Annotated in this window: 38 protein-coding genes (1 of these 38 running past the window's edge); 4 read left to right on the forward strand and 34 right to left on the reverse strand. The window is 44.6% G+C overall.

Going from position 1 to position 57,671, the window contains the following annotated elements; all coding sequences use genetic code 11:
* Positions 1 to 302: 302 nt before the first annotated feature.
* Genes HQN88_RS30765 through HQN88_RS30775 form a run of 3 tightly spaced genes read right to left on the reverse strand, consistent with a single transcriptional unit; the run spans position 303 to position 4,431 of the window.
* Complete coding sequence (locus tag HQN88_RS30765) at positions 303 to 1,904, reverse strand: response regulator (RefSeq protein WP_173119489.1); 1,602 nt, start codon at positions 1,902 to 1,904, stop codon at positions 303 to 305.
* Positions 1,901 to 3,637 carry a sensor histidine kinase gene (locus HQN88_RS30770; protein WP_173119491.1) on the reverse strand — a complete coding sequence of 579 codons (1,737 nt, stop codon included), beginning with the start codon at positions 3,635 to 3,637 and terminating at the stop codon, positions 1,901 to 1,903. The genes HQN88_RS30765 and HQN88_RS30770 overlap by 4 nt, the downstream gene beginning before the upstream one ends.
* Positions 3,634 to 4,431 (reverse strand): helix-turn-helix domain-containing protein, encoded by a 798-nt coding sequence (locus tag HQN88_RS30775; protein WP_173119493.1) that lies wholly within the window; start codon positions 4,429 to 4,431, stop codon positions 3,634 to 3,636. Before HQN88_RS30775 ends, HQN88_RS30770 begins: the two co-directional genes overlap by 4 nt.
* A gap of 121 nt (positions 4,432 to 4,552) precedes the next feature.
* Here HQN88_RS30775 and HQN88_RS30780 point away from each other — a divergent pair, with 121 nt between their 5' ends.
* Both HQN88_RS30780 and HQN88_RS30785 read left to right on the forward strand, forming a co-directional pair.
* Positions 4,553 to 4,906: a Rieske (2Fe-2S) protein gene (locus HQN88_RS30780; protein WP_173119495.1), complete on the forward strand. Its 354-nt coding sequence runs from the start codon at positions 4,553 to 4,555 to the stop codon at positions 4,904 to 4,906.
* Between the two features lie 17 nt (positions 4,907 to 4,923).
* Positions 4,924 to 5,997: an amidohydrolase family protein gene (locus HQN88_RS30785; protein ID WP_173119497.1), complete on the forward strand. Its 1,074-nt coding sequence runs from the start codon at positions 4,924 to 4,926 to the stop codon at positions 5,995 to 5,997.
* 428 nt (positions 5,998 to 6,425) lie between these two features.
* Here the strand turns inward: HQN88_RS30785 and HQN88_RS30790 are convergent, their stop codons facing one another.
* The 11 genes from HQN88_RS30790 to HQN88_RS30840 all read right to left on the reverse strand — a co-directional run bounded on the left by HQN88_RS30790 (position 6,426) and on the right by HQN88_RS30840 (position 23,039).
* Positions 6,426 to 8,039 carry an extracellular solute-binding protein gene (locus tag HQN88_RS30790; protein WP_173119499.1) on the reverse strand — a complete coding sequence of 538 codons (1,614 nt, stop codon included), beginning with the start codon at positions 8,037 to 8,039 and terminating at the stop codon, positions 6,426 to 6,428.
* 26 nt (positions 8,040 to 8,065) lie between these two features.
* A complete protein-coding gene (locus HQN88_RS30795; protein WP_173119501.1) occupies positions 8,066 to 8,941 on the reverse strand; it encodes a carbohydrate ABC transporter permease in 876 nt (291 codons plus the stop codon).
* A gap of 27 nt (positions 8,942 to 8,968) precedes the next feature.
* Complete coding sequence (locus HQN88_RS30800; protein WP_173119503.1) at positions 8,969 to 9,937, reverse strand: ABC transporter permease; 969 nt, start codon at positions 9,935 to 9,937, stop codon at positions 8,969 to 8,971.
* Between the two features lie 99 nt (positions 9,938 to 10,036).
* Entirely contained in the window at positions 10,037 to 11,815 is a 1,779-nt protein-coding gene (locus tag HQN88_RS30805) for a sensor histidine kinase (RefSeq protein ID WP_173119505.1), read from the reverse strand.
* Entirely contained in the window at positions 11,812 to 12,906 is a 1,095-nt protein-coding gene (locus tag HQN88_RS30810) for a response regulator transcription factor (RefSeq protein ID WP_173119507.1), read from the reverse strand. Before HQN88_RS30810 ends, HQN88_RS30805 begins: the two co-directional genes overlap by 4 nt.
* 120 nt (positions 12,907 to 13,026) lie before the next feature.
* Positions 13,027 to 14,844, reverse strand: a complete 1,818-nt coding sequence (locus tag HQN88_RS30815) for an S-layer homology domain-containing protein (protein ID WP_173119509.1) — start codon at positions 14,842 to 14,844, stop codon at positions 13,027 to 13,029.
* A 123-nt stretch (positions 14,845 to 14,967) separates the two neighbouring features.
* The gene (locus HQN88_RS30820; protein WP_173119511.1) at positions 14,968 to 19,983 is read right to left on the reverse strand and encodes a golvesin C-terminal-like domain-containing protein; all 5,016 of its coding nucleotides are present in this window, start codon (positions 19,981 to 19,983) and stop codon (positions 14,968 to 14,970) included.
* A 151-nt stretch (positions 19,984 to 20,134) separates the two neighbouring features.
* Positions 20,135 to 21,013, reverse strand: coding sequence for an AraC family transcriptional regulator (locus HQN88_RS30825; RefSeq protein ID WP_173119513.1), 879 nt, complete (start codon positions 21,011 to 21,013; stop codon positions 20,135 to 20,137).
* Between the two features lie 268 nt (positions 21,014 to 21,281).
* Entirely contained in the window at positions 21,282 to 22,292 is a 1,011-nt protein-coding gene (locus HQN88_RS30830) for a zinc-dependent alcohol dehydrogenase (RefSeq protein WP_173119515.1), read from the reverse strand.
* Positions 22,293 to 22,530: 238 nt separating this feature from the next.
* Positions 22,531 to 22,881, reverse strand: a complete 351-nt coding sequence (locus HQN88_RS30835) for a helix-turn-helix transcriptional regulator (RefSeq protein ID WP_337995187.1) — start codon at positions 22,879 to 22,881, stop codon at positions 22,531 to 22,533.
* Positions 22,803 to 23,039 carry a hypothetical protein gene (locus HQN88_RS30840; RefSeq protein ID WP_173119518.1) on the reverse strand — a complete coding sequence of 79 codons (237 nt, stop codon included), beginning with the start codon at positions 23,037 to 23,039 and terminating at the stop codon, positions 22,803 to 22,805. The genes HQN88_RS30835 and HQN88_RS30840 overlap by 79 nt, the downstream gene beginning before the upstream one ends.
* Between HQN88_RS30840 and HQN88_RS30845 the strand changes: the two genes are divergently transcribed.
* Positions 23,034 to 23,273, forward strand: a complete 240-nt coding sequence (locus HQN88_RS30845) for a hypothetical protein (RefSeq protein WP_173119520.1) — start codon at positions 23,034 to 23,036, stop codon at positions 23,271 to 23,273. The two genes, HQN88_RS30840 and HQN88_RS30845, sit on opposite strands and share 6 nt — an antisense overlap.
* Before the next feature lie 142 nt (positions 23,274 to 23,415).
* Here HQN88_RS30845 and HQN88_RS30850 read toward each other — a convergent pair whose 3' ends face one another.
* The 10 genes from HQN88_RS30850 to HQN88_RS30895 form a co-directional block, all read right to left on the reverse strand.
* On the reverse strand, positions 23,416 to 26,913 hold the full coding sequence (locus HQN88_RS30850; protein ID WP_173119522.1) for a 3-keto-alpha-glucoside-1,2-lyase-like domain-containing protein: 3,498 nt from the start codon (positions 26,911 to 26,913) through the stop codon (positions 23,416 to 23,418).
* A 109-nt stretch (positions 26,914 to 27,022) separates the two neighbouring features.
* Positions 27,023 to 28,369, reverse strand: coding sequence for an FAD-dependent oxidoreductase (locus tag HQN88_RS30855; protein ID WP_173119524.1), 1,347 nt, complete (start codon positions 28,367 to 28,369; stop codon positions 27,023 to 27,025).
* A gap of 123 nt (positions 28,370 to 28,492) precedes the next feature.
* Entirely contained in the window at positions 28,493 to 30,031 is a 1,539-nt protein-coding gene (locus tag HQN88_RS30860) for an ABC transporter substrate-binding protein (RefSeq protein WP_173119526.1), read from the reverse strand.
* A 59-nt stretch (positions 30,032 to 30,090) separates the two neighbouring features.
* Positions 30,091 to 31,029 (reverse strand): carbohydrate ABC transporter permease, encoded by a 939-nt coding sequence (locus HQN88_RS30865; RefSeq protein ID WP_337995188.1) that lies wholly within the window; start codon positions 31,027 to 31,029, stop codon positions 30,091 to 30,093.
* 24 nt (positions 31,030 to 31,053) lie between these two features.
* Positions 31,054 to 31,965, reverse strand: a complete 912-nt coding sequence (locus tag HQN88_RS30870; RefSeq protein ID WP_420794171.1) for an ABC transporter permease — start codon at positions 31,963 to 31,965, stop codon at positions 31,054 to 31,056.
* A gap of 101 nt (positions 31,966 to 32,066) precedes the next feature.
* Positions 32,067 to 33,686 carry a response regulator transcription factor gene (locus HQN88_RS30875; RefSeq protein ID WP_173119528.1) on the reverse strand — a complete coding sequence of 540 codons (1,620 nt, stop codon included), beginning with the start codon at positions 33,684 to 33,686 and terminating at the stop codon, positions 32,067 to 32,069.
* On the reverse strand, positions 33,679 to 35,442 hold the full coding sequence (locus tag HQN88_RS30880; RefSeq protein ID WP_173119530.1) for a sensor histidine kinase: 1,764 nt from the start codon (positions 35,440 to 35,442) through the stop codon (positions 33,679 to 33,681). The genes HQN88_RS30875 and HQN88_RS30880 overlap by 8 nt, the downstream gene beginning before the upstream one ends.
* Positions 35,443 to 35,549: 107 nt before the next feature.
* Complete coding sequence (locus tag HQN88_RS30885) at positions 35,550 to 37,109, reverse strand: extracellular solute-binding protein (RefSeq protein ID WP_173119532.1); 1,560 nt, start codon at positions 37,107 to 37,109, stop codon at positions 35,550 to 35,552.
* Positions 37,110 to 37,149: 40 nt separating this feature from the next.
* Positions 37,150 to 38,010 carry a carbohydrate ABC transporter permease gene (locus HQN88_RS30890; RefSeq protein WP_173119534.1) on the reverse strand — a complete coding sequence of 287 codons (861 nt, stop codon included), beginning with the start codon at positions 38,008 to 38,010 and terminating at the stop codon, positions 37,150 to 37,152.
* The gene (locus tag HQN88_RS30895) at positions 38,004 to 38,903 is read right to left on the reverse strand and encodes an ABC transporter permease (RefSeq protein WP_173119536.1); all 900 of its coding nucleotides are present in this window, start codon (positions 38,901 to 38,903) and stop codon (positions 38,004 to 38,006) included. Before HQN88_RS30895 ends, HQN88_RS30890 begins: the two co-directional genes overlap by 7 nt.
* A 257-nt stretch (positions 38,904 to 39,160) precedes the next feature.
* Here HQN88_RS30895 and HQN88_RS30900 point away from each other — a divergent pair, with 257 nt between their 5' ends.
* Entirely contained in the window at positions 39,161 to 41,401 is a 2,241-nt protein-coding gene (locus HQN88_RS30900) for a helix-turn-helix domain-containing protein (RefSeq protein ID WP_173119538.1), read from the forward strand.
* A 47-nt stretch (positions 41,402 to 41,448) separates the two neighbouring features.
* Here HQN88_RS30900 and HQN88_RS30905 read toward each other — a convergent pair whose 3' ends face one another.
* From HQN88_RS30905 to HQN88_RS30950, 10 genes are all read right to left on the reverse strand, one after another.
* Positions 41,449 to 43,725 carry an FAD-dependent oxidoreductase gene (locus HQN88_RS30905; RefSeq protein ID WP_173119540.1) on the reverse strand — a complete coding sequence of 759 codons (2,277 nt, stop codon included), beginning with the start codon at positions 43,723 to 43,725 and terminating at the stop codon, positions 41,449 to 41,451.
* A gap of 296 nt (positions 43,726 to 44,021) precedes the next feature.
* Complete coding sequence (locus HQN88_RS30910; protein ID WP_216855890.1) at positions 44,022 to 44,564, reverse strand: DUF1003 domain-containing protein; 543 nt, start codon at positions 44,562 to 44,564, stop codon at positions 44,022 to 44,024.
* 30 nt (positions 44,565 to 44,594) lie between these two features.
* A complete protein-coding gene (locus HQN88_RS30915; RefSeq protein WP_173119542.1) occupies positions 44,595 to 45,410 on the reverse strand; it encodes a PPK2 family polyphosphate kinase in 816 nt (271 codons plus the stop codon).
* 23 nt (positions 45,411 to 45,433) lie between these two features.
* Positions 45,434 to 46,570 (reverse strand): glucose-1-phosphate adenylyltransferase subunit GlgD, encoded by a 1,137-nt coding sequence (gene glgD, locus HQN88_RS30920; protein ID WP_173119544.1) that lies wholly within the window; start codon positions 46,568 to 46,570, stop codon positions 45,434 to 45,436.
* Between the two features lie 23 nt (positions 46,571 to 46,593).
* On the reverse strand, positions 46,594 to 47,775 hold the full coding sequence (locus HQN88_RS30925; protein WP_274319303.1) for a glucose-1-phosphate adenylyltransferase: 1,182 nt from the start codon (positions 47,773 to 47,775) through the stop codon (positions 46,594 to 46,596).
* A gap of 7 nt (positions 47,776 to 47,782) precedes the next feature.
* On the reverse strand, positions 47,783 to 49,687 hold the full coding sequence (glgB, locus tag HQN88_RS30930; protein ID WP_173119546.1) for a 1,4-alpha-glucan branching protein GlgB: 1,905 nt from the start codon (positions 49,685 to 49,687) through the stop codon (positions 47,783 to 47,785).
* 123 nt (positions 49,688 to 49,810) lie between these two features.
* Positions 49,811 to 50,908, reverse strand: a complete 1,098-nt coding sequence (locus HQN88_RS30935) for a BTAD domain-containing putative transcriptional regulator (RefSeq protein ID WP_173119548.1) — start codon at positions 50,906 to 50,908, stop codon at positions 49,811 to 49,813.
* Between the two features lie 3 nt (positions 50,909 to 50,911).
* The gene (locus HQN88_RS30940; protein ID WP_173119550.1) at positions 50,912 to 54,019 is read right to left on the reverse strand and encodes an ATP-binding protein; all 3,108 of its coding nucleotides are present in this window, start codon (positions 54,017 to 54,019) and stop codon (positions 50,912 to 50,914) included.
* Between the two features lie 181 nt (positions 54,020 to 54,200).
* A complete protein-coding gene (locus HQN88_RS30945; protein WP_173119552.1) occupies positions 54,201 to 57,041 on the reverse strand; it encodes an S-layer homology domain-containing protein in 2,841 nt (946 codons plus the stop codon).
* A 281-nt stretch (positions 57,042 to 57,322) separates the two neighbouring features.
* Positions 57,323 to 57,671, reverse strand: the 3' portion of a protein-coding gene (locus HQN88_RS30950) for a (2Fe-2S)-binding protein (RefSeq protein WP_173119554.1). 143 nt of this gene lie beyond the right edge of the window; only the last 349 of its 492 coding nucleotides appear in the window; its start codon lies off the right edge, out of view — the gene reads right to left on this strand; its stop codon occupies positions 57,323 to 57,325.

Here is a 57,671-nt window from a genome sequence, read left to right on the forward strand (position 1 = left end):
ACCGTAAAAGAATCCATGGTTCTTTGGGCTATGTCTCGCCGGATCGATTTGAAGAACTTTACTACAAAAGCGTTAGTTAACTTCTCTTATTAGGTGTCTACTTTCTTGACAGAGGTCCAAATGTGCAGCTAATTTAAGAGTTTCTGCTGTTTCTGAGGCAATCGCTTGAAATTAGATGTAGTTTTTACAGTTACTTCTATAGAATTGAGAATTCTTACCGAATTAGCTGTATGTTTTCCCGATATTTCATATTGCAGCGCATCATCACTCCGACGAAAAAAAGCCAATCGTTGGATTGGCCCTTATTTGTTAACCTCGCTCGGTTTAACTCCCCAGAACTTCTGGAAGCTTTTGGAGAAATAGTTCATATGACGGTAACCAACCTGCTCCGAAGCGTCTGATACCTTGACTCCTGTGCTCAATAACTCCTTGGCCCGCTCCATCCGAAGCCGCAGCACATAACTGGAGAATGATTCCCCAATCGTTTCTTTGAAAATTCGACTTAAGTACGAATAATTGATGTACATGCTTTCCGCTGCAACATGCAAACTCAGCTCTTCCTTATGCAAATGCTCTTGAATAAATCGCATGACCTCATGTGCGGTCCGCTGCGAGCTGGACTGCCTTCGCTGTGCGATGGCTGAACTGATCCGGCCCGCCATCCGATTTAGCCAGCCTTCAATCTGTTCTCGGGTAAGTAAGGACGTGTACGACTCGAAGTCCTCATACTCGTTCTTCAGCGTACTACGCAGCGTCCAACCTTGCGAGTGCACAATCCGTGCAAGTAAGCAAGCCATCCGAAACAAGACCTCTCGCGCTTCCACTACGGGTATACCACTGGCGAACCCCGTCTCCATAATACGACGGACGAGTTCCTCTCTTCGCTCCTCCTGGCTGCCCGCCTCAATCACCGCCTCAAACTCACGTTCGATCTCTTGCAGAGCGTCCCACGAATCCTCTTCAGGCGTGTCATCACGATAGGGAATTGCTACGCCGTTGCCAAGAATTAGTCTCTCCTGCAGGGCAAGACGGCACATCTTATAAGCACGGGGCAGCGAGGAGCTTTCAGCCACAGGAGTACCTATGCCCGCACTTGCAGTCAGCTTTAAAGTATCTTTCACTGTCTCCAGAAGCGCAAGAATCTGCCCGTTCGCCAGCCCCTTCATCGCCTCGTCCCCTTCGTCCGTAGAAGCGAAGAAGATAGCTGCAGTCAAGCTATCGTCATCCTGTACGACAACACAATTCTCATTCTCCAGCACATCCCGAGCAATCGTAAACAGCGAAAATTGCACCAACTGTCGGTCCTTCACGTCAAACCGCTCGTTTCCCTCAGGTATCGGATCCATATCCAGAATAATCGGCAGCGCCTTTCGATTCTCTAGCCGTATGGCTAGATCATGACCCCTGCGATCGATTTCCCAAGCGGAATACCGGCCGTTCAACCAGTTTTTGTAAAACAACTCTTTCAAGTGAGGGAGATGTTCCTTCCATCTCATTTCCAGCAGCGTGGAATTATGCTTTTCGTTTAATTCTTTTTCCCGCAGCTGTTTCGCTTCCAGCACAGCCTCTACAATCTGCTCATTCTCTGCCGGCTTGATTAAATATTTGAATACGCCTTGCTCAATACTTTCCCGAGCGTAGTCAAAATCGTCGTGACCAGTCAGAATCAACAGCTTAATATGCGGGTAGAGCTGTTTGACCATCTTCGCCAGTTCCAATCCGTCCATTTCCGGCATCCGAATATCCGTCAGCACGATATCAATATGATCATTCTGAAGCACGGACATCGCTTCCTTACCCGTTGAGACGGCCGCCGCCAGTTCAATTTGCACCTCGGACCACTCGATCCCCTCCGCCAGTCTCTCTCGGACATACAGTTCATCTTCCACAATTAACAACTTCATAGCGTTTCGTCCTTCCCTATTGGAATCGTAATCGTGACCCGAGTACCTTTATTTTCCACACTGTTCACTTGCAGATCTGCCTGTTCTCCGTAGTACAGTTTGAGCCGTGACTTCACATTCTTCAGTCCAAAATACATATCTGGCGGAGAGCTCTTAGAAATCCGATACGAATGGCTTGTAATCGCGCTTAGCTCACTGCTCAAATGATTCATTTTCTCGGGCGAAATCCCCATGCCTGTGTCTTCCACCTGTATCAGGAGGGATCCGCCAGCCAGGTTAGAGCTAATCCGCAGCTCGCCACCATTGGAGTTTCGTTCTAGTCCATGTATGATTGCGTTCTCCACAACAGGCTGCAGGAGCAGCTTTAGGATTTGCATCGACTTGGTTGATTCCTCCAGCATTATCTGAACTGTAAAATGATCCGTCCGAATCTGCTGTACCCGGATATAGTACATCAGGTGCTGAACCGTCTCTTCCAGTGTAAACGTCTCACGTCCCTTACCGAGACTGACCCGGAAAAATCGAGCAAGATTGATAACCATTTCGCTAATCTCGTGAATTTTATTTTTAAAGGCAACCGAGTAGATTGAATCTAACGTATTGTATAAAAAATGTGGATTGATCTGCGATTGCAGGAGGCTGAACTCCGATTTGGCGAGCCGGAGCTCCTTCTCATAATCCTCTTCGATCAATAACCGCTGGGCCTCTGCCATCCGGTTAAAGCCGTTCATGACGGCTCCAAATTTATCCTTGCGGCGATGTACGATTTGTGTGTTCAGGCTGCCGCTGCTGAACTGCTTAAACGCCACCAACAGTTTCTGGAGAGGCTTAGAAATTTCCACATAGACGAGCCATGCAATCCATACCGCCATGATGATACTGATAACGATGATCAAATACGTAAACTGTTGCAGCCTATGCGTCAGCCGGAACAATTCCGAGCGCGGTTGATCCAGCTCGATTGACCAGAAATTGCTCGATTCTTTAATCGACATCACATCGCTTTCATTGCCATTCCCGTGTATGGCACCAGGATTTGTCTCCAACACGAAACCGTCATTATAAGACAGCCTGATGTTCATATTATCAGAGGTCTGGAGATGTTGAATGATTTTGCGAAAGGAAGCCTTGTCCACCGCAAGCACGAGCACGTTCGGCTCCTTGCTATTGCTCTGCACATCGAGAAGCCGAGAATAATAAATCATATCGTTATTCAGATAGGCCGACGATCCACCTACTTTAGCCGTAGGTACATGTACCACGAGTCCGCCATTCGAGTTCACCGTTTGCTTAAACCAGAACTCCTGCTTCACGTCTGGCCATCTTACGCCTCCGTTCTTCGTAGATACACCATTCCCGCTTTCCCCATGAATGATAAACGCCTCTTTGATCGAGCCATTCACATTTGTAAGTGCGGACAGCTGTTGCTGAACCGTATGTAGTCCGTACAGATGATCGGGGCTGAGGGGGTTATCAATATTGTTCCAAATATCGACAATGGACGAGTTCAACGCGATAAGCAATGTTTGTTGATCCATGTTACTAGTCAACTGATCCACGTACTCAAGAGTCGTCAGTAGCGCTCCCCGCGTGCGATCGCCGATCTGATCGTCCAGAATCGACTGGGAATAGTTATTAGCGAAAACACTGACGCTAACAAGCGGCAGCAATATGAGCAGAAAGGTAAGTGTTAGCTTGAATTGGATCGAATGCAGCCGATTAAACAGCTTCATCGTAAGCCACCTCTTTGGACTTTCCGCTGCACCGCTGAAGGCGGGTGGCCCATTATTTTTTTGAACACACGGTTGAAATGCGCCTGATCGCTGTACCCCAAATACTCCGAAATCTCCCCTATTGTCATTCGAGTGTTAAGGATCAGATCGCGTGCCGAATGCACTCGAATATGATGCAGATAAGTGATCGGTGTCATGCCCGTCACTTCCTTGAATGTTTGCGTTACATAGTTGGGAGCCCGGTCCACGAGTTGGGAAAGCTCCTCAATACGGATCCGTTCACGGTAGTGGGCCGAGATATAGTCCTGCACCTCGCGCATAAGCCTTAGCTTCGCAAAGCCAAAGCGCTCTTCCGATGTTTCCTGCACGAAATAGCCGAACAGTTCGATAGCGATTCCAGTACAGATGATGTCAGCATGCTCCCGTTGCCCGAACCAATGCTGCGCAAGCGTACTAAACCGCTGTTTGACGTAGTCAAACTGCTGGGCCTTCACCTTTCGGTAGGGTTCAAGATTAGTGAACGCTTTCATTTCTTGTCCAGCCTGCCCAGCGTGCAGATGAAAATGCGACGAATACTTCACATGCGGGCCATCTGGCCCATTCGTACCTGAGCGCATCACACCTTGCCGAATGTATAGAAAATCACCTTTTTCCAAATGAACTGGTTCATTCTCCACGATATATGTCACTTTGCCATGAGTCACAAGAATCAACATGTCCGTTAAAGTCGCGGACTCCTCCTTCTGCCACTCCACGTTCATATCATCAATAAACACCGATACAAGCTCCATCATCCACAGTTCCCCCTTCCCGTCTATACCTTAGAATTATACAAAAAAGAGTTGTTTCCGCAATAGTTATTTTTCAGCTATTCACTTAATATTGAACTAACAAAGCTTAAGGGGGCTGAACATTATGGCCATATATCCGGTCGCTTCCATCGAAGAAATTCCTTCCGGTGCATTCAAAATCGTACAAATTGAACAACGCTCCATCGGGGTCTATAACGTGAAAGGTGAGTATTATGCCGTGCATAATTATTGCCCGCATCAAGGGGCGGAGTTATGCAAAGGAGTGGTTTGTGGAACAACCCTTGAATCTCAAGTCTATGAATTTATCTATGGGCGCGACCAAGAAATATTACGTTGCCCTTGGCATGGCTGGGAGTTCGATCTCAAGACGGGTAAATCATTGTTCAGTGAAAAAGTGCGGACACGCACCTACCCCGTTGTCGTTGAAGATGGACAAATTGGTATCGTGATTGGTTAATAAGGAGGAGATATGAGATGAATCCCAACAAAGAGAAATTGTCTGTCATCGACTGTGATGTGCACAATCAGTTCCGCAGTAGAAACGACTTGATCCCTTATCTTGATGAGCCTTGGAGAAGCCATGCCGAGAGGTTCGGTTTACCCAATGCTGGACTCCCCTACTCATCACCAATTGGGAGTAAGCGCAAAGATGCGGATCCACCTAGCGGTCTACCATTGGGATCCGATCCGCATTATATGCTCGAACACCTGGTCGAACCGTTTAACCTTGATTACGCGCTGCTGTGCTCCGATTCAATTATTGGCGTGTCTGGTTATGCGGACACCGATCACGTGGCAGCTGTATGCCGGGCCTACAACGATTATCTAATCGCCGAATGGCTGCCCGTTAGCCCTAAATTCAAAGGATACCTGTGCGTCGGCACACAAGATCCGGTGGAGGCCGCGCGCGAGATTGACCGGGTCGGTCCACATCCAGACATCGTCGCTGTCAGTGTGATCGGGGGTTCCCGGATGCCGTACGGTCAGCGTTTCTTCCATCCGATCTACGAAGCATGTGAGCGCAATGGGCTTCCGCTTGTGATCCACCCAGGCGCCGAAGGCGCAGGTACCTTTAACCCACCAACTGCAGTCGGCTATGTGTCAAATTATTTGCAGTGGCATACTTGCTTGCCCCAAACCTTTATGGCTCATTTGGTTAGCTTTGTCTGCGAAGGCGTGTTTGAGAAGTATCCAGGGTTTAAAGTGGTGTTTTGTGAAGGCGGCGTCACCTGGTTACCTCCACTGCTTTGGCGGCTGGACAAGAACTTCAAAGCCTTACGCTCATCTACACCATGGCTGAAGCGAATGCCGAGCGAGTATGTGCGCGACCACTGCTTCTTGACGACGCAGCCGATCGAGGAACCAGATGACTTCAAGCACCTCGAAGCGATGTTCAACATGTTCGATGCAGAGAATATGCTGCTATTCTCCAGCGACTATCCGCATTGGGATTTCGATGATCCCACGAAGATCCTGCAACGACTCCCGCTTGAGAAGAAAAAGAAAATTTTCAGCGAAAATGCTCGTCAACTGTTCAAGCTGAAGTGAGTGCACGAAACTCCCTTCTCTCTGAAAAGAAGGGGAAAGGGAGTTTTTAGTTCGCAATATTTGGCTTTAACTGGAAAATATACAGCTATTCATGAGATATTTCCCTGAAAACTCGATTTAGCTGTATAACCTGTAGTTAAAATTGCCCCTTTTGCTCAGATTGGGTAGAATGGCTAAAATTAACTGTATCTTCTCCATCTATTCTACGTATTACCTGAAAATCCATAAATTTAGCTGTAGATAATCCATCTATTCACCTCTAGCATAGTAAATTCACCATGCTTCAATCCGACTAACTCACTATGTTGACTCAGCATTCTTGAACCAGCGTTACCAGGCGACTGGCCGCCTAGCGAAGACTTAAGGCCGCACAATATTAAAGAGCAGTTCCCCTTTAAGGTGAACTGCTCTACTCTTGTTTCCCGACACTACTTCTTGTTCAATTTATCATGAATCGCCTTGCCTTCTTTGGTAAACCAATCCTGCGAAGCTTTGATAACATCTTGTCTGCCAGCCGCGTCAGCCTTTTTGAAATACTCATCCAGTGCAGTAAGCGGCAATGCGCCATTGATGATTTTGGCGACGTACTCATTTCTCAGGTCGATCAACGCTCTCCCCTTGGCAAGTTCGACTTCCGTCTGGGGTCTGTATTGGTTGATATTGAATGCAGTCAGCTGCGCACCTGCTTGCGCAAAGCTCTTCATAGCTGGCTCATATCCGCCAAGCAATGCGTTAGGCAACCAAATGTCTGGAGTGTTCCACATTCTGTAGTACAGTTTATAGATGATTTGATCATAGGCAGGTTTCTTCGGAGTCAGTGCGCCATTGACCATGTCATAGTGAACGCCTTCTTTACCGAAATTCACAAACTTCTGCAAATCCTTATCTTTCAAATAGGTGTTCAATAGATCCACAGCTTCATTCGCATTTTTCGAACTTTTTGGAATGATATAGAAGTTGGATACAGGCGCAGGCATCGTATAGCCTTTCTGTCCATCTTTTCCTTCTACTGTTGGCAAGAAGCTTAACTTCGCATTAGCATCTGTTTTACTTAAACCTGCTTGGTAGGTTGCAGGATCCCAGTAGCCTGCATACACGGCTGCTGCTTTCCCCGCTGACATCTTCTCCGTCACTTGCTGTGTTTTGTTGAATAGGTACTCATTGTCAATCAAGCCTTCTTTGTAGAGCTTATTCAGGTAGGTCAGCAAATCCTTCAGATTCACATCCTGCGCATCAACCAGCTTGCCATCCTTAACAATGAAAGGGACAGCGAGGTTATTGATGCCGGACATTCCGAAAGCGGCGGTAATGACATCTAGCCCATCAAGTGGATTCCCGTTATTGCCAGCTGCTGCTACGTAAGGGATGGTTCCCTTTCCGCTTGGATCTTTGTCCTTCATCGTTTTTAAGAAGGTATATAACTCGTCGAGGTTTTTAGGTGCTTTCAGACCCAGCTTATCCATCCAATCTTGTCTAGCTAGAAATCCTGCACCAAGATCTACATTTTCAAATTTTTGAAAAGGAGGGACAGGAATGGCATATTTCTTCCCTTCCAGGGATACAGCCGTCCATGCATTCTCGGTCACTAATTTACCGACCTCACTGCCGAATTGCTTAATCGCATCGTCCACTGGCAGGAGAGCTCCCTGTGCGCTGAAACGTTTGAAAATATTGAGATCACTCGTATAAATCAGATCATACACATCACCAGAAGCAAACATCAAATTGTACGTATCCAATTGATTCGCTGCCGGAATGACGTTCCATTCTATATTGGTGTAACCCGTTTTCTCTTTGATCATGTTCAAAAATTGATTATCGTTTGCGCTTGCTCCTTGCTCGTAGCCCTTGACTCCTGCATTATCGGGAACGGCGATTCTAATTTTGGCCGCTTTATTCAGCTTCGGTCCCTGGGTAGCAGTCGCCTCTTTCGTTTCCTTGCTTTCTGGCGTCTTTTCATTACTGCAACCAGCAAGAGATACCGAGGCTGCAAGTGCAACTAGTAACGTTGTCGTGGACCATTTGTTTAATCTTTTCCGCATATTTATTTCCCCCTTCAAATATGTAGCTATTGTTTAACAGCACCTAGCGTTAAGCCTGTGACAAAATACTTTTGTAGAAAAGGATAAACGAGCAGGATCGGTATCGAAGAAACAAAGATGGCTGCGGCTCTGAATGTCTCCGATGCGATATTGGCCAATTGCTCAGGGTTTTCCAAACCATTCTTATTGGCAGCGGCCACTACGTTTTGCAAAAATAAAGGCAGAACCTGAACCTCTTTTTTCGTTAAATACATTAAAGGGTCCATGTAATTGTTCCAAATTCCTACTGCGCTGAAAATTGCAATTGTCGCTAGCAAAGGCTTGGAGATCGGAAGCATGATGCGGAATAGGATGGTAAGATTGCCCGCTCCATCAATTCTCGCTGATTCCTCAAGGCTATAGGGCAGAGACTCAAAGTAATTTCGTACCAGAATGAGGTTGAAAGCGCTCACCATCCCAGGAATAATAAGTACCCACAGATGGTTAATTAATCCGGTATTTTTAATGACCATATAGGTAGGGATCATTCCCCCGTTGAACAGCATTGTGAACACATACAGAATATTGATCGCTTTGCGGCCTACCAAATCCCTTTTCGCAATGGCATACCCCACACAAGCTGTAAAGAACACTTGAATGGCTGTACCCAGAACGGCGACGAACAAGCTGTTCGTAAACGCGGTACGAAAATCAATGCCTGATAATAACACTTGGTAAGCTTTTAACTGAAAGCCCATTGGCCATAAGCTAACCTGACCGCTGACGACATAAGCTTCCTCACTAACCGATTTCGCTAACAGTGTGATAAACGGTAGGACGCAAATGAGACCTACTGTTATCAACAATGTGTAATTAACAACCGTAAATACCTTTTCCCCGGTCTTCATCCTCTTGTCGAACAAAGCTATTTGCTCCTCTCTGCTGCTTATTTACCATATCCCTCGGTTCGAATACTTGCGACTAATCTTATTGGCCGTAACCATTAAGGTAAATCCAATAACGGATACAAACAAACCGACTGCGGTTGTATAGCTGTAACTGCCGTTCTGAATCCCTTCGCGGTATACATAGGTTCCGATGACATCCCCAACATTGTATACAAGGGGATTGTACAGCAGTAGCACCTGTTCTGTATCGCTGCCCAATAAGGTAGATACCCTTAGAATAATAATGAAGACGATCGTGCTCGATATGCCCGGGAGCGTAATATGCCACGTTTGTCTAAGCTTACCTGCACCATCAACGCTGGAAGCGGCATACAGATCAGGATCAATGGATGTTAAAGCGGCCAAGTAAATGATGGCGCTCCAACCCGTTTCTTTCCACGCCGTTGATGCGACGAGCACGCTTCGGAAGTAACTATCGTCGCCAAGGAACGAAATCGGCGAGATATCGAATGCCTTCAGAATGCCATTGATAATGCCTGTACTTGGGGACAGGATATCCACGAAAATTCCTGCAATAACGACCCACGATAGAAAATGTGGCAGGTAGGTGAGCGTTTGCGTCATACGTTTAACAAAGCCCGTCCTGACTTCATTCAATAGCAGCGCCAAGATAATAGGCAGAGGAAACTGAAAAATAAATTTGAACAGATTGATCAGCATCGTATTGCTCAACACGCTAAAAAATTTAGGATCGCTCAACAATGTTCGAAAATGAGCCAGCCCTACCCACTTGCTATCCAGTATGCCGTCGAATACCCGATAGTTCTTAAATGCAATGACGATCCCCAGCATTGGGACGTAACTGTAAACCAAAAGCACCAGTAAGGGGATCGAAATAATCAGATATAAATCTAGATTATGTACGATTCTTGCCTTCAGGCGATTTTTTGTCTTGGGGATCACACCTGCGTCTAGAGATTTAATCGCATGGGAGGGTGTAATCTTTGCCATTTCATCACCTCAACTCCTTGTTGTATAGCTTTATTTTACGTAAATGTACCTATCAGCCACAACAGGACAGAAGTAAGATATCACTGACAAAAATACGGATTATACGCTCCCCGAAGTCTTTAACTTTGCAACTGCTCGACAGCCATTGCCTGGTTCACTGTAAAACTGTAAACCGCATTCCTCACCATAATAGACTTGTATACGCTGATGTACGTTCTTCACGCCGTACCCTCTACTCTCCGTTTCAAACAGCTCCTTAAGCCTCTCTGCCGTTATCCCGACGCCATCATCGATAACCTCCAAATACATATAGGCACCTTCCTGGTAAGCACGGACCACGATGGTCCCAGCCCTCCCTTTTTTGGGCCTGATACCATGAATAACGGCATTTTCAACCAGTGGCTGCAAAATCATTTTGATCATAATCTTCTCTTCCAGACCCTCTTCGACATCCGTTATGAACTGCATGGCTCCCCGATAGCGATAATTGATGATCTGCATATACTTGCTGACCTCCATTACCTCTTCTGCAACAGAGATATGCTCCTTGCCTTCGTTCAAACTCAACCTCAAAAACTTAGCAAGTGATTCGGTTAATTCTGCGATTTCTTTCGCGTCTATTCGTAGGGCGCTCCATTGAATAATATCCAACGTGTTATACAAAAAGTGCGGGTTGATTTGCGCATACAGCAGTTTCATCTCCGCATCTTGTTTGCTAATTTGGGCCTGATACACCTCTTCAATGAGAGCTTTAATTCGCGTGCTCATCTTGTTAAAAGAACGCTGCAATCTTGCATATTCATCATTTCCTCGGATATTATCTTCTGTCTCAAAGCTACCTTTTTCTGCATGTTTAATAAGCTTCACTAGCTTTTTCAACCTTTTGGTAATGCTTCCTGAAATAATGAAGGCAGTAATGATCGCGATAATCGAGACTACCCCCGCCAAGCCGAGCATAAAGTTCTGAATCCACCTACTGTTCATCCCCAGATGCTTCTCCGTCATGAGCAAGGCAATTTGCCATTCCAGACCTTTCGCCTTGCTGAAAACAGCATAATTGGTTCTCTCCGCAGGTCCGAAACTGACAATCCCCTCATCCTCTTCCGGCAAAGACTTCAAAAAGAGGTCGCTAACACCGCTTCCCCCTGCCAGTAATTGTGTAGCTCCAATTCGCTTGTTAGGAGACATGACCATTGTTTCCGCCCCATCTGGAAGCCGAATATCATTTAGAATTTGCCAGATAAATTTGGCATCGAGCTCGACCATCACATAGCCAAGCACGTGCTGAAATCGGTTGATATCCTTGATCTCTTTTATAAAGAGAACTTCATCCCCCTGAACGATACTTAAATGTTCCACGTCGCTTGCATAGAACCACTTTTCTTTGATTCTGCCTTCCAAAAGTGGCTGTAGACCAGCTTCAAGTTGAAGCTGATCTATGCCAAAAAAATTAGGGCTAGCCGAGACAAAAGTTGGGTTGCCTTTCATAAAATAGCTAACCTTGAGCACATTGCTCTTGCCTACGTAATTGCTCACATTTTTGTTAAGCAGATTGAAGAAATCAATCACTTCCCCTGAAGTCAAAGCTCGCTCAGAAACCGTTCTTAGAATGAGTTGAATATCATAATTGCTTTGCGTCAAATCGGCAATGTTATAGGCGGTTTCAATGCCAAAGGCTATGTTCTTCTCTGCCTGCTTCAGGGTTTCCAAATATGCCTTGCCTGTCTGTTCAACCACTGATTTATGAATCGTAATATAGGAGAAATAGACCAACACCATAACCGGAATAATAATTAGAATTAAATAGGAAATAACCAGTTTGGTCCGTAAGTTGATGTTATAGTAGATGCCACTGAGCTTGTTTAACACTTTTCTCATAGCATTTTCTCCCGATATTCCATAGGGTTGACGCCCACCACTTTTTTGAAAATTTTGGTAAAATAGTGTGTGTCCTGATAGCCGACCTGATTGGCTACTTCATATATTTTAATGGAGGCATCCTTGAGCAGTTCCTGGGCCTTTTTTAAACGCACATGCGTGATATAATCGTTAATCGTGTGCCCTGTTTCTTTTTTGAATAACGTTTGGAGATGCCCAGGAGACATGAATACTTCTGCCGCCAGCTGCCCAATGGTCAGATTCTGATAGTAAATTTTATGAATAATACCCTCAACATCTCGAATAATTCGTCGGGACTTGCCCTTTCGCAACTCATTGGAAGCCATCTCCAAATAGATCAGCTTTTCGAGTACAAACAACTCGATTTGCTGAGGGCTCTGCATCGTTCTGAATTGGTGCAAGGACTCTTTCACCTCTTGCGCAATAGCAGAATCTACAAGCACGGATGCTTTGCGTATCGCTTTAATCAATAGCTCACTGCATATGGTCGTTAGGAACAGCATGCTTTCCATTTTCAATTGCCGAATCGTAATAAAGAGCTGCTGGACCTCAGTCGTTAGTCCGTCTGTTTGCCCTGTGGAGCACAATCCTACAATCTTCTCTATGGAATCCACAATAACCGGCAATCCCGTAGATGAGATGCTGCCTGAATAATATTGGCTAACATCGTCCTTCAATTGCTTCTCGGCTCTTTCTTTATCCAACTTAGCGACAACTTTGGCTACTACCTGCTTTAATTCCTCTCGATTAAAAGGTTTCAATATATAATCAATCGCGTCCAATTTAATTGAAGCCTTCACATACTGAATGTCTTGATGAGCGCTTATCATGATCACCATTACCGCAGGCTGCTCCTGTTTCAACTTGTCTACAAATTGAATGCCGTCCATCACTGGCATCACAACATCCGTAATCACGATATTTGGCCGCAGGTCACGGGCAACGAGCAGAGCTTCCGCCCCGTCTTCCGCTTCCCCCGTAATCTCGATACCCAGACTATCCCAATCGATGAGATCTCGCAGGCCTTCCCTCGAAATATAATCGTCGTCGACAAGCATCATTGTATACATGGGCAGGGACCTCCTTGGCAATTTGAGAGCGTTCTCTACATTGTATCTTACTGCGATCGAATTGCTCAATCAGAATGTAGAGTATTCACATGTTCATAAGACTCTTGGTGCAAATTCCACTTACTCATTCATAAAAGAAAGCTTAATTAACATGCGTTTCAGCATAACAGCCGCTTCCGCACGTGTCGCCGATTGTGAAGGTTGGATATTATTCCCCTGATCCCCAATAAGGATGCCGAGTCCCAACATCTTGTAAATAGCGTCCTTCGACCAGTCGTTTAGTTGGTCCATATCTAACAGTTGAGCGAAATTGGCAGGTGCATCGTAGTGATATCCTGTTAAGTGAAGTGCCCGATCCAGCATGACGGCGATTTCCTCCCGCGAAACAAATGAATCAGGATGGAATACTCCTCCATCATAGCCTTTAATCAGGCCGAAGGACACCGCAGTAAGGAGAGAACGAGAATACCATGCGGATGGTTCTACATCACGGAAAGTCATGCTATCACCTTTGTCCGGCAGGGCAAGCGCATTCGTTAGCAACTTAGCAAATTCGGCTCTGGTTATCGCATCGTCTGGACGAAATCTTCCCTCCGTATCCCCATTTATGAGCAAGCGGCCCGCCATGGTTTCAATATCTCCTTTAGACCAATGCCCGATCAAATCTGCAAATGTTCGGCTCCCCGTAATAAGCCCATAAGTACTATTTCCCATCCGGTGGATAAGTGCCATATAGGAGCCATCCGGTTGCTTGACGAACAAGGTTGGAACCGGGGCCAACGTGCCGTCTGCACGGAATAAAACCGCTGCGGATTTATCAGGATCCATATGCCCTGCAGGTAACGTACGAGCAGCAAACGCGCTTTCATAGTCATGCATCTCCGTTGCTTGACCGGAGGCATCTAGGATTGAAACGGAGAAGTCGACTGGCGCACCAGCTAGCGTAAAGCCTTCATCAGCAATAATTGTCCCCATCGCGTGAGCTTGTTCTTCTGACACGGGGGCAATCGTTATCGTGACCTTCGAACTCGCATCAAGTTTGAGTTGATCGATGGGCAGTTTATACATACCGACAGAGCTCGAAATGGCAAGAAAACCACTTCCCCCACTTTTAGATTGAATCGCTTGTAGAACCTCGGAGGGTACATCCACCGAAATGGATGCCGACTCCTGGGTTGGAACCATGATGACAAAAGTCGATTTTCCATTAGTTGAATGGATTTCTTTCAATACTTGCTCCACATTTAAAGCAACGCGTACAAGATTACCGGATTCGGCTGTGAGGCTAACTGCTTGTGCCGAAAATTGACTGGTTTGAGCGGGATCCGTGATAATGACTGCATCTGGGGCTAAAAGAGCCGGCTCTTTCCCAATCCCATCCGTATTAGGTACGTTTACACCACCTATATCCCCTACGTTGCCTGAACTGGATTCAGTTCGAATATTAGTCCGAAATGAAACTCCTGGGGATACGGCCACTTCCTGCAAACTGCGATTTGCAATTCTTAGCGATTGCCAGATGACCTCAGACTCCCCTTCTTTTAGCACGTTAAAAGTAAGCTCAGCCATTCTTACGGTACCGTTTGTCAGCTGTTCATTGCCTTCCTTGGACCAGGCAAGAATGATTGTCCCCTCACCACCATCAGGTTTTATCAGATTTCCGTTTGCAGCAGAATCTGCACGGATCAATTTAACTTTCTGAGGGTCATAACGAAATATAGCTTCGAAGGCAAATAACTCCGAAACCTGAGCTGTCGCAGTTACCGTGAAACTGCCCCCTACCTCTGGTAGGCTTGTATTACCTGATAAGGTGTAAGCGGATGCCGTCGGTACCGAATTGGCATGAGCCTGTAATGGGGCTATGAGCATACACAGCAGCAAAAATATATATAAGGGAATCCTGCTTTTCCAACACTTCAGATTATTAATTGCTATCATTTCTATGCTCCTTTGCACAAAATAAACGACTACGCCGTCCTTCGAGGTCGCCTCGCAGTGTTCATTGATATAAAAGCTTCGGGAGATTTGGTGTAATAAAACCAATCTCCCGAAGCTGGATACTTATTCGATTTTCATAGCAACTGCGGCCATATCGAGATAATCAATTTTCAGATCCTGATTGACATCGTATTGGCGAACAGTCGACCAATCAGCGCTTGCCGAGGTTTTACCATAATGGATCAAAATTGGATATAGGTCGCCGACGCTAATCCGATTGTCACCATTTAAGTCCTCAGGCTTCTGCTTATTCACGGTCAGTTTAAAGGCGTCTACGGCCCCTACAAGTAGACTCGTTGCCGCATCGATCTGTGCCTGAGTCACCGCTGTGTCGTTCTCTACTGCTTTGGCTGCGTTAATCGCCGATTGAAGCGTCGCCTTGGAACCTGCCGGATACTGTCCAATCAGTGTTCCCTCCACCGAAGCATTGTAAAGGGTTTCTGCGGCAACAATTGCTGCAGTTAAGTTCGTTTTGTTCGCATATTGCACGTTGATCGTAAGCTTGTAGGAAGCAAGTGTGCTCTCAAGTCCAGCACCGACAACGGCAATGGAAGCTGCTTGAAGATCTACAATGCCATTCGTTCCATTTGCTTTGGATGTAAAGTTCAACTCCAACACATCACTGTTCGCCTTAATAGCCTTAGCTGCACCTAAACTTGAAGCAATGATGCGCACTTGGCCCGCAACTGAGGTTTTCGTCGAAACAATATCGAAACCATCTTTTAACGACGCAGCTGAGATGAAATCTAATTTGGTCGCGTCATATGTTACTGTCGTATCCAGCGCATAAACGCTGTCAGTCACACTGTCCAAACTGTAGGTGACCTTGAAGTTTTGTCCACCATCTACCGTTGCAGGACCTGTCAACTTATTATTCAAGTTCTGATTAGGAATCGGTATTGAACCCGTACGCGTAAAGCGAACGCCATCGGCAAGAATAAAGTTACCTTGTGTATAGGCATTCGTCACAACTACACTGCCTGATTCCCCTTTAAGGAAAGGGTAGCTGCCAATTTTGTACCAACTTTTCCCATTTTGCGATTGGTTCACCAATACGGTGTCGGAACCTTTCGCATGATGGATGGTAAAAGGTGCATTTTGCGTCCCGGTCGTAATATGCTGCCATACATACACATCATACATACCGTCAATCAGAATAGCTGGCTTGTAGCTTACGCTAGATGCTCCGTCTTTGGTTGTATTTAAAGCGAAATTACCTTTGTTTGCATCTGCATTTGTCCTGCTTTCCCATTGGCCCAAGAGAGTTACGCCAGTCGAATCCGAATTATCCATGGAGATAGTAACGTTCTCTGGCACCAACTCAAAGCTAATGTTATCAAACACAACTTTTCCTACTCCTGAAAGTATACCTACATTGAGGACCAGGTTTATAGGTCCGGTGACTTCATACGTTTGACTGTAATTGACATACTGATTCGTTAACGTAACAGGTGCAAGCTGGTGATCCTGAGTCCCGTCCCAGATATTCAATTCAGGCTGCACATCGCTGCCTTCCAACTTTTTAATCTGCGCAGAGAATACATATGTACCAGGTTGGGTGATAGATACTTGCTGGTACAAAAACGTTCTATTACTCGGCGCTCCTGCCGAATTGAATTCAGCTGCGTTTTGCCCTGCAAATTGAGAAGTCTTCGTTACATAGGCATTAGTTCCATAAACACCTCTGTTCCAGCCCATCATCCAATCTGGTAATAACACTGCGGACGAGCCGCCTGTTGGGTCTCCACTTACGCGTTCGAAGTCCCCATTCTTCACTATCGCAAGCGGAACATCTCCCGTAACTTTCGTGATTTGTAATGGAGCTTGAGAGACAATAAACAAGCTATTCTTTTTCAATAACCGTTTCGTTCCATCGAAATCCGTAACCGGAACGGCATTGCCATAGGCATCCTGCGCGCTAACGATTTGCTCTGCGTTGGCTACTGTGGCATATAACGTTAAGTCATCCGCTGATAGTACACTTAAAAATTTACCATCCGTACGTCTCAGATAGTGATTGACTTTCAGGAAATTAGCCCCTTCAAAGCCAGTATAAGAACCTAAATACTCGTCAGCTTTACGAATATGGTGCTGCAACGTCGCCATCGCCTGATACATTTCTGTAGGAGATTGGGAATGCCGTGTAACAAATGTATCATCACCCGGTGTGCCCATGTTGAAATATTTGGCTGTACCTGCTGCCAAGAAATCCATATAGTTCCACACAGTGTCGTAGATGCGCCATGGCGTATAGGTGCTATTAAGCGGGAACACCTCCGATTGCCACAGCTGTAGGTTGGGGTGAGTCGTTTTCGCTTGCCCATAAGCGGTAAGTATATCCGCTATTCCCTGCGTTCCGCCATACCCATGCACATTGTAAATATCGTAGTAGTTGACGTTATCCCCCTTCAGCATATTAACTGCCAACTGACGATCCGCCGACGGGTCAGGGGTTGCAAATCCGCTTGTTGTTACGTAGAGGTCAAGGTCTTGCCCCGTTGCCAGCTTATATTCGGATTTCACCCGTTGTGCTTGTTCATAAGCTATTTTTTGCATCAAAATATACTCTTCGTTCGTTCCTGAGAAAGCAGCTGCGATCGTCTTGGGATTCGAAGTTGGGTGGAAATTCACTTCGTTGACGACTTCCCAATACTTCACCTTACCGGCATAGCGCTTCATCGACTGGTAGACATAGTTGGACCAATCCTCGCCAGTTCCTGGCGTCCCATTCGTAAACTTGATATCCTTTGGTACCCAACGTTCTGCGCGATACATAAGATCGTTCATGCCTGCCGGAATATCCTGTTCTGCTGGTCTAGTAGAAGCCCAATCAGAAGGGTACCCCAGCACGGCGAGCACATCCATTCCTGCTTCTTGTGCTCTCTCGACATAAGCATCGCTTTTGTCCCAAACGAAATTGCCCTTGGTTGGTTCAACGGCATACCATAAGAACTGTAATGCACCTTCCCAACCGCGCGTGGCGCTCGTATTAATTTTGGTCCATGCAGACATATCATAGTCATAATTCGCATGCTGTCCATAATAATTGGCATATTTCCCATCAGCAACGCCCGCTTCATCTACGGGTACTTTGGATATGCCACTCTTATAGATGATAGGTGCGGAGTCGCTTGAACTCACCGTTGTTTCCAAATACCAGAAGCCAAGCTTGTTCTTCAGTAAGGGAAGCGGCAGCTCCTCAATACCATACGTACCCCCTGCCGCTACTTGCACAGTATGGTTCTCGGTAAACTCCATCTTTCCGTAAGGATCTGTTGCTTTAATGCTTACGTTGTAGGTCTTGGTATTATCTCCATAATTAACCGTCATCACCGGATAGACAGCGTCTTCGCCTGAATAGAAAACTTGTTTCTCATTGCGGAATGCAGGCTTTACTACACTATATTTAGATGAGTTATGCCATGGTGTAATAAACTTTTGGGATTGGACGTCTTGCCCAGATGTAATGTCAGCGAGTAGTGCTGTATCCGTTCCTCGGCTGAACGTCTGTGCCGTGTGCTCCAGTTCACTTGCATTTAGCGCTTTGGTCGAAACCTTAACTTGACTGACATTGAACGGACTACTGCGTTCTACCATGAATTCGTAGGGCATGAACTTCTCCAAAACCGCTGCAGCAGTTACAGGCGTTGGAGGTGTAATTTCAACACCATCTTTATAAATGGCGGCATAGCCTCCAGTTCCCATTTTCCAAGTAAATGCTAGATTGAACGACTGACCGACTTGATAGCTAAGCTGATTCGGCTGCGCATACGCATAAGCGCCATTGGTTCCTTCTCCATTTCTCACAAAGAAGGTTAGCGGTTGTTCATACACCGCATTCGCACCGGTAGGCTTCTTGCTCGGCGGCGGAATATGAGCCTGTATTAATGTATTACCAGGACCACTTTGTTCTGGAATTAATTTGAACAAGAAATCCCACGTGTTACCGAATTCCTCGTAGGGTTTATCCAAACGCACCCGAAGCTCAATCGTCCCCTCATTCGGATTGAAAATGCCAGGCGCATAATCGCGGTACCAGGTCGGTGTATCCGTGAAATTATCTGAATCGCCACCGCCTGTAACAGGACTCGGAGCAATCGTTACTGCGAGGTTAATCGTAGTCGATGCATTACCCATACTAAGTTTTATGTTAGCGTTTTCATTTACATCCGAAGTTGTCAAATTCTTAGCTTTTAGTAGTAGTTTACCGTCTACCACTTTCAAATATGTACCGTCAACAGGAGCTACTGCGGTAATTTGAATATTAGGGTTACTTGAATTTCCCGTCTTCAATCGAAGAACCTGTTCATATACGCTCGAACCAACTGTCGTACTAGCAGCAATTGTGCCTGTCACTTCGTATTTCGCTTTTTCCAGATCGACTGCCCATTGGTTCATGGAAGCCGTCATGTCGGCATCACGCGCAACTTTGATTGCATCCAGTCCTGCTTGGTCTGGCAGCTCTCCGACTTTGATGAATTTAATGCCGTCAATTGCAATCGGAATCGTGCCATTCGCAGCAGGCGCTACTGGCGGGAAAAACTGATACCCAGTTCCACCAGCTGTAACCGTATAAGTCTGTCCGCTTCGGAAAGGGTATACGCCGTATTGTACCCATGCATCTGTCCCATTGCCTGAATTCGGATTGTTAACGACATGTTCGCCTGTGGCGTGCGTAATCTTAAACGGAACATTACCCGCATACCAACGCGTCGTAGCAGGCTTCCTTACATAGAATTCATACATGCCATCCTGCGGAAATGTAGGTGCAAACGTCATGCTTTGAGGCGTTGCCTTGTTCAAATTCGCATAAGTAAATCTGCTTTGATACGTTCCACTTGCGCCTTGAATGAAGTTCGCCACGCTTGGCGGAGCTGCAAGTCCCGTGTATGTGACACCCGGATCTTGATCATCTAGGATTACACCAATCTCCTCAGCGCCTAACACATCACCTGTAGCTGCATAAACGGCACTCATTCCAATCGGGACGATACTGATAAGCAGCGTCGCGATCATGACCAGTGCTATTACCTTTTTAACAACACGACTTTCCCGTACGCTTGTCATCTTCTTCAACATTTCCAAACACACCTCCAAAGATTATGATCACACCAGTAATAAGACTTCAGTCACCTCAGCTCTTATGGGTATGATCTTATTCTAAGAAATGGATGTATGCGTTCACAACAGGACAGAAGTAAGATATCTATGACAAAAGGACGGACTATTTTCAACGCTTGCCAATATCGGAATTCATCGCCATAAACTGGCTGGGCATAACACCGACTGTAGCCTTGAATGATCGACTGAATAAATAAATGCTTGAAAAGCCCACCTGTTCAGCAATAGCAGTTAAGGTTTGCATCCCTTCAATTATTCTTAATTTCGATTGTTCGATGCGAATATGTGTCAAATATTTATGAATCGTAATACCAAGCTGATCTTTAAATAGAAACGATAAATGATTGGTCGAAATTCCGACATGCTCACTTATCGTATGATTATCCAGTTCAGGATCCCAATATCGTTCATTAATGAATGTGATGGTGTTTTCAATAAAAACCCAGCCCTTCGTTAGCTTTCCCTCTCTGCTGTTTTGACCCACTTGTCCCTTCATAAAAAGGACTATTAACTCCAAACAAATCCCTTTAAGGATCAACGAATAACCTGGTCTCCGATCCAGAAACTCTTTCTGCATCTTCAGGAATCTTTTCTTTAGCTCGATCTGGTCCGGCAATTGCAAATGAGAAATGGGGCTTGTAGATGCAAACTGCATCTCTTTATCGGTAATGGCTTTACGCTCTTCGGTAATCACTTGGTCTTTCCACGAGCTTCGTTCTTCGTCATAATACAAGTCAAAATGAACGATATATTGGATCAAAGGTATCTCTGACGTAGAGCGAATAATATGGGCCATGAAGGGAGGCATAAGAAGAATATCCCCTTCCTTCACCTCATATTTGACTCCGTTCAAAAAAAACTCTGCTTCACCTTGTTCAATATAGGTAAAAACATGGTCATAATCCATCCATTCACCCGCCAGAGAGAAGGATTTATGAATTTTGACCACTCTAACGAAAGGCGTTATGCTGTTCATCCAAGTCTCCATGCACTTCCCTCCTACGAAATGATTGATGGATGTCTCAATATATTTGTTGAAATTCTAAAACCTTGCATGCCAAATACATTATTGTCCAAGTATAACTGAAGGGTATTCATATTTTCCATATCCCAGCGCAAAGATCCTTTGGAGCCATTGATTTCAAGGCGATTTCCACTACGGTTTCCCTTGCCAAAAAGCGATGCTATTGATATCTATGATATCAATAGCATCCCTCTCGATTAAACGACGCAAATTCGAACTTTTATTTTGAGACTCATGTCTCGCTCCAGTCAAATAAAACACCGCTGTACTGATCCTTATTCAGTCGAAGACCCTCATAAGCTTTCTTAGCTTCATCCGGCTTCAGCACATGGCTGATTAAAGGCTCAATCTGCAGCCGCTTCTGCTTCATCATCTCGAAAATAATGCTCGAGTTTCTGACCAACGAATGTTTGACAAACTCATTAGGTTCAATTGGGTAACGCCATTCATGTGCTCCCTTGAAGGTAATGCATCCCCTGCCATATAGATGGCAGTAATTCAGAACATCCGTCACGTCCGTGTGATACTCACCGCGAGGACTGCCTAAGAAAATGATTTCACCTAATTTGCCGATATAGGGGAGACTCTGAATTGCTACTTGCGGGACCCCCGTTGCTTCAATATGGGTGGAGACTCCTTTGCCATAGGTAATATCGGCGATTCGTTCCTTCACACTGTCTTGTCCACCATTCAAGCCATAGATCACACCGCACTGCTCGGCGGTTCGAAGTCGTTCCACAGATAAATCGATACCAATCACAGTAGCACCTTGGGCTTGCGCCAGTTGAGCGGCCATATTACCGATAAGTCCAAGCCCGGTTACGCTAACATAATCCCCAAATTCAATATTTGAAACACGAATCGCTGTCGTCGCAACCGTTGCCATGCGAGTAAAAGGCACCCATTTTAAATCCAAATTCTTTGGAACTTTAAGGAAAGTCCCCTTTATGGAAACAACCTCATACTTGGAGTGAGTCCCGTAATGAAAAACAACATCACCGGATGCAAACTCGGTTACGCCCTCCCCCACTTCCACGATCTCACTTACCGCTGCATATCCTGGGATACCCGGCATCTGGAACCAAGATTCATTTCCCGACAGCATGGCCAGTTCTGTCCCAGGACTGATTAATGTATACAGCTTTTTAACCAAAACCTCCTCTACACCAATCCTCTCAGAGAAGCTCTCTTCCATCGTTTCAACTTGCCACGGACTTAGAAATATTACTTTTTTGTTAATCATCGCATCGATACACTCCTTTATGTTGATCTCATTTTCAATATAAATGTTTTTACATGGAGCGTCTTTGACGTAAAAAATGATTTTTTATCTAAAAGCACGAAAACCTTAGGGCTCCGTGTTTTGTTTCGTATTCCTATTGTTGTATCGGAGACCACGATGGCCAAAAATGCAAAAAAAACTCGCTGCGCGAGGCAACGAGCGACTGTATTAAATGGAATAATTTTACACATAAAAAGTGTTATGCATTGACCCGTAATAACTCTGCTCTATACTCACCTGGCGTCTTACCGGTTTCCATTTTAAATGCTTTTGTAAAAGATTGAACCGTCAAGTAACCTACCTGATCTGCAATCTCCTGGATTTTTAGACGTGGGTCGCCAAGAAGCGTTCTGGCAGCAGCGAGTCGACGCTCCGATACTCTATCCTTAATTGTCATACCGGTTTCATCCTTATAAATTTTGCGCATATGAGAAGTACTAATTGTAAAAATTTCACTTAATCGTTCAATCGTTAGATCATCTGCAAGATGGGCATGTAGGCGACCATACTCTGCATCGTTTCCATTTCCAACAGATCCGTATGCCTCAATTGTTGAATGACCGGCTGAAAGCCGAGATTGGCGTCATCGTCCATGGAGACGAGCACAACGACGAATGCCCCTCTTTCGGGCAAGCTCAATCCGTAATAAGCCAATCGTTCCATCGTTTGCGGTAATATTTGCTCGTCGCCGCAAACCAAACGTTGCAAAAATTTATTCCGACTCTGAATCTCATAATCTTTCAGGAGCGTAGTCAAATCACGGTTCTAATCCATAAGACTGCTGACGTTGCGTTCAATTTGAACGATCTCCTTGGCATGTTCAGCCCGCCTATCATCAGGTTTCTGATCGGTGCCGCGCATCGTAATCAACAGCCAGTTCTTCGGGTTGACGATTCTTTTGGACAGCAGCAGCGAGAACCGCCAATTCAGCAGTTCGGATAAAAAAAAGCAGTGGGGTTAGACAATAAAAAGAGTGCCATTCACCTAGCCTTCCTGGCTTGGTGAGCGGCACTCTTTGTGATCCTTTTAATAAGTAATGAACGGTTTCATTGAAATAAGAGCTTTAATCAATCTTTTCCATGGGCTATGGTAAAAGAGTATCTACCAGAATGAGGGTATTAGCTTGAAGGCCCCCCTCCACTGTGGTTGCTGTAATCGTAGCTGTCCCATTGCTTAATGCTGTCACATTACCCGTCTGATCCACAATCGCAACAGTTGGATTACTCGTCGTCCACACCACTTTTTTGTTATTCGCTTCTAGTGGGAATACCATTGATTGTAAATGGTAGACGTTATTCGTCACGGTATCTAGTGCGGCATTCATGGCAGAAAGCGTCACATTCGTAACAGGTACATACTTTGTCACCAATGTATCGTCGAATAAAGCCGCCGTATTGTATGACCTAAATCCAATCGCTCCAGTTCCTAGTGAGTTATCCGTGACGGATATCTTCTCTTCTCCGTTTATATATCCTTTCACTAAAGAACCATTCACTAAGATCTTAGCGGTATACCAAGTATCTAAACTGAGCGTTTGGGATACCGTAGCCAGAATGGTCCAGTTCCCAGCTTGTTTTTTCAATATTTTCAACTGGTTGCTTGCTCGATTCAGTTGGAAATAATACATATTATTACCGTTCTGGTATCGGAACAAGAGGCCTGCTCCCGAACTTCCCACACCTTCCGAGGTCATTTTGATTCTTGACTGAACGGCAAAGTTAGTCCAACTTGTATTCCCCGCTGATATTAAATTTTCACCTGAATTCGAATTGGCAGCCAATAACTTGTTAATCCCATCTGTCGTAACCGTCCAAGTACCGATTACTTGGGTCCAGCCCACAGAATCCCCATCATCGAAGTTATCACTGAAAAGATTCGTGCCTACAAGATCTTTTACACTTACATCGTCATAAACGGACGCGGTGTTGTAGGCCTTAAAACCAATTTTCCCCGTGCTGAATGTTGTATCTGTCATATGAATCATCTCAACGCCATCTAGATAACAGATGATGGAGGATCCGTTGACAACGACCTTAACGGTGTACCATTGATTCCATTCAAACGGCTGCGTAACCGGTGTACCTACCGTGGTCCATGTGCCCGCTTGTTTTTTCAAGACTTTTATTTGACCATCCGCTTTATTCAATTGAACCGCATACATATTATTGGCATCTTGGTAACGGAAAATGAGACTTGCCCCCGTCCCCCCATATCCTTGCCCCGTCATCTTAACCTTCGCTTGGACCGAATAGTTCGCCCAGGATGAGGTACCTGCTGTTATCTGACCGTCTGTTGATGGAATACTTAGCACTTTAGAACCTTCCGGCACCACATTCCATGTGCCTAGGGAGGAGGTCCATCCCGTGGAATCCCCATCTTGGAATTGATCACTATACAAGTTGCGATCATAATACTTATCATATTCGTATACCCAAGTGCCTGAAGATGTTCCTACATATACCCTTGGCAAATTAGGATGAAAGGCGACCTTCCATATATCCTTGGTGCCTTTAAGTCCTTCAACGACCCGCCAGTTCTGACCGCCGTCCAATGTTTCGAATAATCCTGCACTAGGTGTTAATCCCTGATTATCTGTTCCCCCTGCTACGAGATGCAGTTGATTATTAGGATCCTGTGCGATATCAAAAACAGGTAAAGTACCGCTTAAGCTTTTGACCAAGCCATTCGAATCATTTATATTCGTTAGCGTACTTCCATCAAGACGGTATAGCCCCGATGCAAAGCTGCCTATCCAGAGTCGATCTGCAACAAACAGATCCGGTACGATATTCTGAATACCGCTGATTGAGGAAGTCATCGTTACCCATGAAGAGGGGGAACCGCCATTCGTTGACTTTGAAATAACTCCTCCATCGGCTGACCATACAACATCTCCATCGAAAGGAGAAACAGCCGCAACACCTTTATCTAATTGGCTCCAAGTGAGGCCACCGTCTATGCTTTTATTTTTACCTGCATAAATTATGTTATTGTTCTGGGGGTGGTACATAATCACGCGAGCTCTCGAAGTCATCTGTGTTCCTGAAATCTGTGTGAAATTTAGTCCGCCGTCATGGCTTTCCGATAGGATTGTATGTGAGCCCCAATCCCCAATATTGATGAATAAATGCTCAGAATCCTGAGGATCGCGTGCGATCGCATGTACAGTCCTGTGCCCACCATACCTTGGTTCGTAGCGATCATCCATCAAGTACTGAAACATCGGATACTGTTCCGCACCATATACGTTGGATTTTACAAGACCACGATCGATGGCTGTAATATAGATATTTTGATTATTATTGGGATCAAAGAGGAATCCACTGGCACGTAATCCAGAGAACCCGCTACTGGAGGGATACAAACTTACACCGCCATCTTTGGACTTGTAAATCTCGTTATCCAACGGCACCCATACGATATTGGGATTTGTAGGGTGCGTAGTAAAGGCTTCACTAAACCATCCCCAGTTGTCTTCCATGAAAGAGGTACCATTATTAACTGTGGAAGCTTGCCATGTTACTCCCAAATCTGTGCTGTACCTCATACTATACTGTGAATTTCTAATGGAGAGATATAATCTTGCATGACCATTGGTACCTGGTGCTCCAAACAGAAGTTTGGTAAACTTCCCGTCTGTTGGAACATCGATTCTCGGTACCTGTAAGTCAGTCCAGGAACTCCCTGCGTCAGTACTGGTATATACCTTCCCATCTGCAATAGCAAACCATTGATTGGCATTGGTCGGATTTTCCGAAATGCTGGCAGCTTCTAATCCGGAAAATCCCGTATTTTTCGCCACCCACGTCGCACCGTCATTCAAACTGACTTGAATACCACTTCCGTATGTCGCCGCCATGACCGTGCCGCTCGTGGAATCTACAAATAAGTCATTGATGGCTTGGTCGATTAGACCGATATTAGTCCAAGTCTCTTTCTCTCCATTACCAATAGATTTGAAAACTCCCTTACTATGTGAGGCCACATAGATCGCTCTGTTGCCATTACTCTCGATCCCTCCGAAACGAATCAGCTTATTGGATGATTTCCTATAGAAGGACGTGCTTAACACTTGCTTCCAACTAGTACCGCCATCTGTACTTTTCCATATTCCAGCCAAATTGGACTCTTGCATTATGTTATTGGCCGCATGTGGTGAAGCCGCTACATAAGCAATTTGTTCATTATCAGGATCAAAGGCGATATCCATCGTCCCCATCAACCCAAATCCCTCATTACTCGACCTCCACGTTGCACCTCCATCCTCGCTCTTCCAAATCCCTGAAGTATCTGTTCCCATAAGTAGATGCTGTGGATTCGCCTGCGAAACAGCCATCGCGTAGACCATCTGCGAGGCCTCTCCACCTTTATACCCAATAGCCGCTTGCTCCTGGGGCGTCATATGGTTTTGCACCCACCAAGGCGTGTCATAGCGAGTTGTTGTCAATGCATCGATATCGGTTCCAGCAGGTAGGGATATCGGTGATACTGGTAATTGTGTCATCGCTTCAGCCCGCTCCGTGAAAGGATTAAACATGAACATCAGCATGATGATTAACATGCCAGCCAACTTTTTTTTCATTTTCTTTCCTCCTTGTATGTGTATCAAGTATGATCTCTATTCATCCCATCCTTTAATTTGTTTTCTTTCTAGGTTATCACCTATCACCCCCCTTCCAGTCTGCCGTTCCCTACAGAACGATGGATCCACCGCTTTGTAACATATGACGAAGAGACTGAACATCCACAGTGGCAAATCCCTTCTCTTCGGTAAGCGCAATGTAAGCCGCAACACCCGCAGCTTCACCCAATTGATTCATATTGACCATGACTCGCACGCCGCCGAAAGCTTCCTCATCAATGTCCAACATCCGGCCTGCAACAATCACATTCCTATACGGACCCTCAGGTAGTAAACTGCGATACGGAATCTGATAAAAAGTAGGATTATGCTGGGTCGGCTCCCGCCATCTTCCAATCTCTTTCGGATAACCAGGCCGGATATAGGCTTGCTCACCGTCTAAATATTTGAAGGTAATACCTGGCTTATCCTGATGATGAATATCGATACGATAACTCCCATTCGCAACGGCATCATCGAATCTTCGACCATAGAGTACGTCCTCTCCCGTCAGTTGATAGTGACACCCAATATGGCGGGTTTCACGTGTCCCAATGTAAGAAGGAAGTGACACAAGCGACATCCTGTCACCATGGCCATACTTATGGACAAGATCCATAATCGCCCTCACTTGACGGCGCCCCTCCATTTCGCTATAAGTCAATGCCTCGCCATCTGCGCTGTTGGCATGGTATACACGCGTACCTGCATACATGTGAACATCCTGAGCCCCTGGAACCTGCGTCCCCCATCCAAAACCTTCTGGAATCCCAAACTCGTCTTTATGTTTCAACAACAAGTACGGTAAGTCGATCCCTTCTGTCCCTTGCTCCCATCCGCTGATCTTTGCACATGCTGTGGAAGGTTGAAAATGAGGTGAAAGTCTCTGTGCGATTCCTAATCGGTCACAAAGATCCCCATCCCCAGTCGCATCTATAAATAACTTCGCTTTAATTGCCCCGCGACCCGACTTATTTTCAACAATAGCTCCCTGTAGTTCGCCACTTACAACATGGGGAGAAACAAACATCGTGTGTAAATAAGCCTTCACGTTTGATTCCTGAACCAGGCGATCTAACTCAATCTTCAGCTCTTCCGTGTTGAGCATATACCCCGCGGAATGATTCTTCCTTTCCTCTATGACCCCGCCCACACGATCTAGCCGCTCTATGGTTTCGAGGGTTAAGCCGGCAATGATTTGTTGATCAAATTCTGTATTTTGCAGCGAATGCCAAATGTTAACCAAGCCCGATGTCGCTACACCGCCGAAAGCGTTCTGTTTCTCAATAATAACGACACGTGCTCCTAGACGAGCAGCTCGCACAGCAGCAAATACGCCCGTACAGCTTCCCCCTAATACACATATATCCGCTTCATAAAAGATAGGAATTTCCCTTGCTTCCTCACGTAATAGCATTCTCTTCATCTCCAACTCCATAGTTATATAAGCATGAATGAATACGCAAAAGAATTGAACCAAGCTTATTCGCTTGGCTCAGTTCCCTTTTTTGCCTACTATTCAGCGACTAGTTACGAGTGATTACTTCTTTTTTGTAGCGAGAAACTCATCAAATTGCTTCTGTTTCTCAGTAAGGATTTTATCAACACCTGCAGCCTTCAATTTCTCGAGATATTTCGGAAGAATCGAATTGGGATCAACGGCACCGGTATTTAAAGCGCCAGAAAACTCAACTTTCACGGAAGTCGTTGCAGCAATTTCATTTTTAACGGCAGCCGTATCAAACGTAAATCCTACAGCAACTGAAACAGCGGCTTTCTTATTGAATTCGCGAAATTTATTCCACTTCTCTGGATCTTCATTCTTCCATAAGTAATTCAAAAACTGACTACCGAACATCCAGGCTGCACCAGGCAAATATTTATTGCTTTTCGGATCGTTACCAGGTGCGATATCAATGACATTATCGTTTACTTTCACATAGTGCACGCCCTCGATACCGAAATCGAGTAAATTCAGTAAGTATTTATCCGTATGGAGCAAATTAATAAACATCATGGCGCGCTCAGGGTCTTTACTAGTTTTCGATATTGCGAGCATGGAGCCAGAAGCCGTTGATGAGCTGGTCCATGTCTTCATCGTCTCGGCCTGCACAAACGGATAGCTTGAGGCTAAACTAACTTCTGCATCCTTACCTGGTTTGAGCGGCGTAACAATGGCAAATACATTGCCTGCTTTCACTTGTGTTTCTGGTGCATTTTTCGTCGTTGGCGCGTCTTTGTTGATGTATCCTTTTAAGAACCAGTCGTGAGTCAAATCTATAAGTTCTTTATCTTTCTGCTGTTCTTGCGTGAGGACAACCTTCGTACTCGTAAGCGTTCCATCAATAGCCCCGAAGGAAGTCGCCCCTCCCATGTAATCCCATGTGTTTAGATGCTGTACCAGATTGTTCCCACCATCGAGATACAACGGAATCATATTCGGTTCATTCTCTTTAATAATCTTCAGAAATGGCTCCAGATCCCTTTCTGATTTAAGTGTAGAAAGGTCCATTTTATATTTCTCTACCAAGTCTTTTCTCAGTAAGAATCCGCCTGAAGTGGCCATTTCTTTATTTGTAGGCACAGCATAGATTTTCCCCTTAATTCTCGCACCATCGAGCGCACTTTGACCTAGTGTTTCTTTAATGCCCTTGCCATACTTATCAAGTAAATTTTTCTCTTCCAGGTCAATGAAAGCTCCCTTTGTTACATTGGTGGCGTATGAGTTCCAATTGGCTGCAAACAGAATGTCCATCGGTTCACTAGAGGCAATCATTAGATTAACCTTATCTCCCCAAGAACCTGAAGAAATCGGAGTAATATCGATCGTTGCATTGATTTTTTTAGTCAAATATTTATTCATTTCTGCTACAACAAGGGCTTGATCTTTTTGAACCTCACCAGGGTAAATCAATTTAATTGTGTAGGGTGAGAGTTGCGGTTCTGCTGTAGGGCTAGATGAGGATGGAGCGGCTGAAGATGCTGTTTCCTTACTATTACTGCTACAACCCGTTAAAAAAATGGCAAGAACCATACTAACGGATACGGCCAACAGACTTGCTTTTTGAATCCTTTTCATGCGAATCCTCCCTTTTGTTTGTATACAATTTGATATAAATTACGTAGCCAAGGCTAGATTCAGCCTTTTACAGAGCCTACAGTCAAGCCTTTAATGAAAAACCTTTGAAAGAAGGGATATGCAAACACAATCGGACCCACGCCTATGACACACATGGCCATTCTCACGCTTTCGGTTGGTAGATTCATGCTTCCACCTGCTTGCGTAAATCCTTGCTGCGCTTGGATATTGGTCGTCATAAACTGAATATTCAGCATGGCTTTATACATTAAGTACTGGATGCTTATCGTTGTATTATCCGTAATAAAAACGAGACTTAGAAACCAATCATTCCAGTAGTTTAGCGTGCTGAACAAGGCAACAGTAGCTAGTACCGGCAAGGAAAGCGGCATTACAATGCGGCTAAAAATAGTCGTTTCACCAGCACCATCTATCCTTGCAGATTCGATCAAAGCAGGTGGAATTGTCGTTTGAAAGAACGTACGTATAACCAGTACGAAAAAGGGTGAGATCAGCAAAGGAATAATTAACGCCCAGATGCTATTCTTTAGATCAAGGAACTGCGTGTAGACAAGGTACCAGGGTACCAGACCACCATTAAAGAGCATGGTGAAAAACATCAAAAACGTAAATATCCTTTTATGTGGAAAATCATTACGTGAAATGGGATATGCGAACAATGACATAATAATGACACTGATAGCGGTACCTGCCACGGTAACAAGGATCGATATACCATAGGATTTCACGATCTGATTGATGTCCAGAAACATAAATCTATAAGCCTCTAAACTGAAGTGTAACGGTAGAAATCGATACCCATCCGTCAGGACTGACTTTTCTTCTGAAAAGGATACGGAGAGAACAAGGATTATGGGCAATAAGCAACAAATGCTGTACATCCCAAAAAACAAGCTAATGATCATATTCGCCTTACGAGATATTGCGTTAATGGGATTAAATGACGGAGCCTTATGGGGCTTAACCGTTTCTATCACTTCCAAGCATGCCACCTCCTTTATTTAAAATAGTGCGTTTTCTTTATTAATTTTTCTAACAATATAGTTAGAGAAGAATACCATCACAAAGCCTACAAGTGATTGATAGAGTCCTGCTGCAGTGGACATTCCAATGTCTCCCAACGTAATAAACGTGCGATATACATAGGTGTCGATGACATTCGTCGTGGAGAATAAAGAACCTGAATTCAGTGGTACTTGAAAGAATAATCCGAAGTCCGTATAAAAAATTCTGCCAATCGCTAGCAATGCTAGAATAACAATGATTGGAACAAGCGATGGGAGCGTAATATGGATCATTTGTTTCCATTTACTAGCTCCATCGAGTGTGGCCGCTTCGTAATACTCTTGATCGATACCAATGATGACAGCTAAGTACATAACCGTTGAATAACCAATCGTTTTCCACGTGTGAACAAATGACAAGATATATGGCCAATACTGAGGCTCGCTATACCATGAAATCGGTTTCAGACCGATGAGCGGTAGAAGCGTGTTATTAATGAATCCGTGCTCCGTGCCCAAGAAGCCAAAAACTAAATAACTCGTCACAATAGCAGATAAAAAATAAGGGAGAAACATCGTGCTTTGGAAAAACTTCGAAAGGAGACGGCTTCTTAATTCGTTCAACATAATGGCAAATGATACGCCTATGACGATATTAAGAACGATAAAGAGCGCATTATACAGCAAGGTATTGCGTGTAATAATCCATGCATCGTTCGTTTTAAACAGATACGTGAAATTATCCAATCCTATCCATGGACTTCCTAGAATGCCATCCGTCAAATTGATGTTCTTAAAAGCAATGATAATTCCGAACATGGGGAGATAGTTATTTATGAGTAAGACTATAGATGCTGGCATCAGCATCAAATAAAATACCCAATAGGTTCGAATTGTTTTCACTGGCATGCCTCCTGTATGGCTGGTTGATAGCTTAATTATAGGAGGAGGTTCCTTGTGAAACTATCCGATACGTGACCTGTTAGCTAACACTTTAATGACATGCTTGATTAATCTGCATCGTCCGATGATTTCACCATTTTGCGGTAATCTTGCGGCGTGAAAGAAGTTAATTTTTTGAACATTTTCCCAAAATGTGAGAAGTGAGAGTAACCGACTGCCTCCGCCACCGTAGAGATTTTTAGACTTGTTTCCTCCAATAACCTTTTGGCTTTGTCGATGCGGATCTGCAAGATATAATCGGCTAGTGATAACCCCGTTTCTTTCTTAAACAACCGTGATAAATACGCTGGATTCAAATGAACATACTGGGCAATGTCTTCACGCGTAAATTCCAAACTAATATTTATTTCCATATACTGCTTAACAGATGCAATGACTCCGCCATTGTCGCTATCGCTCTCTTGGTTAAAGTAATCCATGCCTATAGCCGCGATACGCTTCGCCCAAAGACTGAAATGGACCATCGAACGAATGGCTTGGGATTCGCTGCTCAGATCCCTTAGAGAATAAATATTGTGTATGGAATACCCTAGACTATGAACCGTGTTATAGATCATATGGATATATCCGTGATAGAACGCTTCTAACGATTCCGGTGGGATCACTTCATGTTTCCATCGTTCCACAACTTGATCCAACTTGGTATACAGCTCGGTCTTTCTCCCTGTTTCAAATAACAAGGACCATTCACCAAAATCAAGCAGCGGTATGACCGTAACAACATCACGGCGCATATGTTCAAATTTGAATACGACACAGCCCACTGTCATAATATTATTGCGTTCCAACTTCAATAGATCACGATACTCCGATACCAGACCATTTAGCTCTACGGAGTCACCGACATAACAGGACATACTGCATTCGAAATATTGGAAGCACATGTCCAAATAAAGCTGACAGCGGCGCTGCAGCTCATCGTGTGATAACCTCTCTAGACCATTATCGTAGAGCAATACTACATGGCCGCCGCTGCTGTCTTGAATGACATGCCCACTCCGATTATTCAGAATGATTTCCGCAGCGACATTGCGCACAGCGTAACCCATAATTTCCTCATCACGTACGCTCATCTCTTCTTTCCAATGTTCAATATTGATGACAATCGGGGTTATCGAATCCGTTACTGACAGCGGAATCTGATACAGGTCAAGGGCAACTGCTGTCCGTTCGGAAACTAACGAAATACGCTCATTCAGCACATCTTGCCAGAAACGCTCAACCATTAACGGTAATTGAACAAACCACTCTTTATAATACTTTTCCAAAACTTTGCCGTACTGCTTCTGCTCATTGCTCTCGCGAACAACGCCAAGGGCATTAGCTACAACTTGCTCCAATTGTTCATTCTCGACAGGCTTAAGCAAATATTCAAAGCTGCCAAGATGCACCGCCTGTTGAGCAAATTGAAAGTTGGCATGGCCGGATAAGAAAATGGTTTGGGTCATTGGCGAGTATTCTTTCACCCATTCGAGTAATTCTAAGCCACTTTTCCCAGGCATATCGATATCTGAAATCATGATATGAATGGGATGCTGAGTAAGTATCTCAATGGCGGTTTCAACATCATACGCTTCAAACACTGCATCAAAGGCCCCCCAATTGATCGACTGCGTAATGCCTTTTACTGTATACATTTCGTCGTCCACTACCAAAAGGTTATACACGTTCATCTTCCCCTTTATTTAGACTTTCCTTTATGAAAGGAAACCTCATTTGCACCGTTGCGCCACCATCCGGGCCATTAAACAACTTGATTTGAGCCTGCCCTTTGTACACAATCTTCAATCGACGAATTACATTCCATATCCCAATATGGTTCTCATCTCCAGCATCTATATTGGCCTCACTCGACAACAAATAGGTTAGCATCTCATCCGTGAATCCAACCCCGTTATCTTGAATACGAATATCAAAACACAGCTCTGGATCTAAAGGATCCGGCGTTGCCACAATATGGACGCGAAATTTTTCTCCTCTTTTCTGAAACCCGTGAATAATCGCGTTTTCAACAAATGGTTGAATAATAAGGGCTGGAATTTCAAAGGTTTTATACACATCTGGAATTTGTATACTTGTCTCCAACACATCTGGGAACCGCAATTGCTGGATTTCTAAATAATTACGGATATGCTTTACCTCCTCCTCGAGGGTAATGAAATTCCGATTGTTCTGCATGATAAAACGAAAATACTCAGCTAAATGCATCGTCATTTTCTGCACCGTTTTATAATCTTTCAGTGCTGCCAAATAATAAATGATATTCAATGTGTTCAAGTAGAAATGAGGATTAATCTGCATTTGCAGATGCTTCATCTCTGCGGTTTGAGCTCGTAGCTTTTCCTCGTATACATGAATCTTTAGATGTTTAATTTGGGAAATCATATCATTGAATGATCCGATCAAAGAGGCAAATTCATCAACCCGACTTTCCTTTAATCGAATCTCAAGATCGCCCTGCGCGATTTTCCGCATACCATTCATTAAATTGGCCATCGGCAGAAAAAAAGCTCTGCGCAGAAACAATAAATAAACGGAGAGAATGAGAAGACTTCCAATCGGTATAAAGTAAAGCGCAGTTTGAAAAAAGGGAAGGTTTTGAAGCAAGGATTTCTCTGAAATGACAGAAATAAAGGATATCGGTACCCATGCGGATTTGCTGCCAATAACGAGGTAATTCTGTTTATTTTTTTTATCTTTGATGATCTGGTACGATTTATCGGCCAGTTCTGCCATCAACTTAGGAAGCGTTTCTGACTTGGAAATATGCCACTCATCGTTCGAAAGAATTTGTCCCTCGTCGGATACAATGTAATACCTTTCATCAACGTTCCCTTTGTTGTCTTGCAATGGCGCCATCATCGTACCCACATTAATCCAAGAGCCCATATAGATGTCATCATTTACGCTCACTATTTTAACGATGGCAAAGCCGGCGGTCGTTTGGACCACCTGCCAACTTTTCAATTGTTGTGGGGAGATGTTTTGAACGAAGCGAGGGATCTCCTGATTAATGACTCTCGTTATTTCCATCGAGGTATCTTGTACAGCGAATATCAAATCTTCGTTTTTCTGAGAATACACAAAAAAAGCATCAATTGTATTATAAAAGCCAATATCTTTCGTAAGCTTGTTGGTAATACTAACTTTGTTCAGGACATATTCATCGCTATCTTTCGCGTAATCCCTCAATAAATAAATATCTTGCTCTTTATCGAGATACTTATAGATATAATTACTAGCTTCCTTCATGGCTCTATCTGCCTGTAAAACAAACGTGTACAGCACACTGCTTTTGGAATTGGATATTTGATTGTGCAGAACGGTCATAGAGTAATAATTGCTGTAGAACAGAAAGATGACTAACGGGGCTGTTGTTAAAATAAACCAAATAATAATCTTTTTTCTCAATGAATTGCTCATGACTATTCAACTCCTGCCGAAAAGGCACTAACCCGTCCAACACAGAAATCGCGCGTTCTGGGATAGTGCCTCCAAGTCACCAGATCATTTTACATTTTGCAATGTACTTACTTAATCAAACCTTTTTCCTTAAAAGCCTTTTCGGCCTCATCCACATACTTCTGTAGTTGGTACGTCGTGTTCAACGTTTTCACAAAATCGTCGAACTGGTCGATCGGGCGTTTTCCATAGATAAATTTAATGATTTCTTCATTCTCGAAACGATCCTTATCGGATTTGTTTAAACCTTCAGGAAGCTTGGAGAAATTGTTATACACTTTGATGTACGGCAGGTTGATAGCAAAATCGATGTATTCTTTTTGTTTAGGGAATTTCGTATACAAGTAGGGCAGTTCATCACGGCCGGTCAACTGCAACTGGAACGTCGTTCCAAGCTCAGACACGGCAGGAAGCGGTTTGATGGCATCGCCTTCTTTGGTATAATGCGTTCCTTCAAAACCGAACATGACCAAATTCTGACCTTCGCCTGCTCCTGTGATGTAATCCAGGTACGCCAACGCTTTCTCTAATTTTTCTGGAGTTTTCTCAAGTGCTTTCGGAAGAGCAATACGCCAATCCGCTGCGCTGTTGTCAAACGCTCCGTTAAACTTACCTCCAGGTCCAACTGGCGGCTCTATCGTTATGAATTTGGCATTGGGATTCGTGTCTGTCGTAAGCTTCACGAACTCATCCTTGAACATATCCGACCAATTTGAGTAAATAACACCAACTTGACCTTTCTGAGCTTTGGTTGGTGCCGCATTGCCTTTGTTGGTAAGAATATCTGGATCGATGGCGCCAGAACTATAAAGATCATTGATAAATTTGAGCGCTTGCTTCATTTCCGGCTGAGTGGTGGAATAAACCACTTTATTGTCTTTAACCGTTAAATTCGCTTCCGCCGATGATGCTGTACCGTAGCTAGCGCCAAAAGCTCCCAAGAAGGGTGCAAACACATCTAAGCCTGTACCCGTCAGTCCGTAGGTGTCTTGCTTGCCGTTCCCATCTGGATCCTTATCATGAAAGGCCTTAATGACTGTCGCCAATTCGTCCAGCGTTTTAGGAATCGGCAAATTGAGTTTATCCAGCCAATCCTTCCTTAACATTAGGGTTCGATAAGGAACCGCTGCCCGCTTAGGGAGCGTCATTTGCTTGCCATCGACTTTACCTTTGGTTAAATCGGCTGCACTGTAGGCTTTTTTGACATTCGGCATTTTATCCATGTAACTGGTTAAGTCTAGAATCGCCCCTTGCTTGGAAAATTGCTGCATTTGGTCATTACTGACGGTGAAAACATCCGGCACATTCCCAGCGGCAATGCGGACGTTGATTTGATTTGCGTATTCATTGTTATTGCTGGTTTGCATCACGTTGAAATCGAAATCCACACCGAGCTTTTTGCCGATTTCAGCTTGAATTTTCTTATCGACATCACTTAACCCCGTTCCGCCAATCAGCACACTAAGTTTAACTGGTGTCGTTGATTTGGGGGATGCAGCTGGCGCTGCAGTTGCACTGTTAGGTGCTGTTGTACCACCTTCTGTCACAGACTCCGTCTTTCCACAGCCACTTGCTACGATACTGAACGACAAACCGATAACCGCACATAGCTTGAATGAAACTTTCATAGAAACATCTCCCCTTATGATCTTTAATATATGTTAACTGTTATCCCTTCACTGCGCCAATAAGCATTCCTTTGGTGAAATACTTTTGAATGAAAGGATAAACAATGACAATCGGAAGTGCCGTTAGGATAACGCCTGCCATTTGCAACGTTGTGGAGGGAACTGTATTCTCCAAATTAATTTCTGCTGACATAGACGAGGTTAAAATGCTTCGCAACACTACTTGCAGTGGGTATAACGATTCATCCGTTATATATAAAATAGAGCTAAAAAACTCATTCCAATGCATAACCCCATAGAAGGTACTGATTGTAGCAACTACGGGTACAGACATGGGCAAAAGAACACTGACCAAAACTCGGCTTTCCGATGCCCCATCTATCCTTGCCGCTTCCATAATTTCTTCTGGAATATTCTCAAAGAAAGTCTTTGTAATGAGGAGTGAAAAGGTTCCTACTGCTGATGGGATAATCATCGACCATACGGAGTTCAACAATCCAGTCTCTTTAACGATAAGATAGGTAGGAATAATACCTCCATTGAACATCATCGTGAACAAGATCAGAAAGAGAATGATTGATCTCCCAGGCAGTGTTTTCTTACTTAGGGGATAGGCCATGAGCACCGTAAGTAAGACGTTTAATGCGGTTCCGACGATTGTTACAAATAAGGAAACTCCAAATGCTCTTGGGATCGTTGCATCCTTTAGAAATAGTGCATACGCTTCGAATGAGATATGCTTCGGAATGATGAGGAAGCCGCCATTTTTCATGACTTCACTGAATGGTGTTAGTGACATGGATAACACATATAACAAAGGAAATATAAAACAGACAGCCATAAGTAAGAGAATGACATAAATAATGCCTTCAAAAAATCGTTCCTTCCAATCCATCACCATATGCTTCCACCTGCTCGCTTTGCTAACGTGTTCGCACCAAGGACTAAGATCAGTGCAATAATTGATTTGTAGAGCCCTACGGCTGCACCCAAGCTAAAATTGAATTGTTCTAAACCAGTGCGGAAAACCCAGGTATCGATAATATCGACTTTTTCATACACCTGAATGTTGTACATCACGTAAATTTGTTCGAATCCGGCATCTAAAATCGTGCCAAGACGAAGGATCAGCATCAGAATAATGACATTCCGAATGCCTGGCAATGTGATGTGCCAGATCATTCTAATCCGCCCTGCACCATCTACCCTAGCCGCTTCATACAAAGTAGAATCAATGCCGGCGATGGCTGCCAAATAAACAATGGTGCCCCACCCTAGATTTTGCCAAATATCCGTTCCTACAATTAAAGATCGAATCCATTCATTCGACGTTAGAAAGGGTATTGTTTTCAGGCCGGAGTTTTTCAACATCATATTTATCAGTCCATCTGCCTCCGAGAACAAGGCCAAGGAGATCCCGAAAATAATAACCCACGAAATAAAATGCGGCATATACATTATGGACTGAATGACATTTCTGAAAGCCTTCCAGCGGATCTCGGATAATAGAATGGCTAATATAATGGAAGGCGGTACAAGCCAAAAGAGCTTGTATACACTAATGAGCATCGTATTGGCCATAATTTGTGTAAAATACGGAGAATCATAGAAATATTTAAAATGCTTATACCAGGGATTCGCCCAGGGACTGTGCCAAATCCCGCCTGATATATTGAAATCTTTAAACGCAATGACGGCGCCCCCCATCGGTACATATTTAAAAATGAAATAATACAGCAGGCCTGGCAGCAACATGAAGTAGTGTACTTTATGAAGTATGATTCGCTTGTACATAGGACTCACCTTTCTTTGTTTGATCTTGCTTGCATGCTTCGAATCCGTTGATACCCCTTACTCTATGCGTTCGATAAAAAGTTGTATAGTTCTTAGTTTGAAGACAGTTCTAAGAATAACGTAACGTCAAGTTCTCCTTTTCACACTAGGTTTTCAATCTCATGAAACCCGCCTCGATGATTGCTTTCTGACAGGACTGCTGAGACAATGAAACTAGCGCACAAGATATCAGAAGAGTTGTTTGGAGGCTGTCAGCGATGCTAAAACGGATTCATTTCAAAGAATTGTACATGCGTATTTTCTTTATCATCGGGTTGGTATTTGTCGGTATGGCTCTGCTTTACTCGCTTTTCCTCACCAATCAAATTTCGAAATATGCGATAAATGAAGTAAACGGAAGCACGGCTGTTAAACTTAATCATTTTAAGAGTACGATGGAGATCACGCTGCGAAAGTTAAAAGTAAGCTCTATTCAGCTCTATCAGGATCGGAATATTGGCTATTGGCTCACGGCTACCTCGAAGGATTCTTATTTGAATCATCTCGTTGATTTGAAAATTGGTGAATTTCTAAGTACAGAGAGGCTCATTCAGGATGTGTATTTATTCAATCTGTCTTCTCGTGAAGTCTTCTCGGCAAAAAGCGGACCGGTCCCATTCGATAACTTTCCCGATCAAGCCATGCTTCAGCAAGTTGTCAATCAAACGATGCAACCTCTTAATTTCTCTAAAGTGACCTTCATGGGGCAGACGGAGTTGACACTATCTCTTCCTAATGGTGGCATCGACCAAACGCCAAATGGCCGCCTTATGATTATTCTAGATAAAACTTTTCTCGCTGAGGATCTTCTGCTAAGCAATAATGAGTTCGAAGGAAAGTGGTTCGTGGTTGATAAAGACCAGAACGTGCTTATGGGAGATGTTAGAGCATCTAACGCAGGTGACATCATACATGCAGGAAATCAATGGCGATCAGACGGGCAAGATTGGGGTGTTCAGTCCATTACTTTCTCGGATGAAGTCTGGCAACTGTTCCTGTTATCCCCTCAGGGTATCTGGAAAAATAAACTATTGATACTTAATTTCAAAGTATTAGGCTCTTTTTTCCTCATGATCGCCCTATTGCTAGTCGTTCTTTATTTCTTATCTAAACAAAATTACAAACCTTTAACGGAGATTCTGGGTAAAATTCGTATTTATACCACAGGATTGAAACTGCCAGAGAATACACTTTCCATTTCCTCCTTTCACACGGAATTCAAGTTAGGGATTGATACGTTGGTTCACCGCATCGAAGAACAAAATCGCTCACTTAAAAACAATGATTCCATCGTCAAAGATGAACTGCTAAGGCAGTGGATCTTAAGCGATGCCGTAGGTCCCTCCTTACGGGAAGACCTTCAACAGAAGCTCACCATACGGTTAAACAAGCCGATTCGTTTAGCTGTTTGTCGCATCGAGGATTATACGGCCTTCTGTCAAACGTATAACTTTCAGTCCCGAAAATTACTTAAATTTGCTATACAGAACGTGATTGAAGAAGTCCTTCGAACGTATGGGTTAAAAGCAGAAACCTCTGATCTTGGGAGCGATCATGTCGTCATTGTGCTCTCTGTTCCTGATACGCAGAAGCTAAGTGAACCAGATCTCCTAGCTATCCTTGTAGACACTAAACATCACGTCCTGCAATGGATTAAAGTCGCCATATCCATTGGAATTAGCGACCCTATTGATTCAGCTGAAAATATCCATCATATCTATCGAATGACGTATGAATTAACTGAAATCTCCTTTATTACAGGAGAAAGTGCCATCTATACGCCACAAGACAGAAAAGAAACGTATATCAAGGCCTCATTCGACGGGTTGGATACGGAGCAAATAACAGCGTTTATTCAATCCATTCGAATTCGAGATACCGATGCCTTGCAACGACAGCTTCAGCACTTGTTCAATCAGTTGCAAGACTTACCCGCTGAAGAAAGCAAGCTCCAGCTCATACAACTTCTGTATGTATTCCAGAAATCATTTAAACAATTGAATACGCCTGGGGGTATGGTGGGCATACGCAACCAGTTGGATCAGTTTAATAATTTGAAAGAAGTACATTTGTGGGTTGAAGAGACACTTATGAATCTAATTGAGCAAATGTCCAATCGACGTACACAGAAGGAAGATATTTTCCCTGAAATTGTAGAATATATATCTAATCATCTGCATGATGCCATGCTGACCATTGATGATATCGCCAATCATGTGAATTTTTCAGTCAATTATCTTCGAGTCATATTTAAAGAACAAAATGATATCTCCATCTCTGATTTCATCCTCGAGCGACGCATTGAGAAAGTGAAAGAATTGCTGCTCAAAACCAAATGGTCGATTGCCGAAATCTCCTCCCAGTCTGGCTTTCAGTCCAAGAGTCATTTCTTTACTGCCTTTAAGAAAGGCACTGGCATGACGCCTAGCCAGTATCGTGATGAACATACACAGCCATAGACCAATAAAGTCCAAGGAGTCGTGCAAATAACAGGACTCCTTGGACTTTATTCATACACCCTGACTTCATAAACAGCCGCGCTGGGATCACCATTGGTCTCATGAATGAGGACTCTTATCTGTGTTGTATGAACGGCTTGAGCGAGACGATGAATTCGTTTGCGATTGTAATTATTATCCACCCGGTCCAAAGTAGCCCAACCATTTGCTATCCATGCTTGAAGTTCATAAACTTTCACGCATTGCGGGTCCTGGTTAAATGGGGAGTAAAAGCGATAATCGCGCAATAAATTACCTGCGAAGGTAACTTCTACCTGCGAGATTACTTGCTCCTCGCGCCACGTTAATCCAATCCACTGGGGCATCGATTCCGAAGGGGATGAACGCCAGAGATTCGTACTCTTATAAGGCCGTGTAACGCCGCTTAGAACATTTTCTGGCGGATAGCTACTTTGTTCAGGTTCAATTTGGAAAGCCAATGTTTCACCGTTTTCATACCTTCGCATAAGCCCATTGTCCATATCCGATGCAGCTACCATCCCTGGTACAATATTGGCAGCTTTATGCCAGTAAAGATGTGGATGGGCAGCGATGTCTAAACGGATAAAGCCTGCAGATTGTTTAAGCCCCGGTGTCATATTCATTTCCCAGCGAATCCATTGAAGCCTGCCAGGTGGAACTGCAAGTTTGGTTTGAGCGAGTTTAGGCTCAATATCCGTTGCATAGTCCCAAATGTGTTGGACTGCTACAATTGAAGCCTCGACCCACTGTATCTGTTCAGTAGGATTGCTTAAACAAACGGAGAGAGCCTCCACTTCCTCTGTGCCTATGGCAATCCACTGACCTCGTTTCTCACTTAAATGCTCGCTCTCATCAAGTGTGTGACACTCGTTACTTACCTGTTTCGGTTCGACTCGACGAAGTCTCGCCTCACTACTTGCCGTAGGAGTTGCCGTTCTAGCCAGATCGAACGGATCCGCATTGGACTCATGCAGTAAGAAACAATCGTCTCTTATCAGCCTTTGTTTAAGCTCCTTTATCGTAGTTGCCGACAAAGCTGACAGGCTTTCCCCTTGGATAAGCGCAACAGCAGCAGCCGTCCCTGCCGCTTGACCTAGCAACGCGGTCGTCCCCATCACACGGCTGCTTCCCAATGCCACATGCGATGCGCTAATATTACGCCCTGCCATCAATAAATTGGATACATCCTTGGCAATCAAACTTCTTAGGGGTATTCCGTATGGAGCGATATAGCTCTTCTTCATATAGGCTGAATCCTCGCCCTCTGCGACCGATTGCTCACTATATTCGGCAAGTAGTCCACCTGATTTATGTAAATCAATATACCAGCCTCCGAAAGCAACTTCATCTTCAAATGCAGGCTGATTCACAAGATCTGCTTCCGTTAAGAGGTAGTGCCCCATAATTCGGCGGCTCTCACGTTTGCCTGGAACTTGCCCAATCCAGTCAAGTGCATAATGCTTAGACTTTTCCATCAGTTCAGGATCCTTATTTTTCATAAAATCCCATATGCCCATCACATGCCGCGTTAACTCATGCCGAATCGTTTCATTTTCAGTGATCGTATTCCAGGGCACACCTAGCTCAATCCACCAAAATCCGCCCTCTGGATCATGAGGAACGCGGCCTCCCTTATAAAATACATCGGGGTTATCATAGTGAAAGGCCCATGCTGGCGCTTGAAAAGGTACAGGTTTTCCCATATCTTTGGCACGAAAATGAATCGAGCTGCCCATCACGTCAGCGCTTGCTGTTGGCGGCGCATGGTGTTCACCGAATTCCTCTTGTCCTTCTGTACCCATTCGCCACTCACAACCAGATAGTTCAGCCAAGATTCCATCCCCTGTACAGTCAATAAATATATTCGCATGTAGGGTAAGTTCAGTCTCTGCGTTTCCAATTCTTGCGTGAATCGCCTTGATCTCCTTGGAATCACCCATCTCCAATGCATACACGGACGTATTTAAATAATGAGAAAGATAAGGCGTACTTATAATTTTGTCATATAAGATCAGATCCCAGACGCTATTAGTTCTGCCATTTTCGCTGTTGGGCTCATGATTCACCGCACGTTCTTCAATCAGCAATTCCGCAATAATGCCAGTCTCTCGCGCATAAGCATTGTAATTCGCCGCTCCCTGTGGAAATACGCGGATTTCAGAAGAACTGTTACCTCCAAATACAGGTCGATCCTGCACAATACAGGTACGCGCACCATGTCTTGCTGCTGCGATTGCAGCACAAATACCAGCTAATCCACCGCCACATACAATCACATCAAAAGATTCATCTCTATGTTGCAACCTTATCCCTCCTATTACTCATTTACTAATTGAACTCACAACATGCTTCAAAGGCTAAGCGTTGATATGGGTTACTGTAATCCTTCATTATTAAAATGTATAGTTCTCAGTTTTATGTTGGTTCTGATAGCAACGAAAACGTAAAAACGAGCGCAAGAAAGAAGGTAATCAATAGATTTCATCCTTCGCAGTTGTTAAGTCACGGTCAATGAAATATTCATTAAAAAGTAGCAAAAGAGGCTCCACGAAGGAGCCTCCTCTTCCTATACATATGTATACGTGTATTCAGCCAATACCTAACGCCCCTGTTGCTCAATTCTATTAAGCCTTTGATCCAACCTTTCCAGCAGGACCTTGATCTCCATATTTTCCTGCTCCGCATGATAATTAATGGCGAAGTCAAGGATCGCCTCCTGCTTATCTTTGGAAGCTTGTCGATTCTGACTCATGAGAATGACTGGAGCTTGGAAGGCAGAGATACAAGAAAGGATAAGATTAAGCAAGATGAATGGGGGTTTATCGAAGGCGAAGCTCATGACATTAATCGACATCCAAATGACTAAGAACAAGCTGAAAAGCAAGATGAACGCCCAACTTCCACCGAACGTTGCAATGTTATCAGCAAGCCGATCAGCCCAAGAACTCTTCTTCTCCTGCTGTTCAATTAAATGCGACTTAATGTTCCCTTTATACGCATTTACGATGGAGGCTATGCGTTCTAATTGGTCATTGTCCAGTTTAAAGTTAGGATCATTATCTAATTCATGAAACAACTTTTCCGAAGTGACATCGCCTGCGGCTTGAGCCCCTTCCTTCTTTTTTCCTATCTCTTTTTCCATCTCCTTGTCCCTTCTTCCCTAAAGCCTTTCCTACTGCAATGTAGCGAGTAGCTTATCATCAAACTCCTTGTCGGATTCCGGATAAGTTAATTCCATGCTTTCTAACGCGGACACGGCAATTTGCAGAACTGCCCAATCCCGATACCAGCGATGGTTAGCAGGGACAATATACCAAGGTGCCGACTCCGAACTGCATTGTTTAATTACATCTTGATAAGCCGCTTGATACTCGTCCCAAGATTCACGTTCAACCAGGTCATTCTTATCGAATTTCCAACGCTTTGTTGGATCCTTGAGTCGATTTCTAAGCTTGGCCAGTTGGAAATCCGGCGAAATATGCAAGAAAATCTTTACTATCTTTACACCACTGCTCTCCAGTAATTTCTCAAAATGTTTGATATGTTTGAACCGTTGTTTGGCTTCCGAATCGTCAATTGATCGATGTACTCGGGTAATCAGTACATCTTCATAGTAAGACCGAATGAACGCTCCGATCATGCCTTTGGCAGGTGTTGCCTTATGTGCACGCCATAGAAAATCATGGGATGCCTCTTCTTCTGTTGGCGTTCGGAAACTTGTTGCTTGGAATCCTTGCGGATGCAGGCTTCCGAGCGCATGTTTCACGACACCATCTTTTCCACTGCAATCCATACCTTGAATGACGAACAAAACGGACCGCTTCTTTTCTGCGTAAAGCATATTTTGAAGAGCTTCCAATCGTTCCCTTAAACGTGCCATATTCGGCTCGATATCATCTCTTTCATGATGAGCATTAGTATCGTTTGGATCTAATTCCGATAAATGCACTTTTTTACCTGGTTCACATCGAAAATCGTTGTTTGGCATACTTGACCTCCTCTACCGTGTTGTCATGTGGTGGTGAAATCACCCATTTTTTCTGCCACGATGGGGTGGGCGAACTCGCCGCGCAAAATAGCTCCTTGTTCCACCACCACTTGTTTGTCCAAAATGACATAATCCAAATAGGCGTTCGCTTCGATCGCGCACTGATGCATTACGATACTATTTTTGATGCTAACGCCTCGATTCACCTTCACGCCTGGAAACAGAATGCTATTTTCCACATAGCCTTCAATGCTGCAGCCAGGTGCAATGAATGAGTTTCGAATTAAGGCTTGATCATGACAAGCCGTTTCCAGTTCCTCCTCTTGCCTAGTATAGACGGAATCATGGTTAATCATGAATTCACGCCAGCCATGTGGTTGCAGGAGATGCATACTATGAGCATAGTAACTATCTACTGAATCCATAATAGCCACATACCCATGATTAGCATAGCCTTGAACATGAATATCGCCTAAGTGGCTCCAGATGACTTCTTTTAAATATCTTTCACTACCCAGCCTCATACTTTGCTCGATTAACTCAATGAGCAAACTCCGTTTCATCACCATCGTGTCCAAATCGATATTTTGCGGTTTCAAGCTTGGTAACGCATGGTAAGTTGGCGCAACACGTATGACTCTGCCCTGATCATTCATTTCTAGGTTATAAGCATGACCAATATGCGCATGACGATCCATCTCCGTTAAATGCTTATAGAGAATGGTAATATCAGCATCATTGTTCAGATGATAATCGACCATATTTTCAAAATTCATATGGTAAATGACACTGCTAGGTGCAAGCAGAATATATGTTTCCGTGCAATTTTTCAAGTAATCAATATGACTGTACAGATGAAATAGATCCCCACGCATATCCTTGGCGAATTGGTAAGGAGGGAGAACCGTTACGCCGCCTTCAGTAGTCGTATTTAAGCCCCAATGATGCCCATCACCCACGTGTTCGAGGAGGGAGTCCGCTTTGCTATTCGCCAAAAGCATAACCTTCTGAATCCCCGAATTGCTCATATTGGAAAGCGCAAAGTCGACCATCCGATAACGCCCTGCAAAAGGCACGGCACCTACACATCGATTGCGTGTAAGTGTAGATAAGTCATCTTGTTCATTCATCAAATTGATCATCCCAAGAACATCCTTCATCGTACACTCCTCCTTAGCTTGGACTACCCAAAGTACACCTGATTGGTCAGCTTGGCCGGAATAACCGCTGGATATTGACGTCTTACCGTTGTTCTCTCAGCAATGGTTGTGATCTCAAAGCCGTCTACCTGACCTACAACAGCTCCATCTTTAATGATAGCGCCTTCTCCTATAATAGCGTTACTTATGAGCACATTCTTACCAATTTGCACACCTGGCATGATGACACTATTAAGTATTCTGCTATTTTCCCCAACCCTTACGTTATCAAATATCACGGAATGGCTGACATTTCCGAAGATCGTCGCCCCATCACCGATAACCGCATTATTGACTCTGGCCGTCAAAGCAACGTGACTCTTCAATAGATTCTTAGTTTTGGTCAATACAGGCCACGTTTCCTGTTCCAATTGCAACTTAGGCGTATATCCCAGTAAATCCATATGGGATTCCCACAGGCTATGAATCGTGCCTACATCTTTCCAATATCCCTCGAACGGATACGCTGATAAATGGGCACCTCCAGCTAGTAGTCCCGGAATGATATTGTGCCCAAAATCATGGTCCGAAGCCTGATCTTTCGCATCTTGTTCCAACGATGATCGAAGAACATCCCAATTGAACAAATACACTCCCATGGAAGCGAGATTACTATCCGGCTTCAGTGGTTTCTCTTCAAAAGCTGTGACCCGGTGGTTTTCATCGGTGCTCATGATCCCAAACCGACTCGCTTCCTCCCATTTCACAGGGGTCACGGATATGGTAACATCCGCACCAGAAGCCTTGTGATGCTCGATCATCGCGCGGTAATCCATGCTGTAGATATGATCACTAGAAATAATTAAGACATAGCTTGGATTCTGTTCCCGGAGGAAATCCAAATTCTGATATATCGCATCAGCCGTCCCCGAATACGCATTAGGCGCGCCAACTTGTCTTTCAAATAGAGAGATCCCCCCTCTATCACTCTTCATCCCCCACGCTTCTCCTGTTCCAATATGAGCATGCAGAACAGCAGGTTTGTACTGCGTCAACACGCCTACTGTGTCAATGCCAGAATGGTGGCAATTGCTCAAAGAAAAGTCAATAATTCTATATTTTCCACCAAAATGGACAGCTGGCTTCGCAATATTTTTCGTCAACGGACTCAGTCTACTGCCCTCACCACCTGCTAAAAGCATAGCTACGCATTCCTGTTTCTTCACAATAATCTCATCCTTCCGTAGGCATATATTTGAGGATAACCGCTGCAAGTGGCGGTATATGAACTGAAATACTTTGAGGATAACCCTGACAAGACCATTCCTCAGTTTCCAAACTATTGTCATTGGTTATTCCTGAACCACCAAATTCCAACTTATCGCTGTTAAAAACCTCCTGATAGCGCCCAGGCTCCATAACCCCAAGGCGATATCCCTCATGCGCTTCAAGCTTGAAGTTGCTAATTATAATAAGCTGTTCATGGTTGGTCTTCGATTTTCGCAACAGCGTTACCAGACTATCTTCTTTATCATCTGCAACTAATGAGGTAAAGCCATCCGACTCAAAATCAAGTTCCCACAATGCTTTTTCATCTATGTAAAAATGGTTCATCTGTTTCACAAATTCCGCAAACTGCTGATGCTCTTCATTCTTAAGCAATCCCCATGCCAAGGAATCCTCAGCATTCCAATCGTCCATTTGACCGAATTCAGTGCCCATAAAAAGCAGCTTTTTACCCGGATGTCCCATCATATACGTATAAAGCACACGCAGATTAGCAAAACGCTGCCAATTATCTTCTCCCGACATTTTACCTACCAAGGATTTTTTCGGATAATCCATTTCGTCATGAGAATAAGGCAAGACATAATTCTCTTCCGTTGTCCCCAGCAGTGAGCGAGTTAACCGATCTTCCTGTCCACTTCGTTCGTTTTGATTTTTCTTCATAAATTCCAACGTATCCCAAGTAAAGGCTAAATTCCATTTATAATTAAATCCTAGTCCGCCATGCTCAACCGATGTGGTGACACCCGGATAAGCGCTGGAGTCTTCTGCAATCATGAGCACATTCGGATATCTGGAAAATACGACTGCATTTAATTTCTGTAAGAAAGCAATTCCTTCCAGATTCTCCTCTCCACCATATTCGTTCTGAATGTATTCCTCTTCTGGCCGATTAAAATTCAACGTTAACAGACTATAGACAGCATCGACTCTTAATCCATCCACGTGATACATATCCATCCAAAAGAGAGCATTCGAAATTAAAAAGCTAACGACTTCCGGCTTACCATAATCGAAAATATACGTCCCCCATGTCGGATTCTCACCTTTGCGACTATCCGCGTATTCATAGAGGGGGGAGCCATCAAATCGAGATAAGCCATGCGCATCCCTGCAAAAATGAGCAGGGACCCAATCCATAATTACGCCGATTCCCTTTTGATGACAACGATCAACAAAGTACATAAAGTCTTTCGGTGATCCAAATCGGCTTGTTACCGAATAGTAACTGGTTACTTGATATCCCCACGATGAGTCTAGTGGATGTTCGGCTAAAGGCATGAGCTCAATATGCGTATACCCCCGGTCGTGAACGTAATCGACTAGTTCATCTGCTAATTCCACATAACTATAAAATCCGCCATCCTCCTTGCGCCTCCAACTACCCAAATGTACCTCATAGATGAGAAGCGGCTGCTGCAAGTGTTGATTCGACGTGTTGTTCTCCAACCAATCTTCATCCTGCCATTCATAATTTTCAAGCGAAGCAATAATGGAAGCGGTTTCTGGTCGAACCTCCGTATGAAACGCATAGGGATCCGCCTTCAAATAACGATCTCCGTCCAGCGTAACGATTTCATATTTGTATAAAGTGCCTTCTTCCAGCTCGGGTATGAACAGCGTCCAAATACCTTCCTGCATGGTCATCGCATGATGTGTACCATCCCAACCGTTAAAGCTGCCGGATACGTTCACCTGCTTGGCATTCGGTGCCCACACAGCGAAGTTGACTCCTTTGCAGCCCTCGCGTTCTTCCAAATGAGCTCCAAGAAATTGATAGCTTTGATACTGTGTGCCCTCATGCAGCAAATAGAAATCATCCGTGTTTGATTTCGAGGCGATCAATGTCATGCCGCTTCCTCCCCGTGTGTTTAATTTAATCCTAATTACACACATCCGAGTGGATTGAAACAGCAAACGGATAACTTCTTGTACGCACAAAAAAACACGATGCCATTTTGGCTCGTGTTTGTATTATGAAATCACATCTTCCAGTCGCATATCTGGCGACGTTCCAAGCTCTCGCTGCAGTAGTTGCTCCAATTCATGATATTGCCTCATCGCTTCATGTTTCCGGCCCAGTTCTGCATACAACCGCATCATTTTGTAATGAATGTCTTCTCTCATGGCATCAATCTTCAGCATTTCACTGTAGTAATGAAGCGTTTGATTCGGGCGATCATGCATCCGATGATGCCCCGCGGTCAGCTCCAACAAATCAATGTACTGCTGCTCTAACGAGCGGCTGATTTCGATGGCCCACTCATAGGACCTTCCTTTTAACAGCGGTCCCTTATATAACGCCTCCGCCTGTTCCAACATAATTGCGCTCTCATCAGGCGCTCGTCTAAGTTCCTTAATCAGTCGCTCGAACTCATATAGATCGCACCTTAGGTCGTCGGATTCTAAGCGTATCTCGTTTCCCGTCGTTATAATGCCGCCGCCAGATCGGTCGTATCCGACCGCTTTCCGAATCGCATACAGCGTCGAATTCAAATTCTTCAATGCGTTGTCCGGGGCTAGATTCTGCCACAACGTTTCTGTCACTTCCTCCCTGGCGACCGTTCTTTTGCAAGCCAGGAAAGCAAACAATTCCTCTGTTTTCGGAGTTCGCAATCGAATCGTTTCTTTCTTCCCTTCGTTCGTACGGCGTATAATTTTCAAACCATCGAACAGTTGCACGTCCAGGCTCGGGACAGGATCATCCTGCCGACGAACTCGGTGAATCTTCTCCATGGTGACGGCCAGTCTCTCCGACGTAACAGGCTTTACGATATAGTCCAGCACATTAATCGCATAGGCCCTAACCGCGTACTCATCGGAACCCGTCACTAAGACAATATCGATATTTCGCCGCATTTCCGATAGCAATGCTGACAATCTCATTCCGTTAATATCAGGCATGGAGATATCGAGAAAGGCGACATCAACGTCATGCTCTTGGGCATACTCATATCCTTCTTGGGGATCTAAGAATGTCTCGATACTCCCGATTCCACCGATTTCCGACAACAAGCGCTTCAATCTTCTTATCGCCATTTCCTCGTCGTCTACGATCATTAATCGCAGCATACGTTACGTCTCACCTCTTTCCAAAATTTGGCTTGTCGACAATTCCATCTCGACGCTCGTACCTTCGCCTTCCCGGCTGATGATGCGCAATGTCGTGCCATACAACAATCGCAGGCGCTGGCTAATGTTCCATAATCCAATGCCTCCGACCGCCGTATCCGGTTTCATGATGGACTTCAGATGATGTTCGTTCATGCCGCAGCCGTTGTCTTCAATACGTATTAATACATCACCTTGTCCCCCTTCAATGACGGTCAATTTGACCGTCCCACCTTTCGAACGGGACATGACGCCGTGTCGAATCGCATTCTCCACAATTGGCTGAATGACGAGAGGGGGGATCATTACCCCAAGATTCGCATCCAAGACATATTCGACCTTCAGCCTCGCGCCAAATCTCGCCTGTTCAATGGCTACATAAGATTTGACGAGTTCCAACTCGTTCTCCAGCGTAGTTAACGCTTCGAGGTGCTTGAAATCAAAGCTGCTTCTCAAATAGCTCGATAATCGAAGCGTTAGTTGCTCCGCCTGCTCGGCATCAATTAAACACAATTCCGCAATCGCCGTAAGTGCGTTATATAGAAAATGAGGTTTTATCTGCGAACGTAGAAAAGCGATCTCTGCATTTCTGGCCAGCTTGACGGAAGATTTCAGCTCGCTCAAATTACGTACGCGCGCCATCAGTTCCTCAGATTCGAACGGCTTCGCAACAACATCGTTCGCTCCATTTTCCAACGCGATCCGAATATCCTCACTGCTGTTGCGGGCCGTCAGCACGAGAACTGGCAGCTCGAACGGCGAGAATCTTTCCCTAATCCTCGCAAGTACTTCGTAACCCGACATGTCCGACATGATGAGATCCAGCACGACAAGGGAAATATCTGGTTGACTGAACAACGTTTCCAAGGCCAGTTGACCTCTGTCGACAACAATGAATGTTCGCCCATCCAGTTTGAACATGTTCATCATACTTTGCATATTTGCAAAGTCGTCATCCACCAGCAAGATGGGTTCCTTTTCTTTCCCCGCAACATAAAGCGGATACTCCGTAGGGTGCGTATTGACCGTTCCAGAAAGTGGCAGTCCGACTGAATCAGTTATCCTTCCGTCGTTAATCGGTTCGAGATTTTGTCCTGCGAGCGGCAATGTGAATCGGAATGTTGCCCCTCTACCCGGCTCTGAATCAACTTCGATTTGTCCGCCATGCAGCTCCACCAGACGCTTCGTAATACTGAGCCCGAGCCCGGTGCCGCCGTAATCAGTCACTCCGCCTTGCTCGAAATCCAGAAAAATCCTTTCATGCATATTACCAGTGATCCCAATTCCTGTATCGCTCACTCGCACTTCCATCCATTCTCCCCGGATTTCGGTGCTCACTTCGACGGTCCCTTGATTAGAAAACTTAATCGCATTACCGATTAAATTGTGCAAAATTTGAATGAGGCGATTACCATCCGCATAAGCGAGAGGTAAATGATCCGGCACACTGTTGATGAGCTTCGTACTTCTACCCTCCAGCAAAAAGCCGTGAATCTGAATAACCGATTCGACATACGATTTCACATCGACTGCACTTCGTTGTAACGCCAAATCACCGTGTTTGAGCTTTGAGTAATCGAGTAATTCGTTTACGAGCATCATCAGCCTTCTGCCGCTGTCAACCACGATGGTCATGTTGCGAGACTGGGTGTCAGTAAGCTTCCCTTCCACTCCTTTAACCAATGACTGGGAAATATGTACAATTGCATTGAGCGGTGTACGTAATTCATGGGACGTATGCGACAGAAAGTCGTCTTTGATTTTATCGAGTCGCAATAGCTGGTCCTTCATCCTGTCCACCGTCTGGTAAGCTTCAAAAAAGCGCAGTACAACAACAGGTACCATCACGACATTAAAAATAATAATGCAAAACTGAGCCAGCGAGGCACTACTATGAATCCCTATTGCGAAAAAAATAACGTCCAGCGAATACATATTAATCATCAGCACAGCCATGCACAGCATCAATAATTTAAACCTTATCCCTCTCTCGCCTCGGACAAACAATTGTGCGGATACGAGAAAATTCCAAATTTGAACGATTTGATACAGAAGCACAATATAGTATTGAATTGGCGTATACGCCGGTATGGATAGTATTGGAATAAGGAGCATAAATACAATTAACGCGAACGAAACCACTTGTGTAATCCGTAATGACAGCTTGCTTCGATGCAAATGATGGAAAAAAAGCGCTAATGCCAAACAACCGGAAACCGAAACGAAATCCTTAATTTTATAAAGGACTTCGAAAGATAATCTGCCCTCCACCAAAAAGAACAGCGATCGCTCTCCCATTAGTCCATGATACAACCCGAACATTAGACAGATTGAAGCCAATAACAAAAGCGAATTGTCTCTAATGCGATAAGCGGAGGCAGCCACGTAACAGATCAAATAAATTAGCGTCAGCGTACCTAGAATACCTAGTACGAAAAAATCCTTACTGAGCGCTAACTGCCGTTCTGCGATCAATGCGTCGGCTGACCCAAAGCGCAACGAATCGACGATACCTGAATTTACATAATCGTAGTTAGCCGCTTGCACGATAATCTCGATGCGCCCTTGGTTTGCGGAAAAAACACCAAGCTGAGGGCTGTTACCCGAGCGATAGCTCGATTTGATGTCTCCTGACGTTTGCCCATCGGCCAGCAGCTTGCGTCCATTTACATAAATCTCGCTGGCAAAACGAATATTCGTTTTCTTCAATGCCAACTCTCCAGAATAGGAGAGCCCCGTTAACACCATCCTGTACGTCGCTGCTCCATAAACCGGCAGCTCGACGCCATTAATCAGCTTTCCGTTCCACGGGGATGGGACTTTCATATAGGAAACGCCTCTAGAATCAGGCAATTTCGAAGGCTGTTGGAAATCAGCTGGCGTTAGTAACTGATTCCAGTAGAACTCCCACTCGCCATCCAACGGAATAACTGGATCGTCGTCGGGATTCCACCCCTCAAGATCTAAGACCCCATGCTGTACGATCCGCTGGTTTTGCTGCTGGCCCCCTCCGAACTTCCCAGAAAGAGGGACGAGCGAAAAACCGATCAATCCGATAACAGCGACAAGCAAGACCCTTGCAAGCCAAGATATTCTCTCGTTTCGAATCGTTCTCCTCCTCCTTCCTGAACAGTTACTTAACAATATAAATTATTTCGTTGTTGTCATCGTGAATTCCTATTCGGCACGCGCCTTACAATGAAAATAAAACCGCTTCAATACGAAGCGGTTTCTTTGTTTAACTAACAGGTGCTTAGATCAGTTCTGATTTCTGAAGCAAACGCTGCACAATGGATGCAACTTCCGCTCGGGTCATGTTAGCCTTCGGAGCAAGCATATCGGAATTTCTGCCCGATACAAGTTGTGCGCCGATACAATCGACTACACCTTCACGTGCCCAAGATGACAATTGATTCACATCGGCGAATTGCGCAAGAATTGTCTCCACGCCGCTCGTTTTGCTCGTCAACTCGGTAATCTGCATCGCTTTGGCCATCATAACCATCGCTTGCTCTCTAGTAACGTTATCGTTCGGACGGAACGAACCGTCCTCAAAACCAGCAACTAGACCGTAGCCATAAGCCGTGCTCACCGCATTGCTATACCAGTCCTGTGCCTTCACATCTGAGAAAGGTGATGCTCCATCAGACGGTTTCAGTCCCAAGCCGCGAACGAGAATGGACGCGAATTCTGCCCGGGTAATGTCCTTGTCCGGGTTAAACAAGCCGTTACCCGCACCTTCAATAATCATGCGCGAGCCCATGCTGTTCACTGCGTCTTTCGCCCAATGCTTCGCGACATCATCAAATGCAAGCGGATGCCAGACGACCGCATAAGTGCTATTGCTCAAACTGTTGATTTGAGCGTAATATTTACCTCCGCTAACAACGACTTTCGTCGGTACATGGCGAATTGTTCCATCCTGCTCAACGACGACAGCAGTCGTTATTTGGTTAGGGTCAACGCCATCCGGAATGGTTATCGTACGCTCCACGTAGTTGCTAAAGTTGTCTAACTTAACCGTTTGCCCTTTGTAAGAGACGACAACTTCGAAGTCAACAGGCGTCACTAACAACTGAGACCCGTTGGTTTGCGTTGTTGCTTGCGCTTGTGCCTTGTGGTCATCGGATGCCTCGGAGATCTGGATACTAATCTTTAGATCTTCCAATTTCACGCCTGCTCCGAATTTCTCGGAAATAGCTTCGATGTTGATTTGCGAGGCAGGAAGCGTATAACTTGCTCTGTCGGTAGCGATTTGGATTTGTGCGTCATGCGTTTCCAACAGCTTAACCAAGCTGCCATCCAACTGCCCCGCAACGACCTTACTGTCGCCACTTACTGGTATCGTCAGCATTTTGCTGTTGTCACGGTTCAGTTTTTCACTGACTTTCCCGCTATCCAGTTCTACTGTCGTTACTTTACGACCGTCCACCGTTTCTTGCTTAGCAGTCGCTAATTGACCCTGCTTCACGCCGTCGACAATGATTTCGATTCCCTGATTAGTAGGCGTTCCTGAAGAGGCTTCACTTGTATCTGGTCTAGCCGAAACTGTTACAGTCGCTTGAGCCTGCTGGCCTTCATATTCGGCTGTAACGACAGCCTGTCCGCTGGCTTTCGCCGTCACCAGCCCTGCTTCGTTCACCGTAGCGATATTGGTGTCACTCGACGTGTACACAGTACCAGAGCTAACATCTAGCGTGCTTGTATCTGAATATACCGCTGTAACTACTGTTTGATGCGTATCGCCGTTAAGAAGCGAGTAATTAGTGCTATCAAGCTGAAGACCCGTTAAGGTAATCGTAGGAATTGGCGTCCAAACTGCATAAAGTGTTACGCTTTGTGTCATAGGGATTATATCCCCCGCAGCATACACAGCAGTCGTCGCAGTTGACGAAGTATCCCAGCCCGAAAAGGTGTGATCGATTTTTTCCATATCGCCTTTGCCAGCTACAACAGCCGTTTCGTCCGGTTTGTATCCGTGTTGCTGCTCGGTAGGAACGGTTCCTGACGTATTCCCCATGCCATTGTAAATGACCGTAGCCATCAAGGTATTGACGTTTCTCCGCACCAAGTTTGTGCTGTATATATAACCAAGGCTATCTACCGCAACATCGAAATTGCTGACATAGCTGAGCGGATCGGACATAATCACAAACTCCGTCCAATCATCAGAACCACCGTTATTGCCTAGCTTCTTTATTCCCCCATTTATCATATTAACGACATACACGTTATCAAATTGATCGACAGAGAGCCCGTAAGGAATGAATGGAAATGATCCCTGCTCTGTTGTTGGCGTAACGTCCGACCAAGTGGACTCCCCGTGCTCCAACTTAAATACTCTTCCATAAGAGCTGCCAATACCAGAATATGGAATAAAGGTGACAAACAGGTTGCCTAAGGTATCAACAACAATATCAAAAGAAACACTGCTTGGAAAAGAAGCATCTGAAATATCCGTCCAACTGTGCTGTCCACTTGCCAATTTGAAAACTTTAGGTTTCGCTATCGAACCGCTGCTGTTCGTATTATCGCTGTCAACGACATACACATTGCCTTGCCTATCTGCCGCAATACCCATCGCATAGCGTAGAGTCAAGCCATTTGTAATGTCTGTCCAAGAACTCGTACCCGACTGCAGCTGCAGAATTCGAGCAACGTTGGAACCGTAATTACCTCCAGTAGAATTATCTGTCACATACACGTTTTCGTTATAGTCCACGGCAATGCCCACTGTATACGTGCCCTCAAGATCATAAGTAATATCCGTGACCGATTGATCGTACTTTGATATTATCTCAACCTTGCTTGCGATCCCAGGACCGTTGCTGACAATAGGGGTGAACTTGGTCACGTATAAGTTATCTTGTCCATCAAATGCTAAGGAGTAAGGTACTGGACCAATTCCGCTCATTTCACTCCTCGCCGTATAATCCATCCAAGTCAATGGCCCCGTGTACGCTGGAGCTGTTGGAGCTGGTCGCGCAAAAGCAGTACCGCCTTCGCCATAAGGTACAAGTAAAGCAAGTGTAAGCATAAAGCTCAGCAACATGCCAATTGTCCTGGTAAAAGAGTTCCGTCTCATTGTTGTCATCCTTGTTCTCTCCCCATTTGTTATATTTTCGTTCAATCTAAGTAGTTGCATGACTATAAACCCGCGTCTAAAGTCCTTTGTGCAAATACTTTTCGACAGTAATCGAGAATAGTATACAAATGTCCGATAAACAAAAAATGAACAAGATGGAATCGGGGTTTTCCCATTAAAAATGAGCAGGTGCCCTGGCATCTGCTCATTTTATTTAGCTAGCGCCTCCCCAACACAAAAGTAAATATACCCAGCTCCATCAATGAAGTGAAGTCCGGCGCCCCTATCATTCAGTTGTCACCTTTCAACCTGTTTTTCACCTTTGCAACTTGGACCGCTTCCGAGATCTCTTCATAGCTGGTGCAGCGGCAAAGATTCGACTGCAACCAGCCACGAATCTCATCTTCTTCGGCATCTGGCTTCGATTGCAGAAGAGCATGGCAAACCATAATAAACCCTGGTGTACAAAATCCGCATTGAAAAGCAAACGTTTCAATAAAAGCTTGCTGCACGGCCGTCTTTCCACCTAAGCCTTCAATCGTAGTAACCTTGCGTCCAGGAGCTTCAACAGCAAGCATGAAACAGGACTTAATTGGCACGCCACCAACCAGCACAGTACATGCGCCGCAATCTCCATTC

Source organism: Paenibacillus qinlingensis, assembly GCF_013204845.1.
In the GTDB taxonomy this organism is placed as follows: Bacteria; Bacillota; Bacilli; order Paenibacillales; family NBRC-103111; genus Paenibacillus_E; species Paenibacillus_E qinlingensis.

What these genes read in the sequence shown, in the direction of transcription:
- HQN88_RS30765 (WP_173119489.1), bottom strand. Translation starts at nt 1,904, where the DNA reads ATGAAGTTGTTAATTGTGGAAGATGAACTGTATGTCCGAGAGAGACTG.
- HQN88_RS30770 (WP_173119491.1), bottom strand. Translation starts at nt 3,637, where the DNA reads ATGAAGCTGTTTAATCGGCTGCATTCGATCCAATTCAAGCTAACACTT.
- HQN88_RS30775 (WP_173119493.1), bottom strand. Translation starts at nt 4,431, where the DNA reads ATGATGGAGCTTGTATCGGTGTTTATTGATGATATGAACGTGGAGTGG.
- HQN88_RS30780 (WP_173119495.1), top strand. Translation starts at nt 4,553, where the DNA reads ATGGCCATATATCCGGTCGCTTCCATCGAAGAAATTCCTTCCGGTGCA.
- HQN88_RS30785 (WP_173119497.1), top strand. Translation starts at nt 4,924, where the DNA reads ATGAATCCCAACAAAGAGAAATTGTCTGTCATCGACTGTGATGTGCAC.
- HQN88_RS30790 (WP_173119499.1), bottom strand. Translation starts at nt 8,039, where the DNA reads ATGCGGAAAAGATTAAACAAATGGTCCACGACAACGTTACTAGTTGCA.
- HQN88_RS30800 (WP_173119503.1), bottom strand. Translation starts at nt 9,937, where the DNA reads ATGGCAAAGATTACACCCTCCCATGCGATTAAATCTCTAGACGCAGGT.
- HQN88_RS30805 (WP_173119505.1), bottom strand. Translation starts at nt 11,815, where the DNA reads ATGAGAAAAGTGTTAAACAAGCTCAGTGGCATCTACTATAACATCAAC.
- HQN88_RS30810 (WP_173119507.1), bottom strand. Translation starts at nt 12,906, where the DNA reads ATGTATACAATGATGCTTGTCGACGACGATTATATTTCGAGGGAAGGC.
- HQN88_RS30815 (WP_173119509.1), bottom strand. Translation starts at nt 14,844, where the DNA reads ATGATAGCAATTAATAATCTGAAGTGTTGGAAAAGCAGGATTCCCTTA.
- HQN88_RS30820 (WP_173119511.1), bottom strand. Translation starts at nt 19,983, where the DNA reads ATGTTGAAGAAGATGACAAGCGTACGGGAAAGTCGTGTTGTTAAAAAG.
- HQN88_RS30825 (WP_173119513.1), bottom strand. Translation starts at nt 21,013, where the DNA reads ATGGAGACTTGGATGAACAGCATAACGCCTTTCGTTAGAGTGGTCAAA.
- HQN88_RS30830 (WP_173119515.1), bottom strand. Translation starts at nt 22,292, where the DNA reads ATGATTAACAAAAAAGTAATATTTCTAAGTCCGTGGCAAGTTGAAACG.
- HQN88_RS30850 (WP_173119522.1), bottom strand. Translation starts at nt 26,913, where the DNA reads ATGAAAAAAAAGTTGGCTGGCATGTTAATCATCATGCTGATGTTCATG.
- HQN88_RS30855 (WP_173119524.1), bottom strand. Translation starts at nt 28,369, where the DNA reads ATGCTATTACGTGAGGAAGCAAGGGAAATTCCTATCTTTTATGAAGCG.
- HQN88_RS30860 (WP_173119526.1), bottom strand. Translation starts at nt 30,031, where the DNA reads ATGAAAAGGATTCAAAAAGCAAGTCTGTTGGCCGTATCCGTTAGTATG.
- HQN88_RS30870 (WP_420794171.1), bottom strand. Translation starts at nt 31,965, where the DNA reads ATGCCAGTGAAAACAATTCGAACCTATTGGGTATTTTATTTGATGCTG.
- HQN88_RS30880 (WP_173119530.1), bottom strand. Translation starts at nt 35,442, where the DNA reads ATGAGCAATTCATTGAGAAAAAAGATTATTATTTGGTTTATTTTAACA.
- HQN88_RS30885 (WP_173119532.1), bottom strand. Translation starts at nt 37,109, where the DNA reads ATGAAAGTTTCATTCAAGCTATGTGCGGTTATCGGTTTGTCGTTCAGT.
- HQN88_RS30890 (WP_173119534.1), bottom strand. Translation starts at nt 38,010, where the DNA reads ATGGTGATGGATTGGAAGGAACGATTTTTTGAAGGCATTATTTATGTC.
- HQN88_RS30895 (WP_173119536.1), bottom strand. Translation starts at nt 38,903, where the DNA reads ATGTACAAGCGAATCATACTTCATAAAGTACACTACTTCATGTTGCTG.
- HQN88_RS30900 (WP_173119538.1), top strand. Translation starts at nt 39,161, where the DNA reads ATGCTAAAACGGATTCATTTCAAAGAATTGTACATGCGTATTTTCTTT.
- HQN88_RS30910 (WP_216855890.1), bottom strand. Translation starts at nt 44,564, where the DNA reads ATGGAAAAAGAGATAGGAAAAAAGAAGGAAGGGGCTCAAGCCGCAGGC.
- HQN88_RS30915 (WP_173119542.1), bottom strand. Translation starts at nt 45,410, where the DNA reads ATGCCAAACAACGATTTTCGATGTGAACCAGGTAAAAAAGTGCATTTA.
- glgD (WP_173119544.1), bottom strand. Translation starts at nt 46,570, where the DNA reads ATGAAGGATGTTCTTGGGATGATCAATTTGATGAATGAACAAGATGAC.
- glgB (WP_173119546.1), bottom strand. Translation starts at nt 49,687, where the DNA reads ATGACATTGATCGCCTCGAAATCAAACACGGATGATTTCTATTTGCTG.
- HQN88_RS30935 (WP_173119548.1), bottom strand. Translation starts at nt 50,908, where the DNA reads ATGCTGCGATTAATGATCGTAGACGACGAGGAAATGGCGATAAGAAGA.
- HQN88_RS30945 (WP_173119552.1), bottom strand. Translation starts at nt 57,041, where the DNA reads ATGACAACAATGAGACGGAACTCTTTTACCAGGACAATTGGCATGTTG.